The organism is Cellulomonas persica (genome assembly GCF_007989825.1).
Lineage (GTDB): Bacteria > Actinomycetota > Actinomycetes > Actinomycetales > Cellulomonadaceae > Cellulomonas > Cellulomonas persica.
The window spans coordinates 1-57,112 of record NZ_BJUA01000004.1 but is presented as its reverse complement, the minus strand read 5'-3'; the positions used below and the strand labels follow the sequence as shown (position 1 = coordinate 57,112).

General features: G+C 74.1%; 54 protein-coding genes (1 of these 54 cut by a window edge). 23 read left to right on the top strand and 31 right to left on the bottom strand.

Translation table 11 applies throughout. The features are described 5' to 3' along the window. Positions 1-143, top strand: the end of a protein-coding gene (locus tag CPE01_RS05020) for a lytic polysaccharide monooxygenase (protein WP_146805559.1). Its footprint begins 1,042 nt before the window's first position; 143 of the gene's 1,185 nt are visible here — the last part of the coding sequence; its start codon lies beyond the left edge, outside the window; the stop codon is at positions 141-143. Between the two features lie 153 nt (positions 144-296). Here CPE01_RS05020 and CPE01_RS05015 read toward each other — a convergent pair whose 3' ends face one another. The 3 genes from CPE01_RS05015 to CPE01_RS05005 are packed head-to-tail and all read right to left on the bottom strand — an operon-like array spanning position 297 to position 4,674. Next, positions 297-2,312, bottom strand: coding sequence for a hypothetical protein (locus tag CPE01_RS05015; RefSeq protein ID WP_146805558.1), 2,016 nt, complete (start codon positions 2,310-2,312; stop codon positions 297-299). After that, a complete protein-coding gene (locus tag CPE01_RS05010; protein ID WP_146805557.1) occupies positions 2,309-4,180 on the bottom strand; it encodes an HSP90 family protein in 1,872 nt (623 codons plus the stop codon). Before CPE01_RS05010 ends, CPE01_RS05015 begins: the two co-directional genes overlap by 4 nt. A 2-nt stretch (positions 4,181-4,182) precedes the next feature. Continuing rightward, complete coding sequence (locus CPE01_RS05005) at positions 4,183-4,674, bottom strand: type III secretion system chaperone family protein (RefSeq protein ID WP_146805556.1); 492 nt, start codon at positions 4,672-4,674, stop codon at positions 4,183-4,185. A 221-nt stretch (positions 4,675-4,895) separates the two neighbouring features. Between CPE01_RS05005 and nirB the strand changes: the two genes are divergently transcribed. Next, the gene (gene nirB, locus CPE01_RS05000; RefSeq protein WP_146805555.1) at positions 4,896-7,847 is read left to right on the top strand and encodes a nitrite reductase large subunit NirB; all 2,952 of its coding nucleotides are present in this window, start codon (positions 4,896-4,898) and stop codon (positions 7,845-7,847) included. 120 nt (positions 7,848-7,967) lie between these two features. On the opposite strand, the gene CPE01_RS04995 is transcribed toward nirB, so the two are convergent. Together CPE01_RS04995 and CPE01_RS04990 are read right to left on the bottom strand one after the other, a co-directional pair. Then, a complete protein-coding gene (locus tag CPE01_RS04995) occupies positions 7,968-8,513 on the bottom strand; it encodes a GNAT family N-acetyltransferase (protein WP_246783753.1) in 546 nt (181 codons plus the stop codon). A gap of 152 nt (positions 8,514-8,665) precedes the next feature. Beyond that, complete coding sequence (locus CPE01_RS04990; RefSeq protein WP_146805553.1) at positions 8,666-9,685, bottom strand: LacI family DNA-binding transcriptional regulator; 1,020 nt, start codon at positions 9,683-9,685, stop codon at positions 8,666-8,668. Positions 9,686-9,958: 273 nt separating this feature from the next. Here CPE01_RS04990 and CPE01_RS04985 point away from each other — a divergent pair, with 273 nt between their 5' ends. Continuing rightward, positions 9,959-10,981 (top strand): LacI family DNA-binding transcriptional regulator, encoded by a 1,023-nt coding sequence (locus CPE01_RS04985; protein ID WP_146805552.1) that lies wholly within the window; start codon positions 9,959-9,961, stop codon positions 10,979-10,981. Then, on the top strand, positions 10,978-12,444 hold the full coding sequence (locus CPE01_RS04980; protein WP_146805551.1) for a mannitol dehydrogenase family protein: 1,467 nt from the start codon (positions 10,978-10,980) through the stop codon (positions 12,442-12,444). Before CPE01_RS04985 ends, CPE01_RS04980 begins: the two co-directional genes overlap by 4 nt. Here the strand turns inward: CPE01_RS04980 and CPE01_RS04975 are convergent. The 7 genes from CPE01_RS04975 to CPE01_RS04945 form a co-directional block, all read right to left on the bottom strand. Next, positions 12,406-13,311, bottom strand: coding sequence for a patatin-like phospholipase family protein (locus CPE01_RS04975; RefSeq protein ID WP_146805550.1), 906 nt, complete (start codon positions 13,309-13,311; stop codon positions 12,406-12,408). The genes CPE01_RS04980 and CPE01_RS04975 overlap by 39 nt on opposite strands. Continuing rightward, positions 13,304-14,101 (bottom strand): UbiA family prenyltransferase, encoded by a 798-nt coding sequence (locus tag CPE01_RS04970; RefSeq protein WP_146805549.1) that lies wholly within the window; start codon positions 14,099-14,101, stop codon positions 13,304-13,306. The genes CPE01_RS04975 and CPE01_RS04970 overlap by 8 nt, the downstream gene beginning before the upstream one ends. Next, positions 14,094-14,864: a hypothetical protein gene (locus CPE01_RS04965; RefSeq protein WP_146805548.1), complete on the bottom strand. Its 771-nt coding sequence runs from the start codon at positions 14,862-14,864 to the stop codon at positions 14,094-14,096. The genes CPE01_RS04970 and CPE01_RS04965 overlap by 8 nt, the downstream gene beginning before the upstream one ends. A gap of 188 nt (positions 14,865-15,052) precedes the next feature. Next, entirely contained in the window at positions 15,053-16,162 is a 1,110-nt protein-coding gene (locus tag CPE01_RS04960) for a sugar kinase (RefSeq protein WP_146805547.1), read from the bottom strand. Positions 16,163-16,215: 53 nt separating this feature from the next. Further along, positions 16,216-16,860, bottom strand: coding sequence for a bifunctional 4-hydroxy-2-oxoglutarate aldolase/2-dehydro-3-deoxy-phosphogluconate aldolase (gene eda, locus CPE01_RS04955; RefSeq protein ID WP_146805546.1), 645 nt, complete (start codon positions 16,858-16,860; stop codon positions 16,216-16,218). 363 nt (positions 16,861-17,223) lie between these two features. After that, the gene (locus tag CPE01_RS04950) at positions 17,224-17,976 is read right to left on the bottom strand and encodes an IclR family transcriptional regulator (RefSeq protein WP_146805545.1); all 753 of its coding nucleotides are present in this window, start codon (positions 17,974-17,976) and stop codon (positions 17,224-17,226) included. After that, positions 17,976-18,437 carry a tRNA (cytidine(34)-2'-O)-methyltransferase gene (locus CPE01_RS04945; protein WP_146805544.1) on the bottom strand — a complete coding sequence of 154 codons (462 nt, stop codon included), beginning with the start codon at positions 18,435-18,437 and terminating at the stop codon, positions 17,976-17,978. Before CPE01_RS04945 ends, CPE01_RS04950 begins: the two co-directional genes overlap by 1 nt. Before the next feature lie 173 nt (positions 18,438-18,610). Here CPE01_RS04945 and CPE01_RS04940 point away from each other — a divergent pair, with 173 nt between their 5' ends. Next, positions 18,611-19,660 (top strand): LacI family DNA-binding transcriptional regulator, encoded by a 1,050-nt coding sequence (locus CPE01_RS04940; RefSeq protein ID WP_146805728.1) that lies wholly within the window; start codon positions 18,611-18,613, stop codon positions 19,658-19,660. 88 nt (positions 19,661-19,748) lie between these two features. Here the strand turns inward: CPE01_RS04940 and CPE01_RS04935 are convergent, their stop codons facing one another. From CPE01_RS04935 to CPE01_RS04915, 5 genes are all read right to left on the bottom strand, one after another. Beyond that, entirely contained in the window at positions 19,749-21,533 is a 1,785-nt protein-coding gene (locus tag CPE01_RS04935) for an ABC transporter ATP-binding protein (RefSeq protein WP_146805543.1), read from the bottom strand. 437 nt (positions 21,534-21,970) lie between these two features. Next, on the bottom strand, positions 21,971-22,483 hold the full coding sequence (locus CPE01_RS04930) for a gluconokinase (RefSeq protein ID WP_146805542.1): 513 nt from the start codon (positions 22,481-22,483) through the stop codon (positions 21,971-21,973). A 55-nt stretch (positions 22,484-22,538) separates the two neighbouring features. After that, on the bottom strand, positions 22,539-24,059 hold the full coding sequence (locus CPE01_RS04925; RefSeq protein WP_146805541.1) for a serine hydrolase domain-containing protein: 1,521 nt from the start codon (positions 24,057-24,059) through the stop codon (positions 22,539-22,541). 67 nt (positions 24,060-24,126) lie between these two features. Beyond that, positions 24,127-25,038, bottom strand: a complete 912-nt coding sequence (locus tag CPE01_RS04920) for a hypothetical protein (protein WP_146805540.1) — start codon at positions 25,036-25,038, stop codon at positions 24,127-24,129. Positions 25,039-25,393: 355 nt separating this feature from the next. Beyond that, positions 25,394-27,973, bottom strand: coding sequence for an ATP-dependent Clp protease ATP-binding subunit (locus CPE01_RS04915; protein ID WP_146805539.1), 2,580 nt, complete (start codon positions 27,971-27,973; stop codon positions 25,394-25,396). A gap of 238 nt (positions 27,974-28,211) precedes the next feature. On the opposite strand from CPE01_RS04915, the gene CPE01_RS04910 reads away from it, so the two are divergent. The 7 genes from CPE01_RS04910 (at position 28,212) to CPE01_RS04880 (ending at position 35,443) form a co-directional block, all read left to right on the top strand. Continuing rightward, positions 28,212-28,850, top strand: a complete 639-nt coding sequence (locus CPE01_RS04910) for a DUF6318 family protein (protein ID WP_146805538.1) — start codon at positions 28,212-28,214, stop codon at positions 28,848-28,850. Between the two features lie 406 nt (positions 28,851-29,256). Next, positions 29,257-29,703, top strand: a complete 447-nt coding sequence (locus tag CPE01_RS04905) for a DUF6318 family protein (RefSeq protein WP_146805537.1) — start codon at positions 29,257-29,259, stop codon at positions 29,701-29,703. Positions 29,704-30,190: 487 nt separating this feature from the next. Beyond that, positions 30,191-30,829: a DUF6318 family protein gene (locus CPE01_RS04900; protein ID WP_146805536.1), complete on the top strand. Its 639-nt coding sequence runs from the start codon at positions 30,191-30,193 to the stop codon at positions 30,827-30,829. 398 nt (positions 30,830-31,227) lie between these two features. Beyond that, complete coding sequence (locus CPE01_RS04895) at positions 31,228-31,659, top strand: PKD domain-containing protein (RefSeq protein WP_146805535.1); 432 nt, start codon at positions 31,228-31,230, stop codon at positions 31,657-31,659. A gap of 159 nt (positions 31,660-31,818) precedes the next feature. Continuing rightward, positions 31,819-33,921, top strand: coding sequence for an MMPL family transporter (locus CPE01_RS04890; RefSeq protein WP_146805534.1), 2,103 nt, complete (start codon positions 31,819-31,821; stop codon positions 33,919-33,921). Between the two features lie 95 nt (positions 33,922-34,016). Continuing rightward, complete coding sequence (locus CPE01_RS04885; RefSeq protein WP_146805533.1) at positions 34,017-34,655, top strand: DUF6318 family protein; 639 nt, start codon at positions 34,017-34,019, stop codon at positions 34,653-34,655. After that, on the top strand, positions 34,652-35,443 hold the full coding sequence (locus CPE01_RS04880) for a DUF6318 family protein (RefSeq protein WP_146805532.1): 792 nt from the start codon (positions 34,652-34,654) through the stop codon (positions 35,441-35,443). Before CPE01_RS04885 ends, CPE01_RS04880 begins: the two co-directional genes overlap by 4 nt. Before the next feature lie 28 nt (positions 35,444-35,471). Here the strand turns inward: CPE01_RS04880 and CPE01_RS04875 are convergent, their stop codons facing one another. After that, a complete protein-coding gene (locus CPE01_RS04875) occupies positions 35,472-35,795 on the bottom strand; it encodes a hypothetical protein (RefSeq protein ID WP_146805531.1) in 324 nt (107 codons plus the stop codon). 91 nt (positions 35,796-35,886) lie between these two features. On the opposite strand from CPE01_RS04875, the gene CPE01_RS04870 reads away from it, so the two are divergent. From CPE01_RS04870 to CPE01_RS04850, 5 genes are read left to right on the top strand one after another with little or no spacing between them, the layout of a single operon-like run. Next, positions 35,887-36,369 carry a PPOX class F420-dependent oxidoreductase gene (locus CPE01_RS04870; RefSeq protein WP_146805530.1) on the top strand — a complete coding sequence of 161 codons (483 nt, stop codon included), beginning with the start codon at positions 35,887-35,889 and terminating at the stop codon, positions 36,367-36,369. A 4-nt stretch (positions 36,370-36,373) separates the two neighbouring features. Further along, positions 36,374-37,108 (top strand): SIR2 family NAD-dependent protein deacylase, encoded by a 735-nt coding sequence (locus CPE01_RS04865; protein WP_146805529.1) that lies wholly within the window; start codon positions 36,374-36,376, stop codon positions 37,106-37,108. 40 nt (positions 37,109-37,148) lie between these two features. Beyond that, a complete protein-coding gene (locus CPE01_RS16360) occupies positions 37,149-37,526 on the top strand; it encodes a hypothetical protein (protein ID WP_186811413.1) in 378 nt (125 codons plus the stop codon). Further along, entirely contained in the window at positions 37,519-39,123 is a 1,605-nt protein-coding gene (locus CPE01_RS04855; protein WP_146805527.1) for a sensor histidine kinase, read from the top strand. Before CPE01_RS16360 ends, CPE01_RS04855 begins: the two co-directional genes overlap by 8 nt. Then, positions 39,120-39,785, top strand: a complete 666-nt coding sequence (locus CPE01_RS04850) for a response regulator transcription factor (RefSeq protein ID WP_146805526.1) — start codon at positions 39,120-39,122, stop codon at positions 39,783-39,785. Before CPE01_RS04855 ends, CPE01_RS04850 begins: the two co-directional genes overlap by 4 nt. 32 nt (positions 39,786-39,817) lie before the next feature. Here CPE01_RS04850 and CPE01_RS04845 read toward each other — a convergent pair whose 3' ends face one another. Then, the gene (locus CPE01_RS04845; protein ID WP_146805525.1) at positions 39,818-41,230 is read right to left on the bottom strand and encodes a phosphotransferase family protein; all 1,413 of its coding nucleotides are present in this window, start codon (positions 41,228-41,230) and stop codon (positions 39,818-39,820) included. A gap of 117 nt (positions 41,231-41,347) precedes the next feature. After that, positions 41,348-41,857 (bottom strand): hypothetical protein, encoded by a 510-nt coding sequence (locus CPE01_RS04840; RefSeq protein ID WP_146805524.1) that lies wholly within the window; start codon positions 41,855-41,857, stop codon positions 41,348-41,350. A gap of 178 nt (positions 41,858-42,035) precedes the next feature. Between CPE01_RS04840 and CPE01_RS04835 the strand changes: the two genes are divergently transcribed. The 3 genes from CPE01_RS04835 to CPE01_RS04825 all read left to right on the top strand — a co-directional run bounded on the left by CPE01_RS04835 (position 42,036) and on the right by CPE01_RS04825 (position 44,534). Continuing rightward, positions 42,036-42,845, top strand: a complete 810-nt coding sequence (locus CPE01_RS04835) for a SanA/YdcF family protein (protein ID WP_246783752.1) — start codon at positions 42,036-42,038, stop codon at positions 42,843-42,845. A gap of 12 nt (positions 42,846-42,857) precedes the next feature. Next, positions 42,858-43,790, top strand: coding sequence for a Cof-type HAD-IIB family hydrolase (locus CPE01_RS04830; protein ID WP_307723673.1), 933 nt, complete (start codon positions 42,858-42,860; stop codon positions 43,788-43,790). Positions 43,791-43,937: 147 nt separating this feature from the next. Continuing rightward, the gene (locus CPE01_RS04825) at positions 43,938-44,534 is read left to right on the top strand and encodes an alpha/beta hydrolase family protein (RefSeq protein ID WP_146805523.1); all 597 of its coding nucleotides are present in this window, start codon (positions 43,938-43,940) and stop codon (positions 44,532-44,534) included. Between the two features lie 179 nt (positions 44,535-44,713). Here CPE01_RS04825 and CPE01_RS04820 read toward each other — a convergent pair whose 3' ends face one another. The 10 genes from CPE01_RS04820 to CPE01_RS04775 all read right to left on the bottom strand — a co-directional run bounded on the left by CPE01_RS04820 (position 44,714) and on the right by CPE01_RS04775 (position 53,035). Continuing rightward, positions 44,714-45,271, bottom strand: a complete 558-nt coding sequence (locus CPE01_RS04820; RefSeq protein ID WP_146805522.1) for an O-acetyl-ADP-ribose deacetylase — start codon at positions 45,269-45,271, stop codon at positions 44,714-44,716. A 1,059-nt stretch (positions 45,272-46,330) separates the two neighbouring features. Further along, entirely contained in the window at positions 46,331-46,774 is a 444-nt protein-coding gene (gene dtd, locus CPE01_RS04815; protein WP_146805521.1) for a D-aminoacyl-tRNA deacylase, read from the bottom strand. A 55-nt stretch (positions 46,775-46,829) separates the two neighbouring features. After that, the gene (locus tag CPE01_RS04810) at positions 46,830-47,825 is read right to left on the bottom strand and encodes an asparaginase (protein ID WP_146805520.1); all 996 of its coding nucleotides are present in this window, start codon (positions 47,823-47,825) and stop codon (positions 46,830-46,832) included. Further along, on the bottom strand, positions 47,825-48,166 hold the full coding sequence (locus tag CPE01_RS04805; protein ID WP_307723672.1) for a DUF2516 family protein: 342 nt from the start codon (positions 48,164-48,166) through the stop codon (positions 47,825-47,827). Before CPE01_RS04805 ends, CPE01_RS04810 begins: the two co-directional genes overlap by 1 nt. A 92-nt stretch (positions 48,167-48,258) precedes the next feature. Continuing rightward, entirely contained in the window at positions 48,259-48,678 is a 420-nt protein-coding gene (locus CPE01_RS04800) for a type II toxin-antitoxin system VapC family toxin (RefSeq protein ID WP_146805519.1), read from the bottom strand. Continuing rightward, positions 48,678-48,938 (bottom strand): type II toxin-antitoxin system Phd/YefM family antitoxin, encoded by a 261-nt coding sequence (locus tag CPE01_RS04795; protein WP_146805518.1) that lies wholly within the window; start codon positions 48,936-48,938, stop codon positions 48,678-48,680. The genes CPE01_RS04800 and CPE01_RS04795 overlap by 1 nt, the downstream gene beginning before the upstream one ends. Positions 48,939-49,013: 75 nt before the next feature. Continuing rightward, the gene (locus tag CPE01_RS04790) at positions 49,014-50,144 is read right to left on the bottom strand and encodes an FUSC family protein (protein WP_146805517.1); all 1,131 of its coding nucleotides are present in this window, start codon (positions 50,142-50,144) and stop codon (positions 49,014-49,016) included. A 25-nt stretch (positions 50,145-50,169) separates the two neighbouring features. Next, positions 50,170-51,375 (bottom strand): CAF17-like 4Fe-4S cluster assembly/insertion protein YgfZ, encoded by a 1,206-nt coding sequence (gene ygfZ, locus CPE01_RS04785; protein ID WP_146805516.1) that lies wholly within the window; start codon positions 51,373-51,375, stop codon positions 50,170-50,172. Beyond that, complete coding sequence (locus CPE01_RS04780; protein WP_146805724.1) at positions 51,375-51,965, bottom strand: heme-binding beta-barrel domain-containing protein; 591 nt, start codon at positions 51,963-51,965, stop codon at positions 51,375-51,377. The genes ygfZ and CPE01_RS04780 overlap by 1 nt, the downstream gene beginning before the upstream one ends. A gap of 335 nt (positions 51,966-52,300) precedes the next feature. After that, complete coding sequence (locus CPE01_RS04775; RefSeq protein ID WP_146805515.1) at positions 52,301-53,035, bottom strand: hypothetical protein; 735 nt, start codon at positions 53,033-53,035, stop codon at positions 52,301-52,303. A gap of 205 nt (positions 53,036-53,240) precedes the next feature. On the opposite strand from CPE01_RS04775, the gene CPE01_RS04770 reads away from it, so the two are divergent. The 3 genes from CPE01_RS04770 to CPE01_RS04760 are packed head-to-tail and all read left to right on the top strand — an operon-like array spanning position 53,241 to position 56,311. Then, positions 53,241-53,963: a winged helix-turn-helix transcriptional regulator gene (locus tag CPE01_RS04770; protein WP_146805514.1), complete on the top strand. Its 723-nt coding sequence runs from the start codon at positions 53,241-53,243 to the stop codon at positions 53,961-53,963. Next, positions 53,935-55,371 carry a Na+/H+ antiporter NhaA gene (gene nhaA / locus CPE01_RS04765; protein ID WP_146805513.1) on the top strand — a complete coding sequence of 479 codons (1,437 nt, stop codon included), beginning with the start codon at positions 53,935-53,937 and terminating at the stop codon, positions 55,369-55,371. The genes CPE01_RS04770 and nhaA overlap by 29 nt, the downstream gene beginning before the upstream one ends. A gap of 10 nt (positions 55,372-55,381) precedes the next feature. After that, positions 55,382-56,311 carry an alpha/beta fold hydrolase gene (locus CPE01_RS04760; RefSeq protein ID WP_146805512.1) on the top strand — a complete coding sequence of 310 codons (930 nt, stop codon included), beginning with the start codon at positions 55,382-55,384 and terminating at the stop codon, positions 56,309-56,311. 36 nt (positions 56,312-56,347) lie between these two features. On the opposite strand, the gene nth is transcribed toward CPE01_RS04760, so the two are convergent. After that, entirely contained in the window at positions 56,348-57,031 is a 684-nt protein-coding gene (gene nth, locus CPE01_RS04755; RefSeq protein ID WP_246783751.1) for an endonuclease III, read from the bottom strand. Between the last annotated feature and the right edge of the window lie 81 nt (positions 57,032-57,112).

Genomic DNA, 57,112 nt, shown 5'->3' with positions numbered 1-57,112 from the left:
GCGCGACGGTCACGGCGAAGAACCTCAGCTGGAACGCGACGATCGGGCACCACAACGCGGTGTCGTTCGGGTTCATCGGCTCGGGCACCCCCGGTCCGGTCAAGGCGGCGACGCTCAACGGCAGCACCTGCATCGTCCGCTGACGGCCGCGGCCCACAGCCCTGCAGCAGCACCCGGACGGCCCGGCGAGCACGGACGACCGCTCGCCGGGCCGTTCCGCGGGCGCGGACGGGCACCCCGGCGCCGGCCGTTCGACGTGGTCGAGCTGCGCTCCCGGCTCGTCGACGGTGGAGCACTCACCGGCTGAGGAGACGCAGGAGCTCCTCAGCACGCTCGTCGCGCCCCGCGGCGCGCAGGACGGCGACGAGCGCCGACGCGGCCTCGCCGCGCGGCCCGCGTTGCCGCACGACGCCGAATCCCTCGACCGCGGACTCGAGGTTCCAGACGGCGTCGTCGACGCGGCCCTGGCTGTCGTGCAGACGACCCGCGAGCCAGAACGCGTGCGCGGCGTCGGCGACCGCACCCCCGGCCGCGTAGGCCTCCGCGGCGCGCGTCGCCCGCGCGGCGGCGACGTCCGCGTGCTCGGGGCCCAGCGACGCGAGCACGCGCGCGGCGGTGTCGTCGAGATCAGCGCAGGCCCGTCGTCGGATCGAGGCGACGCGCTCGGTGAGGGCGGCACCGGCGGCCGCGGCCGACGGGTCGGGGGCGGGGGCACCCGGTGTGGTCGACGGGTCGTCGGCGAGCTCGTGCAGCAGGCCGTCGACGGCGGCCAACGCGGCGTCGGCGGTGCCGGTCGTCACCGCAACGGGGGACCAGGCGACGACGACCGGGACGACGTCCTGCGGCGGGACACCGCCGGCACGCATGCGCGCGACCGCGCGCGGGTACACGGCGGCCGCACCGTCGTCGTCGCCGAGCTCCTGCGCACAGCGCGCAGCCTCAGCAGTAGCCAGACCCGCGTCGCCCAGTCGCCCCTCGGACTCCGCGACCGCCGCGGCTGCGAGCCATGCGCGTGCTGCCCCCACGAGGTCCCCCTCGCGGGCGAGCCGTTCGGCGCGCGCAGCGGGCGGCTCGTGCGGTTCCGCCGCACCTGCGCCGGCCGGGCCCGAGCCTGCGTGGGACGGGCCGGCGCCCTGCGTCACGGGACCGTCGGGCAGCGGTGTGCCGGCGGAGCCGTGGGACGCCGCAGCGGGCTGCGCGACGAACCCGGCGGGGATGACGTCGAGGTCGAGCACCACGTCGGCGGGTCGCGTCGCGCGCGCGGCGGCCAGCAGGAGCGCGAACCTGTCGGTGCCGTTGCGCGCGTCGAACGCCCGGGCGAGCTCGTCGGCCTGCGCAAGCGCCCAGGCGTGCAGGGTCGCGACATCGGTCGCGGGGACACCGGCGAACGCGACGGGCTCGTCGGCGTGGGAGACCTGCAGGGCGGCGGTGCCTGCGACGACGTGCCGGAGGAAGGCGAACCGGTCGGCAGGGGTGTCGGCGGCGACGAGCAGGTGCGAGTCCGCGGCGAGCGCCCGCAGGGCGCGCACGGGCTGACCGCCACGCGCGAGCAGCTCGAAGCGTTCACCGCGCGCGCCGGCCATGTCCGACTCGGACTGCGCGAGCGCAGCGACGGCGCGTCGGTGCGCGCTCACCGCGTCCTCGGCGCGACCGGCCTCGAGGTGCGCCAGCGCGAGGGTCGCGAGCATGTCGGCGGGCTCGGTCGCGCACGTGACGCCCGCGTCGAGCGTCTGCTCGATGAGCCGGATACCCGCGTCCACATCGCCGCGTCCGATGAGGTAGGACGCGCGGTCGCCCGGGTCGCATGCCTCGCACTGCGAGTACTCGTCGCGCGGTGTGCGCACCCACTCGTCGTACAGCGCGTCGACGTCCGCGGTGCCGCGCGAGCGCGCCCAGGAGAACCGTTCACGGGCCACGGCGTCCCGTCCGAGACCGGCGACCGCGTAACGACGCTCCATGTCCTCGAGCGTGGCCTCGATCTGCGCCGCGGGGACGTTCGGGAAGTCCGAGAGGTGCCCCACCATCCACTTGAACGACCAGAACATGCCGTGCACGTCGCTCGCGTCGAAGTGCTCGGGGCGCTCGTCGTACCAGCGCACGACCTTCGTGAAGGGCAGGTAGGCGCGCTCGACCTCGCCGTTCCAGACCAGTGACTCGACCAGGACGAGCAGGGCGAACGCGCGCGCACCGTCGGGCCCCTCGGCCTCGACGAGCCGCACCTGCTGCTCGGCAGCCTGCGTCCGGGCGGCGCCGTACGGCATGTCCCGCACCCGGACGATCTCTCGGTTCGCGTCGTCCACCGTGCGGCTCATTCGTCCTCCTGCGTCTCGTCGCTCCCCTGCCCGCCGGCCAGCCCGGCTTCGAGCAGCACGCTCATGGCGTCGTTCATCAGCGCCGCCTCGCGGGCGCGCAGCGGTTCTCCGGCGAGCAGCACCGCGGTCACGTACAGCGAGCGCACGCCCGCCGCGAGCACGGGGTCGGCGGGATCGGCGGCGAGGAGGCGGCGCACGGTGGGGTTCGCGTCGTTCACGACGAGTCGGCGCGCGGGCGCCGGGGTGTCGCCGGCCAGGCCGGACAGCACCCCGCCCCACAGGTCGTCGTCCGCGGCGACGACCTGACGCACCTCGCGCGCGTACTCGCCGTCGCGGTCCTGCAGGAGCACGGCGGGCACCTGCAGCGGCTCGAAGCTGCGCGCGACGATCTCGCAGTCGAGCGGCTGGACCACGGTCTGCGCGAGGCGGAGCTGGTCGAGCACCTCGAGCTCGCGGTGCGGCTCGAGCGGGGTGAGCACCTGGGCGACGTCGCCGGCGGTGAGCTCGCGTACCCGCCAGCCGGGCCTGCGCGCGAGCCGGTCGAGCAGCTCGCCGTCGTAGACGTAGCCCGCGTTGACGACGGTCATGCTCTGCGCGCGGGCGACGGGGGCCACGCGCCGGAAGTCCTCGACGCGCGAGGTGAACACCACCTCGCGGTCGTCCTCGCCGCGGACCTGCGAGAGCGTCCTGGTCCCGTCGGTGGTCTCGAACGGCAGCACCTGTGCGACGAGGTCGAGCACCTCGTCGTCGACCAGGGCGAGCGAGCGCAGGGCGAGGTGGTGGGTCGTGACGACCTTCCGGCTCGCGGCGGATGACGAGGTCAGGGTCGCGACCGCCCAGGCGCGCACCTGCCCCGCGAGCGCCTCCTGCGTCGCGAGCAGGGCGTCGTCCGTGTAGAGCTGCTCGCGTGACGCGGTGGGGCGCAGCACGGACGTGTCGACGACGCACCGCACGAAGAACGCCCACTCGGGCAGCAGGTCGTCGACGTGCGCGCCCAGGAGCATGCGCTTGAGGTAGACCCTGTGCCGGCTCGCCGCGCCGGGCGGCACGGCCGTCGGCAGCACGAACGCCACTCCGGAGAGCCCTGTGAGCGGGACGTCGAGGTCGAGGTGGGCGAGCGGGGAGAACCCGAGCGTCCGTTCGCAGTACGCCGCGAGCGCGGCGCTGCGCGCGGTCTCGTCGGCGTACTCGTCGCGCCACGGCAGCACCGGCTCGCTGACACGCCGCCACGCGGTCCCGGAGCCGTCGGGCAGCGGGACCGCGACGGTGACCTCGACGGGCAGCAGCGCACCGAACTCCTGCGCGAGCGCGACGACCATGTCCGCGGCGAGCCAGTGCTCGGCGTCGCGGCGGGCCCGCAGGCGCACGGTGCTGCCGGCGGGGACGTCGGCGTCGTGCGGCAGGACCGACAGGTCGTACCGGCCGTCGGCGTGCCCGACCCACCGCACGGGCGGCGCGTGCTCGTCGACCGCGGAGCGCGAGACGAGCTCGATCTCGTCGGCCACCATGAACGCCGACAGCAGCCCGATGCCGAACTGCCCGAGGAACTCCTCGCGGCCGAGGCCCAGGTCCAGGTCGCGCTTCGAGGACCGCCCCACGGTCGCGAGCAGCTCATCCGCCTGCGCGGGTGTGAGCCCGATGCCGGTGTCGGTGACCTCGAGCGAGCCGTCGGCACCCGGGCGCAGCCGGACGGAACCCGGCGCACCCTCGTCGTGGGTGCGCCGGGCCGTGATCGCGTCGACGCCGTTCTGCAGGAGCTCGCGCAGGTAGACGCGCGGTCCGGAGTACAGGTGCCGCGCGAGCAGGTCGACGACGCCGCGCAGGTCGACCTGGAAGGCCCGCCCTGCCGCGGTTGTCTCCTCGCTCACGCTCAGTCCCGCTCCTCCTGCTCAGCCTTGGCCGCGGCGGCCTGCTGCGGGTACTGCTCGTCGAGGTACTCGAAGAGCTGCAGGCTGGTCGCGACGCTGCACGCGAGCTGCAGGTCGATCTGCTCGTCGCTCACGCCGTGCTCGTAGTCCACGGTGTGCTCGGCGTAGACGCCGACCTCGTCGCCCTCGTCGCGCACGTAGCCCTTGGGCCACAGGCGCGTCGCGTTCCACTCGTTGACGTGCCGGTTCAGCGCATCGAGCTGGTCGATCGCGACCTTGCGGTTCCAGCGCCCGCGCGCCTGCAGGTACTCCCCGCTCTCACCCATGAGGAAGAAGTAGAAGAGGTGGCCGTCCCAGTAGCCGCCGATGTCGCCGTCGTCGTCGATGCCGTAGTTGAGGCCACGCGCGTCGAGGCACGCGGTGACGCGCTCCTTGCTCAGCGGCTCGAGCGCCGGCTGACCCGGAAGCGTGCCGTCCTTCGTGAAGAAACCCATGATCTCCCTCATCCCGTCGCGAGTCCGCGGCCCGTCGACGACCCGGCCTGGCGTGACCCGACTGCCGAGCCTAGACAGAACACCCGACGGGTACGCGCGAGACGGGCCGACGAGTCTGCGCGGCGGCGCGTCCGACCTCACGAGCGGCCGCGGAGCACTGTGCGTTTGCGTGGGCCGTACGGCCCGATAGCCACGGCAGACGCCGTTGAAAACTGGCACGCATGAGGGAGCAGCGCAGGCCGGGTCGCGTGGTCGTCGTCGGGGCGGGGATGGTGGCGCACCGTTTCGCCGAGCAGCTCGTCGCACGCGAGGGCGACTGGCACCTGACGGTCGTCGGCGACGAGCCGTACGCGCCCTACGACCGCGTCCACCTGTCCGACGCGATCACGGGCGCCACGGCCGCCGACCTCACCCTGAACCCGGCCGTGTGGGACGACGAGCGCGTCGAGCTGGTCACGGGGGACGCCGTCGCCTCGATCGACCGCGACGCGCGCACGGTCGCCACCCGGTCCGGCCGCGTGATCGCCTACGACGACCTCGTGCTCGCCACAGGCTCATGGCCGTGGGTCCCGCGTACGGAGGGCGCCGACCTGCCCGGGGTCCTCGCCTACCGCACGCTCGACGACATCGCCCGGATCAAGGACTGGGTCGCCGACCGCGCGGCCGCGCTGGGCCGGCCGGTGCGCGGCGCGGTCGTCGGCGGTGGCGTGCTCGGGCTCGAGGCGGCCGCGGCGCTGCAGCACCTGGGCGCGACCGCGACCGTCGTGGAGTTCGCCGACCGGCTGATGGCGGTCCAGCTCGACGCCGGCGGCGGCGAGGCCCTGCGTGTGCTCGTCGCGGGAAAGGGCATGGACGTGCGCACGACGAGCGCGGCGACGCGCGTCGTGCCCGGTCCCGACGGCACCGTGGCCGGACTGGAGCTGTCGACGGGCGAGCTGCTCGACGTCGACGTCGTCATCTTCTCGACCGGCATCCGCCCGCGTGACCGCCTCGCCCGTGAGGCGGGGCTCGGCATCGGGGAGCGCGGCGGCGTGCTCGTCGGCCCGACGTGCCGGTCGTCGGACCCGCAGATCTGGGCGATCGGTGAGTGCGCGTCGCACGACGGCGAGTGCGCAGGCCTCGTCGCCCCCGGCAACGCGATGGCCGACGTCGTCGTCAGCCAGCTCTTCGGCGGCCCGCGCACGTACACGCGCGCCGCGGACGGCACCCAGCTCAAGGGCGTCGGCGTCGAGGCGGCGAGCTTCGGCGACGTGCTCGCGCTGACCCCCGGCGCGCTCGAGGTCACGTTCGCGGACCCCGTCGCCAGGACGTACCGCAAGCTCGTGGTGTCCGACGACGCCCGCACGCTCCTGGGCGGCGTGTTCGTCGGCGACATCGCGCTCTACTCGTCGTTGCGTCCGCTGCTCGGCCGCCCGCTCGGCGCGGACCCGTCCGCGTTCCTCGCGCCCGAGGGCGGCGCGCCCGTGTCCACGGACCTGCCCGACGACGTCGTCGTCTGCTCGTGCGCGAACGTCACCGCCGGCACGATCCGCGGCGCGGTCACCGAGCACGGCTGCCAGAGCGTGGCCGAGGTCAAGACCTGCACCAAGGCCGGCACCGTCTGCGGCTCGTGCGTCCCGATGCTGACGAAGATCGTCAACTCCTCGCTCGAGCAGGCGGGCGTCGCGGTGTCGCATGCGATGTGCGAGCACTTCGCGATGTCCCGCGCCGAGCTGTTCGCGCTCGTGCGCGCGGGCACCGGACGGACGTTCTCGCAGATCGTCGCGACGCACGGCACCGGCCGCGGCTGCGCGATCTGCCGACCCGTGGTCGCCTCGATCCTCTCGTCGCTCGGCGTCGGCCACGTGCTGCAGCCCGACCAGGCGTCGCTGCAGGACACCAACGACCACCTGCTCGCCAACCTCCAGAAGGACGGCACCTACTCCGTCGTGCCACGCATGCCCGGCGGCGAGGTCAGCCCCGAGAAGCTGCTCGCGCTGGCCGAGATCGCGCGCGACTTCGGGCTGTTCACGCGCGTCACCGGCGCGCAGCGCATCGGCATGTTCGGCGCGCGGCAGGACCAGCTGCCGGCGATCTGGCGGCGGCTCGTCGACGCCGGGTTCGAGTCCGGGCAGGCCTACGGCAAGTCGCTGCGCGCGGTGAAGACGTGCGTCGGCTCGACGTGGTGCCGGTTCGGTGTGCAGGACTCGTCCTCGATGGCCGTGCGGCTCGAGCTGCGCTATCGCGGCCTGCGCTCACCGCACAAGTTCAAGGTCGGCGTCTCCGGGTGCGCACGCGAGTGCGCCGAGGCGCGTGGCAAGGACGTCGGCGTGATCGCGACCGCCGCGGGCTGGAACGTGTACGTCGGCGGCAACGGCGGTTTCACGCCGAAGCACGCCGAGCTGCTCGCCGAGGACCTCGACTCCGAGACGCTGGTGCGCGTCATCGACCGGTTCCTCGCGCTCTACATCCGCTCCGCGGACCGCCTGCAGCGCACCGCGCCGTGGGTCGCGGACTTCCCCGGCGGGATGGCCGAGCTGCGCGCGATCGTCGTCGACGACCGCGACCGGATCGGCGCCGAGCTCGAGGCCGAGATCGAGCGGCACGTCGCGGGCTACGTCGACGAGTGGCGCGCCACGCTCGACGACCCCGCCAAGCTCGCCGCGTTCACGCCGTACGTCAACGCGCCGTCGTCGACCGACCCCGACCTCACCTACGAGCTGCGCCGCGGCCAGCCGGTCCCCGTCACGATCACGGCCCCGCCGCACGGCCTCACCCCGTCGGCCACGACGAGCGCGCCCACCCCGTCGGGCACGACGAGCGCGACCACCCCGTCGGGCACGACGAGCGCGACCACCCCGTCAGCGCCCGTGGAGGTCTGCCACGTCGACGACCTCACGCCCGAGCGCGGTGCCGGCGCGCTGCTCGACGGCGTGCCGGTCGCGGTGTTCCGCCTCGCCGACGACCGGGTCCTGGCCGTGCAGCAGCGCGACCCGTTCTCGGGCGCGAACGTGCTCTCGCGCGGGATCGTCGGCGACCGCGCGGGCCGGCCGACGATCACGTCGCCAATGCACAAGCAGGTGTGGGACCTGGAGACCGGCGAGTGCCTCGACGCGGTCGGCAAGGACCCCCACCCCCTGCGCACCTACCCGACGACGGTGACCGCCGCGGGCACCGTCCTCGTCGCCCCCTGACCCCACCCGCGAGCGCGCCAGAAGCGGCGCGAGCGCGGGCGAACCGGCGCGAGCGCGGTCCTGGCGGGCCCGCGCTCGGGTCCGATCTACCGCGCTCGCGGCCGGGGAGGCGCCAGGGGGTCAGCGGGCGATGCGCCAGACCAGCTCGTGGCCGTGGGGCTCGGCGAAGCCGAGCTGCTCGTAGAGCGCGCGGCCGTGCTCGGTCGCGGCCAGCCCGACGCGCGTCACCTCGGACTCGTCGAAGAACCACTGCATGAGCGCCCGGACGCACGCGCGCGCATAGCCGCGACGACGCGCGTCGGGCTCGGTCGACACGTTGAAGACGTGCCCGCGCCGGCCGGACGGGTTCCACGGCTCGGGCGCGTGGTCGTGGAAGTCACCCGCCGCGCACGCGACCGGCCCGACCGTGCCGTCGGGGAGCGGCCCGTCGACGACGAACGCGACGACGCGCGCCGGCTCGGTCAGGCGCTCGGCGAACCAGCGCTCGCACGTCGCCTGCCACCCCGGCTCCTCCAGCTGGGACACGCCCATCGCCTCGAGCATGTGCTTGCGCAGCCGCGTGAGCGCCGCGGCGTCCTCGACCCCGGCGCGGCGGACCTGCACCTCGACGCCGTCGAGGGTGGGTGCGCTCGTCGCGCCCGCTGCCGACCCTCCGTGCGGCGTCACCACGCGGCACCCGGCAGCCCGCGGCGCGCGGTGCGTCGAGAGGTGGTCGAGCGGTCACGTGCGTCGTGGCCGCAGTAGGCGGGCGCGTGGGTCATCCGTCGTCCTCTCGTCCGGGAACGTGTGCACGCTAGCCCAGGCGTCGCCGGGCGCGCCTACGCGCGCGACGGTGTGGACTCGCGCAGCACGACCTCGGTCGCGACGTGGACGACGCGCGGCGCCGCGGCGGCCGGCTCGAGCACGAGACGCACCGCCGCGACACCGACCTCCTCGAGCGGGATCCGCACGGTCGTCAGCCCCGGGACGACGTCGCGCAGGGTCGTGATGTCGCCGAACCCGGCCAGGGCGACGTCGTCCGGGACGACGAGGCCCGCGGCACGCGCGGCTGTGAGCGCCCCGAGTGCCATGACGTCGTTCGCGGCGAAGACCAGCTCGGGCCGGGGTCCGTCCGCGAGCAGGCGGGCCATGGCCTCGGCGCCGCCCTGGCGGTCGAACGCGCCTACGAGCACGCGCGGCTCGGGCAGCCCGGACGCGGCGAGCTCAGCGACGAACGCCTCACGACGCTCGCGCGCAGTCACGTGCGCGGCCGGCCCGCCCAGCACCGCCACGTCGCGGTAGCCGCGTCCGACGAGCGCACGAGCGAGCGCGCGGGCACCTTCCGCATCGGCGATCCGCACGGCGTCCGTCCCGAGCACGGGCCGTCCGACGACCGTGGCGGTCCCGCCGGCCGACCGGTAACCGGTCAGGACCTCGCGCAGCGCGGAGGTCGCCCTCTCGTCGTCGTACCGGCCGCCCGCGATGACGATCGCGCGGGCGCGCTGCCGCTGCAGGAGGCCGACGACCTCGACCTCGCGCGACGGGTCCTGCTCGGTGCTCGCGAGGATGACCTGCAGCCCGGCCCTCCCGGCGGCGTGCGCGACGCCGCGCGCGATCGTCGCGAAGTAGGGGTCGGCGATGTCGTCGACGACGAGCCCGACGGACGTGGTCCGGCCGCGCGCCATGGCCTGCGCGTTCGCGTCCGGTGAGTAGCGCAGGCGCTCGGCGGCCTCGAGCACGCGCGCGCGCAGGTCGGCCCCGACGGTGCGGTTGGCGCTGCCGTTGATCGCGCGCGACGCGGTGGCGAGCGAGACGCCGGCCTCACGGGCGACGTCACTCAGCGTGACCGGTCCGACCATGCGATGAGACTAGGCGGGTCGATGTTCGCCAGGTGCGGCAATGTGGAACGCGACGTCCGGCACGCCGCGCGGCCGGACGTCGAGTGCCGGCCACGTGCACCCGTGCGCGACCGGCTCACGAGCCGCCCGGATGAAACGCCCTGCACGCGCGTTCACGGAGCGATACGGCAGGTGCGGAGCGGGTCAAGCCGTCGCTAGGGTGGCGGCCCTGCACACGCGTTCAGGACGCCGGGCCGAGCCCGCCGCGGCCTGGCGCCGGACGAGGAGGTCCCTGTGGTCTCGACCCTGCGCGACGTCGCCCTCGCCGCGGGGGTCTCACCCGCGACCGCCTCACGCGCGCTCAGCCATCCCGAGCTCGTCGCCCCGGCACGCCGCGCCGCCGTCGAGCAGGCCGCGCACGCGCTCGGCTACCGGCCCAACCGCGCCGCGCGCGAGCTCAGCAGCGGGCGCACCGGCCACCTCTGCCTCGTCGTCCCCGACGTCGCCAACCCGTTCTTCGCGAGCCTCGTCAAGGGTGTGCAGGCGCGGGCGCGCGAGCTCGGCTACGGCGTGTTCGTCGCCGACGCCGACGACGACCCACGGCTCGAGGCCGAGCTCGTCGCGCAGCTCGGTGCGCAGGCCGACGGCACGATCCTCGCCTCGCCGCGCATGTCCGACGACGCCGTGGCGCACCTGTCCGCGGACCGACCGTTCGTCCTGGTGAACCGTCGGCACGAGGCGCACGCGTCGGTCGTCGTCGACAACACGGACGGCATGCGGCAGGCGGTGCGGCACCTGCACGCGCTCGGGCACCGCCGGATCGGGTACGTGGGCGGCCCGGCCGGGTCCTGGTCCGACGCGCGTCGACGCGACGGCCTGGAGGTCGCGGCGCACGGGCTGCACCGGCTCGACGTCGTCGACCTCGGCCACTTCCCGTCCAGCCGGGGCGGCGGGACAGCCGCCGCGGACGTCGTCGTCGCGTCCGGGGTGACCGCGGTGCTCGCGCACAACGACCTCGTCGCGCTCGCGCTCATGGACCGGCTGCGCTCGCGCGGCGTCCGCATCCCCGAGGAGATCTCGGTCGTCGGGCACGACGACACGGTCGCCGTCCTCGGCAGCCCGCGGCTCACGACGATCGCGGTCCCGCTCGCTCGGCTCGGCCGCGCCGCGGTCGACCGGCTCCTGGACGACGAGCCCGGCCCGGACACACCCCTGCCCGTCGAGCTCGTCGTGCGCGCGTCGACCGCCCCGGCACCCGCCGGCGGGACGGCGGACGCGTACGACGACGAGCTCGAGCTCGAGGGACACCGCGCGTGACCGCACGCCTGTCCCGCGCGACGCTCACCGGTGCGCTGCCACGGCCCGACGTCCGCGGGCCCGCGCTCGTGCCCGCCCGCACGGGCGTCGTGCACCTGGGGCTCGGCGCGTTCCACCGCGCGCACCAGGCGGTGCTCACCGAGGACGCCGCCGCCGTGACGGGCGACGACCGCTGGGGCGTCCTCGGGGTCACGCAGCGCTCGCCGCGCGTCGTCGAGCAGCTCGCGCCGCAGGACGGCCTGTACGGCGTGCTCACCCTCGACACGGACCGGTCGGACCTGCGGGTCGTCGGCGCGCTGCGCGAGGCGGTGTTCCCCGGCACCGGCACGCCGCGCGTGCTGACGACCGTCGCCGACCCGGGAACGCACGTCGTCACGCTGACCGTCACGGAGAAGGGCTACCGCCTGGACCCGCACGGGCGGGCGGACGTGGCCGACGAGCAGGTCCGCGCCGACCTCGCGGCGCTGCGCGACGCGAGCGACGAGGCGGCCCGTTCGGCGACCGGGCTGCTGGTGCGCGCGCTCGACCGGCGCCGTCGTGCGGACGCCGGGCCGCTGACGGTCGTCTGCTGCGACAACCTCACGGGCAACGGAGCCCTGCTCGCGCGCGTCGTCGACGACCTGCTCGTCGCGGCCGGCGCCGACGACCTGCGCGCGTGGGTCGCGGAGTCGGTGCGCTTCCCGTCGACGATGGTCGACCGGATCGTGCCCGCGACGACCGCGGCCCACCGCGAGCGCGCGCGGGCGCTGCTGGGGCTGACCGACGAGGCGCTCGTCGTCGGGGAGTCGTTCACGCAGTGGGTGATCGAGGACGCGTTCGCCGGTCCCCGCCCCGCGTGGGAGCTCGCCGGCGCGACCCTCACGCGCGCCGTCGAGCCGTACGAGCGCGCCAAGCTCCGGCTCCTCAACGCGACCCACTCGCTGCTCGCGTACGCCGGCGCGCTGCGCGGGCACGCCACGATCGCCGAGGCCGTGACCGACCCGGAGCTGCACGCGTGGGCCGTGGCGTTCACCGACGCCGACGTCCTGCCCACGCTGGACTCCCCCGACGGCGCCGACCTGGTCGCCTACCGCGACTCGGTGCTGCGCCGCTTCGCCAACCCCGCGACCGGGCACACCACCGTGCAGGTCGCGATGGACGGCTCGGCCAAGCTCCCGCAGCGCGTGCTGGGCACGGTCCGCGACCGGCTCGCGGCCGGCGCGGTGCCGGAGCACGCGGCGCTCGTCGTCGCGGCCTGGATGGCGTACGTGCGCGCGGCCTGCGCGGGCGACCTCGTCGTCACGGGCCGGACCGTCCCCCTCGACGACCCGCTCGCCGACGAGCTCGCGACCGCAGCGGCAGGCCCGCTCACCGGCCTCGCCGACCGGCTCCTGGGCGTCGAGGCGGTCTTCGGCCAGGACCTGCGCGACCACCACGCCTTCCGCTCAGCGGTGACCGCCGCCCTCCGCACGCTGACCCGCTGAGGTACCCGGCGCCGGTCCTGACCGGCCGGAAGCCCGCGCGCGACTCGTCTCCCTCGCGTCGAGCACAGCACCGGCCGCGCGGTAGCCCTCGGTCATGCGGCGACGGACGGCGCGCGCGTCCGTGAGCACCGAGACGCCGTCGCGCAGGAGGTCCCCGCCCGACGGCAGCTCCACGAGCTCGACGTCGGCCGGAAGTCGGTCCTTCTCGGCGCCGTACTGGTGGCGCCGCGCGACCTCGTAGGCGAGCCACCGCGCGCTGCGGACCGAGGAGGCGGCTCCGAGCGGCGCGTCGGCCCCCGCGGCGCGCAGCACCACGACCCGCCGGGCCCCGAGCTCGGCGGCTTCGCGGAGCGGCACGCCGCGCACCAGTCCACCGTCGACGAGAAGCGCACCGTCCAGCGGGACTGCCGGCAGCACGCCGGGCAGGGCGGCCGTCGCCAGGAGCGCCTGGACGAGGTCGCCCTGGCGCAGGACGACGGGCCGCGATCGTCGCAGGTCGGTCGCGACGACCGCGAGCGGGACCGCGAGGTCCTGCACCCGCACACCGGGTCCGAGCAGCTCGACGACGGTGCGGGCGAGGAGGCGCGCCCGGAAGTGCTGGGCCGCGCGCGTCCGCGAGGAGAGCCAGGGAGCGAGGGCGCCTGCCATGGTGGCGAACCGGAGCCACGTCGCCTCGAGCCGGTCGAGGGTCGCCACGGTCGGGTCGCTCGCGAGCACCGCGCCGTTGACGGCCCCGATCGAGCTCCCCACGACGAGGTCCGGCACGTAGCCGCGCTCGAGGAGGGCACGCATCATGCCGACCTGGTTGGCTCCGCGCAGCCCTCCGCTCCCGAGGACGAACGCGGTCGAGCCACCCGTCTCAGCCAACGCGCACCCCGATCGTCGTCGCGAAGACGAACAGTGCCGCCACCTTGAGTGCCTCGGCGACGCCCCACGCCCACCCGCGCACGCTCCGGGTCAGCCACAGCGCGGACAGTCCCGCGAGCGCGATGGCCGCGGCCTCGGCGACGCCGTCGAGCCACGTGACCGCGGCCCAGACCACGGACGCCGCAGCGGCGACCGCGCCGGTGGCAGCGACCAGGGGACCCGGTCGCGTCACGTCGGCCACGGCTCGGTCGCCCCGCGCGTCGCGCGCGTCCATGAAGGCCTCGCGTCCGGCGGTGAACAGCACGACCTGCGCGAGCAGCACGAGGACGTCCCGGTCGAACGCGCCGCCCGCGAGCACCGGGACGAAGACGACCGACGAGAACGCGACGACGGTGACCGACTCCTTGACGACCCAGCGCGTGCGCAACCACCGCGCGTACACGACGAACAGCGCGGCGTATGCGAACAGGTAGAGCACGAGGGGTCCCGAGCCCGTGCCCAGGGCGGCGGCAAGGCCGAGCGCCGTCGCGACGCTCGACGTGACCGCCACGGCACCGGGCCGGACGCGGCCCGAGGGGAGCGGACGGTGCGGCGCACTCACGCGGTCGACCGGCAGGTCGACGAGGTCGGCCGCGGCGTAGCCTCCGGCCAGCACGAGGCACAGGGCGACGAGTGCGGCCACCGGCAGCGGGTCACCCGCCAGGACCGCGGCCGTCGCCGCGAGCACGCCGCTGAGCAGGACGACGGGGGTCCTGACGACCCACAGCATGTCGACGAGCGGGCTAGTCACGCTCGTAGTACTTGTCGACGGCGTCGTCGAGGTCTCTCAGGCCTCGCTGCGAGAAGATCCGGTGCCGGACGACGATCGACTTCGTCTGCACCCGCACGATCAAGTAGAGGGCGAACCAGACGTCGAACACGATCAGGTTCAGCTCGGTGAAGTGCTCGACCTCGGCCGCCGTGGGGACGTCGGTCGACGGCACCACCCAGTGGGCGATGGCGTAGATGGCACCCGTCGCGATCAGCACCTGTGTCACGAGCAGCAGGACGAGGCGATAGGTGTGCCGCCGGCAGTTCGGGATCCACACCTTGACGAGCGGCCGGTGGATCGGGTTCTCGCTGTCCGTGGAACGGGCGAGCTCCCAGAGCCTCACGAGGTCGAGGCAGTAGAGCAGGAGCGTCACGAGCACGATCGTCGCCGGCTCGGCCTGCACGACGATCGTCGCGACGACCAGGCCGACCTTCACGCCGACGTCGATCGAGTGCCCGACGGTCGTGAGCTCGGTCGCGCGGGCGTACGCCTCGTAGTACCTGTCGTAGGCCGCGTTCAGGACGATGATGTACGACGCCGACACCGCGCCGACGAGCCCGCCCTGGTAGTCCTCGAACGCCGACGGGACCGAGAAGCCCGGCCAGTACCTGTCGCCGAAGAACACGACGGCGCCCGCGACGGCGACGAGGATGTTGAGCGACAGCACGAGCTTGGAGAGCGCGGAGACGGCACTGCCCAGGCCCGTCCGCGCGTTGAGCTCACCGACGGCGGTGTGCTTCACGGTGTCCCTCCTCGCACCCGGCGGGCGAGCACCGAGGACTCGGCGCACACGCTGTCGAGTCTCCCAGCGCCCCCGCGCAGCGTCGATGCGCGGACCGGACATTTCACCCGGGCGACATCGGGCACCCCAGGGCTCCGACCTGGACCCGGACACCGCTGGGGAGCGCCGGGGCCGTCGCTCCCCAGCGGTCAGCGGTCGACGCGGGGCGAGCCGCCGGCGGCGAGCTTGAGGACCTCGGCCTTCGTCGCCATCGAGGTGTCGCCCGGCGTCGTCATCGCCAGCGCGCCGTGCGCCGCGCCGTACTCCACCGCCGTCGCGAGGTCGACGCCCTCGAGCAGCCCGTAGATCAGGCCGGACGCGAACGAGTCCCCGCCGCCCACCCGGTCCAGGACCTCCAGCCCCTCGCGATGCGTGGCGTGGACGAGGCCCTCGCCGCGTGACCAGGCGAGCGCGCCCCAGTCGTTCACGGTCGCGGACCGGACCGTGCGCAGCGTCGTCGCGACGACCTCGAGGTGCGGGTAGGCGTCGCAGACACGCTCGATCATCGACGCGAACGCGTCGACCTCCAGGTGCGACAGGTGCTCGTCGACCCCCTCGACCTCGAAGCCCAGGGCCGCGGTGAAGTCCTCCTCGTTGCCGATCATCACGTCGACGAACGGCGCGACCTGACGGTTGACCTCCTGCGCGCGCGCCTGCCCGCCGATCGAGCGCCACAGCGAGGGCCGGTAGTTGAGGTCGTACGAGACGACCGTGCCGTGCCGGTGCGCGGCCTGGACCGCGGCGAGGACCGTCTGCGCCGACGTCGCCGAGAGCGCGGCGTAGATGCCGCCGGTGTGCAGCCAGCGCACCCCGAGCTCACCGAACAGGTGGTCCCAGTCGACGTCGTCGGCCCGCAGCTGGGACGCCGCGGTGTGGCCACGGTCGCTCACCCCGACGGCCGCGCGCACCCCGAAGCCACGCTCGGTGAAGTTCAGGCCGTTGCGCACCTCGCGGCCCACGCCGTCGTACGGGACCCACCGGATCAGCGACGTGTCGACACCGCCGGCCAGGATGCAGTCCTCGACGAGCCGTCCGACCTCGTTGTCCGCGAGCGCGGTGACCACCGCGGCGCGCAGCCCGAACGTCCGGCGCAGGCCGCGTGCGACGTTGTACTCGCCGCCGCCCTCCCACACCCGCAGCGCGCGCGTCGTGCGGATCCGCCCCTCGCCCGGGTCGAGCCGGAGCATGACCTCGCCGAGCGCGACGACGTCGTAGCGCGTGTCCTGAGCGGAGCGGAGGTCGAGCCGGGTCTGCGTCATGTCCTACTTCCGGTGTCGGTCGATCCTGGCGAGCGCCCGCGTGGGCCTGCCTGTCACGTGCGGGCGAGCGGGCGGAGGTGGTCGGCCAGGGCGACCGCGTCGACGACGAGCGTGCGCAGCGCGTCGTGGGCGCGGTCGCCGACGAGGTCGCGCGGCACCATCCAGGAGCCACCGACTGCCGCGACGGCCGGCAGCGCGAGGTACTGCGCCAGGTTCGCCGGGCCGACCCCGCCGGTCGGGACGAAGCGCATGTCGGCGAACGGCGCCGCGAGGGCCTCGATCGCCGCAGCCCCGCCGCTGGTGCCCGCGGGGAAGAACTTGACGGCGTCCAGGCCGAGCTCGATCGCGGTCTGCACCTCGCTCGCGGTCACCGCCCCCGGCAGCACCGCGACCCCGTGCTCGTGGCACCGCTCGACGACCGCCGGACTCGTCCCCGGCGACACGACGAACTGCGCACCGGCCGCCACCGCCACGTCGACCTGCGCCGTGGTGAGCACGGTTCCGGCGCCGACGAGCACGTCGCCCCGGTCCGCGAGGGCCCGGATCGCGTCGGCTGCTGCGCGAGTCCGGAACGTGATCTCGGCGACCGGCAGCCCGCCGGCGACGAGCGCCGCACCCAGGGTCGGGGCGTCGGCGGCGTCGTCGATCACGACGACGGGCACGAGCCGATGCTGCGCCAGCTCGTCGAGCGCTCCCACCGGACCTCCGTTGCGCTAGCCGCAATGTGCATATCGCTACCCGCAACATCCTCGCATGGCCCGTACCGCCGGTCCACACCCCCCGCCGCACGCGGCGCCTCTCGCCCCGCCACCGCTCGACGCAGGGATGGATGCAGCCGACGTGCACGCCACGCGTGCCCAACCTGCCTTCATCCCTGCACGCAACGGGCCGGGGACTCGCGTGGGGCGGCGCGGTGGGTGCGAGCGAGTCAGGTGGCGGGCGTTCGGTGACCGGCCCGGTGCCGGGCAGGTGGGCAGTTCGGGTGCGGGCTGCGGGGGCGTGGGCGGGCGTCGGACGTCGACGGGGTGCGGGGCTTCAGGGTCTCGTGGCGGGGGTGGGGGTCAGGGGTGGGCGGTGGGGAGGTGGAGGGTCGGGGGGAGGAGGGGCGGGAGGGTCGCGAGCATGCGGCGGTGGATCTCCGCGACGCGCTCGTCGTCCAGGCGCTCGACCGGCGCGGTCACGCTCACGGCCGCCACGGGGACGTCGCCCCGCAGGACGGGGACCGCCACGCACCCGATACCCGGCTCGTTCTCCTGGTCCTCGACGGCTCGGCCCAGCGTCCGCGCACGTTCGAGCTCGACCCACACCCGGTCGACGTCCGCCGCGGGCGCGTACCCCGCGAGCTGCGCGCGGTCGATGCCGCGGAACGCCAGCAGCGCCCGGCCCATCGCGGTGCGCACCGCGGGGATCGCGCGGCCCACCTGCGACCACACGCGCACGGCCCGGGCGGGCTCGACCTTGTCGAGGTAGACGATCTCGGTGCCGACGAGCACGCCCAGGTGCACGAGCTCGGCGACGTCCCGTGAGAGTGCGACGAGGGCCGGGTGCAGCGACACGGAGAGGTTGTCGCCGGCCAGGTACGACTCCCCCAGCGCGATCGCCGCACCACCCAGTGCGTACGCACCGGTGGTGGCGTCCTGCGTGACGAAGTCGCGGTACCGCAGCGCGGCCAGGGTGCGGTGCGCCGTCGTCTTGTGGATGTCGAGGCGCGCGGCGACCTCGGCGAGGACGAGCCCGCGCGGGCCCGCGTCTGCGAGCAGCGCGAGCGCCTGCAGCGCGCGGTCGACGCTCTCGATGGGCGACGAGTCCGCCATCACGCCCCGCCGGGAAAGCCGAGCTGGCGCCACGCCTCGTACGTGGCGACCGACGCGGCGTTGGTCAGGTTCATGGACCGACGTCCCGCGAGCATCGGGATGCGCAGCTGCTGCACGACCCGCGGGTGCGCGAGCACCTCGGGCGGCAGCCCGGTCGGCTCGGGGCCGAACAGCAGCACGTCGTCGTCGCGGTACTCGATCTCCGTGTACCAGCGGGGCGCGCTCGTCGTGAACGCGAGCACGCGCCCGGGCAGCGCGGCCAGCAGCGCCTCCAGGTCCGGGTGCACGACGACGTGCGCGAGGTCGTGGTAGTCCAGACCGGCCCGCCGCAGCTTCGCCTCGCTCAGGTCGAACCCGAGCGGCTCGACGAGGTGCAGGGTCGAACCGGTGCCGGCTGCCAGGCGGATCGCGCTGCCCGTGTTCCCGGGGATGCGCGGCTCGAAGTAGACCAGGTGGAGCACGCGCCCATCCTCGCAGGCCGACCCGCCCCTCGAGTCCGTGACCGCTCCGCGAGCCCCCTCCGGCGGCTCGTCGTGCGGTGCTACCGTCGCCCCGGACACAGGAGGACCACATGACGACGACCGGGCAGGACGGCCCGTACGCCGACGTGGACGTCGTGACGCCCGCACACGGCATGAGTGCCACGAGCCCGACCCACGACGCCGACGGTGGCGGACGCGGATCGCAGACCACGATCGCCGCGATCGCCGCCGAGGCCGGTGTCTCCGTCCCCACGGTCTCCAAGGTGCTCAACGGCCGGTCCGACGTCGCCGCCGCGACGCGTGCGCGCGTCGAGGAAGTCATCGAGCGCCACGGCTACCGGCGTCGGCGGTCGGCGTCCGGCACCGGGTCCGGGCTCATCGAGCTGGTCTTCCACGAGCTGGACTCGCCCTGGGCGCTGCAGATCATCAAGGGTGTCGAGACAGTCGCCGGCCCCGCGCGGGTGGGCGTGGTCCTGTCCGAGCTCGGCGGTGAGCACCGTCCGCCGCAGGAGTGGCTCGACGACGTGCTGGCCCGCCGGCCGCGCGGTGTGATCTTCGTGCTGTCCGAGCTCGACGCGGCGCAGCAGGCGCAGCTCAAGAGCCGTTCGATCCCGTTCGTGGTGGTCGACACCGCAGGTGAGCAGCCCGCGGGCGTGCCGGTCGTCGGCTCGCAGAACTGGGCGGGCGGCCTCGCGGCGACCCGGCACCTGCTGCAGCTCGGCCACCGGCGCATCGGCGTGGTGTCGGGCCCGCGGGACGTGCTGTGCTCGCGCGCACGCGTCGACGGCTACCGGTCCGCGCTCGACGAGGCCGGGCTCGCGTACGACGCCGACCTGGTCCGATGGGGCAACTTCTTCGTCGACGGCGGGTACGAGCACGGGCACGAGCTGCTCAGCCGCCCCGACCGCCCGACCGCGATCTTCGCGGGCGCCGACTTCCAGGCGCTCGGCGTGATCCGCGCGGCCCGCGAGCTGGGACTGCGGGTGCCCGAGGACGTGTCGGTGGTCGGTTACGACGACCTGCCCGTCACCGAGTGGGTCCAGCCCGGTCTGACGACCGTGCGGCAGCCGCTCGCGGACATGGCCGCGACCGCGGCGCGCATGCTGCTCGAGATCGCCGGGGGTGCGCGCCCTGCGAACCTGCGGATCGACCTCGCGACCGAGCTCGTCGTCCGCAGCAGCACGACCCCACCTGCCGCCTGAGCGGACCGGCCCGACGCGCGTGAGCGCACGACGCCGGTCAGCACCAGAGGCCGCTCAGCGCACGAGGCCGGTCAGCACACGAGGCCGGTCAGCGCACGAGCTGGGTGCGCGCGAGCTCGCGGTAGAGCCGCGACGTGCGCAGCAGCTCCTCGTGCGTGCCTTGGGCGACCAGGCGTCCGCGGTCCATCACGAGGATCACGTCGCTGTCGACGACCGTCGACAGGCGGTGCGCGACGACGACGAGCGTGCATCCCGCGGACTGGCTGTCGATGAGGTCCCGCACACGCGCCTCGTTGAGCCCGTCGAGGTGCGACGTGGACTCGTCGAGCAGCAGCGTCGTCGGCCGGGCCAGCAGCGCGCGGGCGAGCGCGAGGCGCTGACGCTCGCCGCCCGAGAGCATCACGCCGCCCTCGCCGACCTGCGCGTCCAGCCCGTCCGGTGACCGGTCCAGCACGTCGAGCAGGTTCACGTCGGCGAGCGCGGTGCGGCACTCGGCGTCGGTCGCGGGGACTGCGAGCGTGAGGTTGTCGCGCAGCGTGCCGGCGAGCACCGGGGCGTCCTGCTCGACGTAGCCGACGCCGGCGCGCACCTGCGAGCGGGTGCGCTCCCGCACGTCCTGGCCATCGACCTTCACGACGCCCGCGACCGGGTCGTACAGCCGCACGAGCACGTTGAGCAGGGTGCTCTTGCCGGCGCCCGACGGCCCGACGACCGCGACGCGCTGCCCTCGTCGGACCGCGAACGTGAGCCGGTCGAGGACGGCGGGGCCGTCGTCGTAGCGGAACGAGACGTTCTCGAGCACGAGCGCCAGGTCCGGGTTCGGCCGGGCTCCCGCGAACGCGAGCCTGGTCGCGCCCTCGTCCTCCTCCGGGACGTCGAGCACCTCACCGATGCGCGAGAGCCCGCCCAGCGCCTCGCCGACCGCACCGACGGTCCCGACGATCCGGCCCAGCGGCAGGATCAGCAGGAACAGGTACAGGATGAACTGCACGAGCTCGGCGACCGTCAGGTGGTCGGTCGCGACGCGCCAGCCACCGAGGCCCAGCACGGCGAGGAAGCACACCTGCGTCGCGATGCTCGACAGGGGTGAGACGAGCGCGGTGACCCAGGCGACGTCGAGGCCGACCTTCCACGCGTGGTCGACGCGACTGACGACGCGCGCCGTCTCGTTCTCCGTCGCATTCGCGGCGCGCACCGTCCGCACGCTGCGCAGCGCACGGTCGGTCGCGGTGCCGAGCTCGCCGACCGCGCGCTGCAGCCCGTGGCTCGAACGCTCGAGCTGCTGCGTGACCGCGGCGACGCACGCCACCGCCACGAGCGCGACGACGAACGCGACGAGCAGCAGCATCGGGTCGAGCAGCAGCATGGCGATCATCGCGCCGAGGAGCGTGAACACCCCCGCGATGCTCTCGACGAAGCCCTGCGTGAGCGCGGACCGCACCACGCTCGTGTCGTTGGCGACGCGCGCCACGAGGTCTCCCGTGCGACGACGGTCGATCTCTGCGACCGGCAGCCGCAGCAGGTGCGCGACGAGCCTGCGCCGCGACGCCCGCACCGCACCCTCCGCGGTCCGCTGCACCAGGTAGTGCTGCACGCCGCTGAGCACTCCCCCACCGACGACGACGGCCGCGAGCACGACCAGCAGCCGTCCGACCGGCTCCCCGTCCGCGACGAGCTCGAGCACGCGCCCGACGAGCGCAGGCTGGGCGAGCGTCGTCGCCGCGGTCAGGACGCCGAGCCCGAGCACGACGCCGACGAACCCGCGCTGCACCCCGACGAACCGGAACAGGTCGACGAGGGTCGCACGCCGGCTCGTCGCGGGCGTCGGCGGAGCGACGACTGGCTGGGCCTGGGCCTCCTGGACCGCGGTCATGCGGGCACGTCCGCGCCGCGCGGAGGGAAAGGCGCGCGTAATGCGCCGGCGCCGCAAGGTCGTGCGAAGAATGGCATGTGGTGTATTCCCATAACCTGCCCCGGTCGTCGTGCCGACGAACATCGAGGCAATTGTGCGCGTGTCAAATAAACCGCACTCGACGCACGCCCCATCGCTTGGAACCTGATCCGCCCCACGCTCGTCCCGCGCATCACGACTGATCAGCACGGACGATCGTGAAGGCGACCGGCCACCGAGACCATGCCCGCCTGGACGCGCTCTCGCCGTCGAGCGCACCCCGAACGCTAGAGGTTCGGGCAAATAGGGTCAATGCGACGCACGCCGAATGAGACAGCGATTCCTCGACTGCAGTGAAACGCCCCGCGACACGCCGTGCGACACGTGTCGCACGTCCGGCGCACGTCCGTATGGCGGGCTCAGGCTCCGTCCGCGTCCAGCCCCAACGCGTGCAGCGCCTCGTCGACGACCTGCGCGGGCGGCGGCCCGATCGGGACGACGACCCCGGCCTCGTCGGCCTCCAGCGGCTCGAGCGTCGCGAGCTGCGACGGCAGCAGCGACGTCGGCATGAAGTGGTCGGTGCGCGCCGCCATGCGCATCGCGATGACCTCGGGATCCCCCGCGAGGTGCACGAACCGCACGTCGCCCGCCGCGCCGCGCAGCACGTCGCGATAGGCGCGGCGCAGCGCCGAGCACGTGACGACCGTGCTCACGCCCTCGGCGTCCCGCTGCGAGATCCACTGCGCGATCGACGCGAGCCACGGCGCGCGGTCCTCGTCGGTCAGCGGTGTGCCCGCCGCCATGAGCGCGACGTTCGCCTCGGGGTGGAAGTCGTCCGCCTCCGCGAACGTCCAGCCGAGCCGCTCCGCGAGCAGGAGCGCGACCGTCGTCTTGCCGGAGCCGGCGACCCCCATCACGACCAGGTGCTGCATGGCCGCAATCCTGTCAGTCGCGACGGCCGCAGGTGCGCCACGGCCACCGGAGCCGTCAGGTGCGGTCGGCCAGCACACCCCGCAGGGCCGGCAGCTCGGTGGGTCCGAACGACACGTTGACCCGCGGCGTCACCTCCACCAGGTCGCCCGTCACCTTCGCGGTCACCGTGAGCACCGGGGTGTCCTCGAGCGCACGGACCGTCACGACGTACTCGTCGCGCGCCGTCCACACCGCGTGCGCGAGGACGGGCTCCGGTCCGGGCATGCCGGGGTAGCGCGGCGGCACCACCCCGAGCGCCGGCTCGTCGTGCCCGACGACGAGCGCGACCGACTCTCCCTCGTGACGCAGCTCGAGGCGGTCGTGCTCGTCGCCGAACGTGACGGTGGCGTGCGTGACACCGAGCGGGTTCGGGTCGAACACGACCCGTCGCCCGTCGAGCCGCGCCGCCACGGGCGACGTCGCGTCACCCTGCGGCCACGTCACCTGCAGGTCCGCGAACGCACGGTCCAGCTCGGCGCGTCCCTCGTCGTCCGGCGGGAGCGGCGCGTCACCGCATGCGGGCAGCAGGTGCTCCCACACCGCGTCGAGCGGGGCCTGCATGTCGCGCACCGCCGACGACATCGCGACGACCACGTCCTGCTCGGGCAGCACCAGGCAGAACTGCCCGAACGCGCCGTCGCCGCGGACACCGTGCCGCGAGCGCCACATCTGGAATCCGTAGCCCTGCGCCCAGTCGCTGCGCTCGTCGCCAGGGGCGGTGCCCGGCGGGACGTGCGCCTGCGTCGCGAGCGCGACCCAGCCCTCCGGCAGCAGCCGCCGCCCGCGCCAGACGCCGTCCCGCAGCAGGAGCTCACCGAACGCCGCGATATCCCGGGGCGCCGCCGAGAGCCCGAACCCGCCCACGGCGTGACCCTCGGGCGAGACCTCCCACGTGGCCGGGCCGAACCCGAGCGGGTCGAGCACCCGCGGGCGCAGGTAGTCGAGCAGGCCGCAGCCCACCGCCCGCTCGACGAGCGCCGCGAGCACGTAGGTCGCCGAGGTGTTGTAGAGGAAGTGCGTGCCCGGCTCGTGCGCGAGCGGCGCCGCGAGGAACGCGGCGACCCACCGCCGGGACGGGAAGATCTCCGGTTCGACCTCGTGACCCGAGCGCATCGTCAGCAGGTGGCGGACGGTCAGCCGCCCGAGCCGTACGCGCTCGTCGTCGGACAGCCCGCTCGTGGGGACCTCGTCGGGCACGAGGTCGACGACCGCGTCGTCGAGCCCCAGCCGACCCTCGGCCACGGCGAGTCCGACCGCGGTCGCCGTGAACGTCTTGCTCAAGGAGTACAGCGCGTGCAGGCGGTCGGTCGCGTACGGAGCACGGGCGCCCTCGACCACGACGTGCCCGTGCCGCACGACGACGAGCGAGCGCAGCTCCTGCTCGGGCAAGCCGCGCGCGAGCGCGTCGACGAGCGCCGCGACGCCGCGCGGGTCGATCCCCTGCTCCTCGGGTGTGCTGCGCGGCAGCACCGGGCGGTCGCCGGCGGCCGTCCCGTCCTGCGCGTTGGGTCCGTGGTCAGCGTCGTTGCTGGTCATGTCGCGATCCTGGCACCTGCCGCCGACACTGTGCGCGGGCCGTTCGTCCGTCGAGCACCGATCGGCGTCACGGATCGGGCCAGCCGCACGCGGTGCCGATGTACGCGCGGATCGCGCCCCGCAGCGCGTCCCCGGGCGGCAGGTAGACGACCTCCTGATCGACCCCGTCGACCCGCGCCCGCACGCCCAGGAACGTGCCGCGCTTGTCCTCGGCGACCGCGTGCGCGTCGCAGCGCGCGGGCTCGAACGCGAGCGTCACCTCGGCCGGTCCGTCCGCCGAGTCGAGCGTCAGCGGCCAGGACGCCGCACCGCCCGACGGCGTGAGCAACGTCGTGCCGTCGACCTGGAGCACCTCGACGCGCGGCCCGCCCGGCACGGGCTCGAGCCGCAGCGTGACGGATCCCGTCAGCCGGCCGCCGTCGGTCGGCTCGGTGAGGACGACGTCCGGGTCGAGGGTCAGGCGGGCACCGGAGGCGACCGTGAGCGCCGCGCAGTCCTCGCGCCGGATGCGGGTCAGCACGCCGTTCGGGTCCTCCGGCGTGCCGCGCCACGAGCCGGAGCGCCCGTCGTCGGCCACGACGTCGAGCTCGACGCTCGCGTCACCCGCCGGCGCGCTCGTCGGCCCGTCGCACCGGGGCGCTCCGAGCGCGACGGACAGGTCGCGGTCCACCCCGCTGCGGACGGCCCGTTCGCGGGTCGAGACCGCCCTCCCGGTGGCGCCCGGAGCGACGAGGCGCGCCTCGACGACGGTCACGTCGACACCCGAGGAGTTCGCGACGCGTACCTGCACCACCCGCCGCTCGCGGTCGAGCCGCGCCTGCGCGATCGACACACCGAGCCCCGCCAGCACCTCCGCGGGGAGCGGAGAGGACGGCGTCGCAGGGCTCGTCGCGGCGCCTGTCGCGGACCTCGGCGTCGGGGCCTCGTCGTCCGCCGGGCTGCACGCCACGCCGGCCGTCCCGACGACCGCCGCGAGCACGACGGCGACGATCGCCCGCCGTGCTCGCCAGGGGGCATGCCGGAGCCGTGGCGCGCGCCGCGCACGGACGGCGCCGTCACCGGGTCGGCACGCACGCGGGTCCACGACGACGATGGTGCTCCCTCGTCCGTCACCGGTCGAGCCCCGGCCGGTCGCGACAACGGCACCGTCGGTCGTCAGCGACGGGGTGAGTCGTCACCTCTCGCTGACGACTCACCCGATTGCTGACGACCCCGCATGACGCCGCACGACTCTCGCCCGTCAGCACGGCTGCCGGGGCCCGCGACGGGGCCGGACACGCGACGAGGGCCGGAGCGCGTCGGCTCCGGCCCTCGTCGGTGGTGCATGCGGTGCGTCAGGCGGGCTGCAGGCCCGAGCCTCCGTCACCCGACGCCGCGATGGGCGGCGCCGCGGGCAGGTCCCGGCCGGAGCCCGGCGTCCCCGCGGACGCCCCGACGGGAACGGGCTCGCGGTCGACCGTCCCGCGCGGGACGCCGCGGAACGTGAACTCCCCGAGGAGCCCCTCGCCCTCGGCGTCGACGATCACGAGCTGACCGGCCTTGAGCTCGCCGAACAGGATCTTCTCGGACAGCGCGTCCTCGATGTCCCGCTGGATCGCACGGCGCAGCGGCCGAGCACCCAGCACCGGGTCGTAACCCTTCTCCGACAGCAACTTCTTGGCCGCGGGCGTGATCTCGATGCCCATGTCCTTGTCGCGCAGACGCAGGTCGAGCTTCGCGATCATCAGGTCGACGATCTGGAAGATCTCCGGCTGCGAGAGCTGCGGGAAGACCACCACGTCATCGACGCGGTTGAGGAACTCAGGCCGGAAGTGCTGCTTGAGCTCGTCGTTGACCTTCGCCTTCATGCGCTCGTAGTCGGTCGCGAGCTCGCCACCGGCCTGGAACCCCGTCATGACGCCCTTGGCGATGTCCCGCGTGCCGAGGTTCGTCGTCATGATGATGACGGTGTTCTTGAAGTCGATGACGCGGCCCTGCGAGTCGGTCAGGCGACCGTCCTCGAGGATCTGCAGCAGCGAGTTGAAGATGTCCGCGTGCGCCTTCTCGACCTCGTCGAACAGGACGACGGAGAACGGCCGGCGACGCACCTTCTCGGTGAGCTGACCACCCTCGTCGTACCCGACGTACCCGGGGGGCGAGCCGAACAGACGCGAGACGGTGTGCTTCTCCGAGAACTCGGACATGTCGAGCTGGATGAGCGCGTCCTCGTCACCGAACAGGAACTCCGCGAGCGCCTTGGCGAGCTCGGTCTTCCCGACGCCCGTGGGGCCGGCGAAGATGAACGACCCACCGGGACGCTTCGGGTCCTTGAGGCCCGCCCGCGTGCGGCGGATGGCCTGCGAGAGCGCCTTGATGGCGGCGTCCTGGCCGACGACCCGCTTGTGCAGGTTCTCCTCCATGTGGAGCAGACGGCTGGACTCCTCCTCGGTGAGCTTGAACACCGGGATGCCCGTGGCGTTCGCCAGCACCTCGGCGATGAGCTCCTCGTCGACCTCCGCGACGGCGTCGAGGTCGCCCGACTTCCAGGCCTTCTCCTTCTCGACGCGCTTGAGGCCGAGCTGCTTCTCCTGGTCACGCAGACGCGCGGCCTTCTCGAAGTCCTGCTCGTCGATCGCCGACTCCTTGTCGCGACGCGTCGCGGCGATCTCCTCGTCCAGCTCGCGCAGCTCCGGCGGGGCCGTCATGCGACGGATGCGCAGACGCGCGCCCGCCTCGTCGACCAGGTCGATCGCCTTGTCCGGCAGGTAGCGGTCGTTGACGTACCGGTCCGCGAGCGTCGCGGCCGCGACGAGCGCGCCGTCCGTGATCGAGACACGGTGGTGCGCCTCGTACCGGTCACGCAGACCCTTGAGGATCTCGATCGCGTGCTGCAGGTTCGGCTCGCTGACCTGGATCGGCTGGAAGCGACGCTCCAGGGCCGGGTCCTTCTCGACGTACTTGCGGTACTCGTCGAGGGTCGTCGCGCCGATCGTCTGCAGCTCACCGCGGGCGAGCATCGGCTTGAGGATCGACGCGGCGTCGATCGCGCCCTCGGCCGCACCCGCGCCGACGAGCGTGTGGATCTCGTCGATGAACAGGATGATGTCGCCGCGCGTGCGGATCTCCTTGAGCACCTTCTTCAGGCGCTCCTCGAAGTCACCGCGGTAGCGCGAGCCGGCCACGAGCGCGCCCAGGTCCAGCGTGTAGAGCTGCTTGTCCTTGAGCGTCTCGGGCACGTCCCCGCGCACGATGTCCTGCGCCAGACCCTCGACCACGGCCGTCTTGCCGACGCCGGGCTCGCCGATCAGCACCGGGTTGTTCTTGGTGCGGCGGGACAGCACCTGCATGACCCGCTCGATCTCCTTCTCGCGCCCGATGACCGGGTCGAGCTTGTTGTCGCGCGCGGCCTGCGTCAGGTTGCGCCCGAACTGGTCGAGCACGGCCGAGCCCGAGGGCTGACCCTCCTGCGGCCCACCGGCGGCGACCGGCTCCTTGCCCTGGTAGCCCGACACGAGCTGGATGACCTGCTGGCGCACGCGGTTGAGGTCCGCGCCCAGCTTGTTCAGCACCTGGGCGGCGACACCCTCACCCTCGCGGATGAGCCCGAGCAGGATGTGCTCGGTGCCGATGTAGTTGTGGCCGAGCTGCAGCGCCTCGCGCAGCGACAGCTCCAGCACCTTCTTGGCGCGCGGCGTGAACGGGATGTGCCCGCTCGGCGCCTGCTGCCCCTCGCCGATGATCTCCTGCACCTGAGCGCGCACGGCCTCCAGCGAGATCCCGAGCGACTCGAGCGCCTTGGCCGCGACACCCTCACCCTCGTGGATCAGGCCCAGGAGGATGTGCTCGGTGCCGATGTAGTTGTGGTTGAGCATCCGCGCCTCTTCCTGGGCGAGGACGACCACGCGACGGGCTCGGTCCGTGAATCTCTCGAACATGTGCACTCCTCACGAGCGGCGTGCTCGTCGTCCTGTCCCGGCTTCGGTGGGGAGCGCCGGGGCCGACGACGATGCGGCGTTGTTCGATGCTAACGGCGCACCCGTGGCCGATAGGCCCGTGTTCGCCGCAGGCGTGAAACCCCGCCCCGACCGGCCTGCGCCCAGCACGAGGACGGTTGTCCACATCCCCGACCGACTACCCGGCCCACCACGTGTCCGCGCTGGGTAGTTTCCGCGCATGCTCCGGACGCGCGCGCTGCTGACGATCGCTCTTGCGGCACTCACCCTCGCGGCCTGCACCTCCCCGAGCCCGGACCCGTCCGCGAGCGCCGCAACCTCGCATTCGGTGTCGGTGACACAGTCACCGCCTTCGACCTCCATACCGGCACCGCCGACTCCATCCGCGACCCCGGCCACCGACGCGCAGGACGCGACCACGCCGCCCGCCCGCCCCGAAGCCCTAGACGGTCCGGCCAGCGAGGAGAACGCGAAGGCGGTCGGCCGGTACTTCATGTCTCTCTTCCCGTATGCCGTCGCGACCGGGGACCTCGAGGCTTGGGACGCACTCAGCGGACCGTCCTGCAAGTACTGCCAGAGCCTTCGCGACGCAGTCGCCGAGATCCACGATGCCGGGAACCGCGGCACGGGCGGGGCGTTCGAGCTCGGGTTCACCTCGGGCTTCGCGCTCGGGAACGGTGAGTTCATCGTGGGACTCGAGTACTTCGAGACCCCGTCTCAGACGGTCGCTCCGGACGGGACGGTGGTGGCGGACTATCCCGACCGGAACTCGATGAAGGCCAACATCAGTCTGAGCTGGACCGGCTCGTCCTGGGTGGTCAACGGCGTCGACGTCGAGACCTGGGGCGAACCGGAGTGAGGAGGCGTCGCGGCTTGCTCTCATCGCCGGGTCACACGTGCTCACGCTGTTCGCGACCGCAAGCGCGGCCATCGCACCACGAGAACCCGCACAGCAGGCACGACGACACGGGCCCTCCTCATGACGCGCGTACTCGAACATGTCCACCGCGGACGGGGGTTTTCCACACCCGGACGGACCACCCGGCCCACCATGTGTCCGAGTTGGATAGTTTCCACGCGTGCTCCGGACTCGCACGCTGCTGACGATCGCTGTCGCGGCACTTGCCCTTGCGGCCTGCACCTCCCCGAGCCCGGACCCGTCCGCGAGCGCCACCCCGTCGAGCACGGCCACCTCGGCGACGCAGTCGGCCCCGACCGCACCGGCATCAACTCCCACGCCGACCCCGGCCACCGACGCGCAGCGCGTGTCCACGCCACCCGCCCGCCCTGAAGCCTTGGACGGCCCCGCAAGCGAGGAGAACGCGAAGGCGGTCGGCCGCTACTTCCTCTCGTTGTTTCCCTATGCCGTGGCCACGGGGGACCTCGCCGCCATAGATGCCCTGAGCGGCCAAGGGTGCAAGTACTGCAAGCACCTCCGCGGCATCGTCACCGAGATACACGACGCGGGCAATCACGGCACCGGAGGCGCGTACGAGCTGGGCTTCACGTCGGGGATCAGGAAGGACGACGGGGACTTCACCGTCGGCATCGAGTACGTGGAGACGCCGTCGCGCACGGTCGCGCCCGACGGTTCGTTGGTCGAGGACTTCCCAGACACCTACTCGATGAAGGCTGTTCTCAGACTGCACTGGTCGGGATCGGCGTGGACCGTAGAGGCGGGGAAGGCCACAGAGTTCGGCGGGAAGAAGTGACGAACCCGCGGCGAGTGGCGGGCACGCTCGCCGGTGCACTCTTCGTCGTCGTTCTAGCGGTGACTCCGGGTTGGGCCGGCCCACGACGGGGTTCGCCGCTCACCGGCGCTCTCACCTCCTGAGACCTCCCTCGGGAAGATCAGGGACATCCCGCCTCCACGGGAGCCGATCTCCAGCCCTTCGAGGACGTCGCAGCGGACACCGCGCTCAGGGGCCCTCCCCGCCGACGTGTCGTTCACGCTCCACGACGGCGGCGTCGTGATCCTCGCGAGCTGGCTCGACAGCGATGAGCTGCGCGGTGGCGCTTCGCAGCGGCTCGTCGACCTCGTCAAGTCGATGACCCCCGCCGCCGTGACCCACGGGAGGTCGCCGCGGACGGTGCACCACCAGCCGCGAGGCGACGCTCCGGGGCGGGCGCGAGGACGGTTGTCCACATCCACACGGACCACCCGGCACGTCGCGTGCCCGAGTTGTGTACTTTCCACCCATGCCCCGCCGATCGCTCGCGCTCCTGCTCGCGCTCGCGTTGTCGACGCTCACGGCCTGCACCGGCGCGCGCGCTGACCCTGTCGACGCCACGCAGTCGGCGGCACCAGCGACCGCCGCCGCGGACCCGTCCCCGGCCGCACTCCAGCCGACCGCCAGTGCGACGGATGTGCCGACCGGCGCGGCCCTGGACGTCAGGGTTCCACCGGCACGACCCGCCGCGCTGGAGGGTCCGCCCACAGAGGAGAACGCGAAGGCCGTCGCGCGCTACTTCCTCTCGCTCTTCCCCTACGTCGTCGCTACCGGCGACCTGGAAGCCTGGGATGCCCTCAGCGGCGAGCCGTGCTCGTACTGCTCGAGCGTTCGCGCTTTCGTCTCGGAGATCCACGACGCCGGGAACCACGGCGAGGGCGGCGCCTTCGAGCTCGGGTTCACGTCCGGGTTCGACGTGGGCGCCGGAGAGTTCGTCGTCGGCATCGAGTACATCGAAACGCCGTCACAGACGGTCGCGCCAGACGGCACCGTGGTCGAGGACTTCCCCGAGACGCTCTCCTACAAGGCCAACTTCAGTCTGGCCTGGACCGGGAGCTCGTGGGTCGTGAACGGCGTGCAGGTCGACGACTGGGGCAAGAACCCGTGAGGTGGGGCCGACGAGCCTCCGCAGTCCTGGTCTCGGGGGCGGTCCTGCTGGCCACGACACCCACCGTGGCCTCTGCGAAGTCACAGATGGGGGAGGACAAGGTCGTCCTTGTCGACGCATTCGAGGGCGAGCAGGAACTGCGCGCGTGGAATGCACAGCCTGATCCTCTGCGGCAGTACGCACGTGCACCGCTGTGCAACGTGAACTCGGAGTACCTCACCCCAGCCATTGGTGGTCCGTGCGCTCCTCCAAATGGCACGGTTCACGTCCCGTACTGCGAGGGCGACACTCCCGTCGAGCCCCTGTGGGTCCGTACACGACCCTCACCCACCAGTAACGAATGGTCGCTATGGCAGATGCGCGCTGGGTGGGCGTGCCCTGACGACCTCCTACCAACGTTGACCGAGCAGGACCTTCGACGCCTCACCATCGAGCCATTGGAAGCGCATCGCCAGCCAGCCGGCGCGGAGGCGCTGGTCAACAAGGCCCTGATCGTCTACGCCAATCCGCAGCACCGCACGTTCCGCACGTCGCTGCTGGACTACGGCATCGACGTCGACGCCTACCCGGTCGAGTACGCATGGGATTTCGGTGACGGCACGACGCTGGTGACTGATGACCCCGGCGCTCCCTATCCGGCGTTCGACGTCACGCACACCTACGCCGACGAGCTGACCGCCCACGTCACGATGACCACCACGTGGAAGGGCAAGTACCGCGTCGACGACGACCCCGACCGCGAATGGCGCGACATCCCGGGCACCGCGTTCACCACCACGACCTTCGAACCGTTCGACGTCGTCGAGCTTCGCAGCCGGCTCGTCAGCTAGCTCGCCCCTGACAGGTACCCCGGCTGACTCAGGGAGACCCCACCTGACAATGGGGGGTATCCCGGATAGTCCCCGTTGCTCCTGATTCGTCAGTGTGTGTCGTGGCGCCCCGCTCGTGGGCGCGATCCCACACTTCCGACACCGATCAGGGGACGTGTCATGGCCAAGGTCGCCGGGTGGGTCACCCACCGTTACGTGAAGTACGTCGTCATCGCGTTCTGGCTGGGGGCACTCGCGCTGCTCGGCCCCCTCGCCGGCAAGCTCACCGACGCGCAGGACAACGAGGCCGCGAGCTGGCTCCCGAAGGACGCGGAGTCCACGCAGGTGCTGGAACGCGCGTCGGCGTTCGTCCCGGAGGACACCGCACCAGCGGTCGTCGTCTACGAGAGACCCGGGGGCCTGACACCGCAGGACCAACAGGCCATCGCCGACGACGTGCGCGCGTTCGGCGCCGTCGAGCTGCTGGCGGGAGAGGTCGTCGGCCCGCAGATCTCGCAGGACGGTGAGGCGGCGCAGGTCATCGTGCCCGTCGCCATGGACGACTGGGACCTCGCGATCGACGTGGTCGACGACCTGCGCGCCGCGGGCGCGGACAACCCCGACGGGCTCGAGCTCCACGTCACGGGTCCGGTCGGGGCGTCCGCAGACTCCGCCGAGGCGTTCGAGGGCATCGACTCGACGCTGCTGTACGCGGCGGCTGCCGTGGTCATCGTCATCCTGCTGCTCACCTACCGCAGCCCGGTGCTGTGGCTGCTGCCCGTCGTCTCGGCGGTGGTCGCGCTGACGGTCGCGCAGGCCGTGGTGTACCTGCTCGCGGAGAACGCCGACCTCACGGTGAACGCGCAGAGCGCGGGCATCCTCACCGTCCTGGTGTTCGGCGCGGGCACCGACTACGCGTTGCTGCTGACCGCCAGATACCGCGAGGAGCTGCGCAAGCACGGCGACCGGCACGCCGCCATGGCGGTCGCGCTGCACCGGGCCAGCCCGGCGATCATCGCGTCCGGTGCCACGGTCGCGGCCGGGATGATGTGCCTGCTGTTCGCGACGATGAACTCGACGGCCGGCCTCGGGCCCGTCGCGGCCGCGGGCATCGTCGTCTGCCTGCTCGTCATGCTCACGCTGCTCCCCGCGCTGCTCGTGACGTTCGGCCGTTGGGTGTTCTGGCCGCGCGTGCCGCACCTGGGCGACGCCGAGCCGACCGAGCACGGGTTCTGGGCGCGCGTCGGGGACCGCATCGCGCTGCGTCCGCGGCGGACCTGGGTCGGCACGGCCGTGGTCCTCGTCATCGCGTCGTTCGGCGTGCTGCAGCTCAACGCCACGGGCCTGTCGACCGAGGAGTCGTTCACGAGCGAGCAGCCGTCGATCGTCGGAGAGAAGGTGCTCGTCGAGCACTTCACGGGCGGCGTCGGCTCGCCGGTCATGGTCCTCGCGAACGCGGAGCAGGCCGACGAGGTCGCCGCAGCGTTCGAGGGCGTCGAGGGCATCGACCCGGCGAGCGTCACCGAGCCCGTCGTCGTGAACGGGACCGCGTACCTGGAGGGCACGCTCAGCAGCGAGCCGGACTCCGACGATGCCTTCGACACCATCGACCGCGTCCGCGACGCGGTGCACGCGGTGCCGGGTGCGAACGCGGAGGTCGGCGGCGAGACCGCGATCAACCTGGACGTGCAACGGGCGTCGGCGCGCGACAACCTCGTCGTGATCCCGATCATCCTGCTCGCGGTCCTGCTGATCCTGGTGGCGCTGCTGCGGTCGATCGTCGCGCCGCTCGTGCTCATGGGCACGGTGGTCCTGTCGTTCGGTGCGGCGCTCGGCGTCTCGGCGCTCGTGTTCCGCAACGTGTTCGACTTCGCCGGCGCGGACTCGTCGTTCCCGCTGTTCGTCTTCGTGTTCCTCGTCGCGCTGGGGATCGACTACAACATCTTCCTCATGACGCGCGTGCGGGAGGAGGTGCAGCGCGTCGGCCACCGCCGCGGCACGCTCATCGGCCTCGCCGCGACGGGTGGCGTCATCACCTCGGCCGGGCTGGTGCTCGCGGGCACGTTCGCGACGCTCGGCACCCTGCCCGCGGTCGCGTTCGCGGAGATCGGGTTCGCCGTCGCGTTCGGCGTGCTGCTCGACACTCTCGTCGTCCGCTCGGTGCTCGTCACCGCGCTCAACCTCGACATCGGCCCGCGCATGTGGTGGCCGAGCCGCCTGGCTCGCCGCCCCGAGGCGGAGCCCGCGGCCGCCGTCGATCGGGTACCCGAACCGGTCGCCTGATTTGAACACTCACGCGCCGACGCCGGGGCCCTCTGCTTGTCCACAGACAGGCGGAGGGCCCCCGCGCGACGTCCGGATTGGGTACTTTCGCGCGCATGTCGCGCGCCCCCGCCTCGCTGGTCGTGGTCCTCGCTGTATCGGTCTCGGGAGGCTGCGGAACGGAAGTCCCGGAGCCTGCGTCGACGGCCACGCTGAGCATCTCTGCGTCGCCGACCCCCTCGCCCACGTCGAGTCCGACGCCCGAGGCCACGCCAGAACCGACCGCGAGCAGCGGACCGGACCAGGACATGTCGACGCCGCCAACACGCCCAGCCGCGTTCAACGGCCCTGCTACCGAAGAGAACGCGAAAGAGGTCGGGCGGTACTTCCTGACGCTGTTCCCCTACGCCGTCGCCACAGGCGATCTCGGTGCGTGGAACGAGTTGAGCGGCACGGACTGCACCTACTGCCAGAGCGTTCGCGAGCTCGTCGCGGGGATCCACGATCCAGGCAACCACGGCACTGGCGGGGCCTACGAGCTGGGTTTCGCGGGCGTGTCCGCACTTGGTGGCGACAGGTTCGTCGTCGGCATCGAGTACGTCGAGACCCCGTCCCGCACCGTCGCCCCGGACGGCTCCATCGTCGAGGACTTCCCAGACACGTACTCGATGCAGGCCCAGATCGAGCTGAGCTGGTCGGACGGTAAGTGGACGGTTGACGGCGTCCAGGTCGACGAGTGGGGCGACAACGGATGACGCACGAACAGTCGGTGCGACTGCCCCGGCGGCGCTCGTCGTGCTGGCGGCCGCAGCTGGCAGGCGACGAAGCAGTGCTGACCAGCCTGCTGATCGTCGTGGAACGGGGCCCCGCGCCGGACGCAGAGCCGGTCAGCCGGTCCGTGTCCGGGCCGGTTTCGTTCGCCCTCATGTCGCGCGCGACGGGCTGGTTCGTCCTCGTCATCGCTGTGTTGCTCGCGGCAGGCTGCGCGGCGCGCGCCCCACAGCCCGCCAAGGCAGTCACCGCGAGCGCTCCGACAGCGGCACCGTCCCGGACGTCGAGTCCGACGCCCGGCCCGACTCCGGAGCCGGTCATGACCAGCGGGCCGGACAAGGACGTCACCGTCCCGCCCAGTCGCCCTGCCGCACTCGAGGGCCCGGCTACCGTCGAGAACGCCGCCCTCGTTGCGAAGTACGTCGTCCAGCTCCTCCCCTACGTGATGGCCAGTGGCGACACCGCGCAATGGGAGGACCTGTCTGGCCCGGACTGCACGTTCTGCGCCAGCGCACGAGACCTCGCGGCGGAGGTCGCCACCAAGGGCGAGAGGATCATCGGGGGTGCGATCGACGTCGGCCTCGGGCACGCTTCGGCTGCCGAGGACGGCGTCTTCGCCGCAAGCGTCGACTTCGTCGAGCACCCGTCCCGGCGCCTCGCGGCCGACGGCTCGGTCCTGAAGGACGACCCGGATGCCACGGCGATGCGAGCCCACATCGACTTGCGCTGGAGCGCCGGCGCATGGGTGGTCCAGGGCGTGTGGACCGACTGATCGCGCTGTGGGGCGGCGCCATGCGCTCTCAGTAGGTGTAGTCGGGGCCTTCCGCCCGCGCCCACGGAGAGTCGGGCTGGAGCGACCAGACGCGTGCCCGATCCGCGCTGCCATACGGCTGCACGCTCACCTCAGCGAGCAGGAGCCGGTCCGGCAGGTGCTGCTGCGCCCAGGCGATCACCGCGATGACGTCCCGCGCGCCCGCGAACACGTACGTCGCCTCACCCGCGACGTCGTCGAGCCCGCCCTCGACCGGTCCGGTCAGGAACGTCACGAAGTAGGTGGGCCGCACGTCGGCGACCCTGCCCTCGGGGAGCCGCCCCAGCACGGGCTCCGACTGCATGCCATCCATGGCCGTACACAACCACGCGGCACGTCGCCTCGTCCGAGGCGATCCACAGCGAGCGCCCATACCCGGACCGGAGTCGTCGTACCGTCGTCGCATGGCACGTTCCATCGCGACCACCACCGCGGTCTCCCGCGACGAGCTGCTCGAGTTCGTCCGCCCCCGTCACCACCTGCTGCTCGTCACGACGCGCGCCGACGGCCGTCCGCAGGTCTCGCCGGTCTCGGGCGGTGTCGACGACGAGGGCCGCATCGTCGTCTCGACGTACCCGGGCCGCGCGAAGACCCGCAACGCCGAGCGCGACCCGCGCGTGAGCGTGTGCGTGCTGTCCGACGACTGGAACGGCCCGTGGGTGCAGGTCGACGGCACCGCGCAGGTGCTGCACATGCCCGAGGCCGAGGACGCGCTCGTCGACTACTACCGGTGCATCGCGGGCGAGCACCCGGACTGGGACGAGTACCGCGCGGCGATGCGGCTGCAGGGCAAGAGCCTGCTGCGGATCACGCCGGAGCGGTGGGGTCCGCTCGCGACGGGCGGGTTCCCCGCGGACGTCGCGGCCCGGCTCGACGCGAAGGGCTGAGCGCGTGCCGCACCATCACGACGACCCGACGATCACGGTCCTGACCGGCGCGGGGATCTCGACGTCGTCGGGCATCCCCGACTTCCGGGGCCCGCAGGGCGTGTGGACGCGCGACCCGGCCGCGGCGGACCTGCTGGAGATCGGGGCGTACGTCCGCGAGCGCGACGTGCGCGTGCGGGGCTGGCGCGCGTGGGCGGAGCACGCCGTGTGGCACGCCCGGCCGACGGCGGCGCACCGGGCATTGGCCGAGCTCGAGCGGGCCGGCGATCTGATCGCGGTCCTCACACAGAACTTCGACGGCCTGCACCAGGCCGCGGGCTCGTCCGACGAGCGCACGGTCGAGCTGCACGGGTCGCTCGCCACGACCTCGTGCCTGCGGTGCCAGACGACGTGGCCGACGACGGACGTGCTCGCGCGCCTGGCCGACGAGCCCGACCCCGCGTGCCCGGAGTGCGGCGGCATCCTCAAGCCGGACGTCGTGTACTTCGGCGAGCAGCTGCCCGACGACGCGCTGCAGCACGCGGTCGCGGCGGCCACGGACGCCACGACGTTCGTCGCGATCGGTACGACGCTGACCGTGCAGCCCGTCGCGAGTCTCGCCGCGCTCGCGGTCGACTCGGGTGCGCGCCTCGTCGTCGTGAACGCCGAGCCCACGCCGTACGACCACCTGGCCGACGAGGTCCTGCGCGACCCGATCGACGTGGCCGTCCCCGCGCTCCTCGACCGCCTGCGCTCCTGACTCTCATCCGCGTCTCATCCGGAGCAGGCACGATGGGCGCATGGCGGGGCGTGTGCGGACGGGGCTGGCGTTGCTGCTCGTCGCGCTCGCGCTCGCGTCGGCGTCGTACGCGTTCGGGGTCGCGCTGACACCGCCCGGGGACCGGTCGATCGGCGACGCCGTCGTCGTGACACCCCCGCCGCCGACCACCGAGCCGACGCCGGACACCACCCCGGCACCGACCTCGTCGTCGACCCCGACGACCTCCCCGACGCCTGCCTCACGCCCGGGCCGGCCCGTCGACCTCCCCACGCCGCGGGACCCGGACGACGACGATGACGACGACGATGACGACGACCGCAAGGGCGGGTCCGACGACGATGACGACGACTCGCACGACGAGCCGGACGGCGACGAGTCGGACGACCCGGATGACTGACCGCCGCCCACGCCGCGCCAGGACGGTGCGCGCCAAGGTCGTCGCGGTGGCGCTCGCGACGACCGCGCTCGGCCTGCTCGGCGCCGGCCTGACCACGTACGCGATCCAGCGGCAGGACGTCGACGACCGCATCGAGGGCGAGCTCACGCGCGCCGCGCAGCAGTTCCGCCGCATCGCGCAGGCCAACGCGGACCTGCCCGTCGACGGCATCCTGCGTGCGGCGATGCAGCAGACGCTCCCCGACCCGACCGCCGGGAGCATCGCGCTCGTCGACGGCACACCCGCCTGGTACGCGCCGACGACCGTGACGGTGCGCCTCGAGGACGACCCGCAGCTCGTCGCGCTGCTGCGCCAGGTCCCGGCGGGCGATCAGGCACGTCTGCGGACGGTCACCACCGACCTGGCGCAGTACCGGGTGGTGACGGTCCCGCTGGTCGTCGACGACCCCGGCCAGCCCGCGGGCGTGTTCGCGGCCGCGACCGTGCGGGACCTGGAGATCACGCGGCTCAACGAGACGTGGCTGACGTACACGTACGTCGCCGCGGGCGCGCTCGCCGCGACCGGGGTGCTCGCGTGGCTGCTGCTCGGGCGGGTCCTGCGGCCGCTGCGCGCGCTGCGGGACAGCGCCGCGCGCGTCGACGAGGGCACGCTCGACGAGCGCGTGCCCGTGACCACCGACGACGACGTGGGCGAGGTCGGGCACACCGTCAACGCGATGCTCGACCGCCTGCAGGCCAGCATGTCCGCGCAGCGCCGTCTGCTCGACGACGTCGGCCACGAGCTGCGCACACCGCTCACGGTGATCGGCGGGCACCTCGAGCTCATGGACGTCGACGACCCCGCCGACGTGCGCGCGACGCGTGAGCTCGCGCTCGACGAGGTCGACCGCATGCGCCTGCTCGTCGACGACCTGCTCGTGCTCGCCGTCGCGGACCGGGAGGGGTTCGTGCGCCCCGTCCCCACGCACGTGGGCGTCCTGACCGACGAGGTCCTCGACAAGGCCACGGGCCTCGGACCGCGCACGTGGCGCGTCGACAAGCGCGCCGACGCCGAGCTGCTCGTCGACCCTCGTCGGCTCACGCAGGCGTGGCTGCAGCTCGCGAACAACGCGGTGAAGTTCTCCGCCGACGGCACGACGATCACGCTCGGCTCGGCCGTCGCCGACGGGACCTTGCGGCTGTGGGTGCGCGACGAGGGCGTCGGCATCGCGCCCGAGCGGCAGGCGCGGATCTTCGAGCGGTTCGAGCGGACGCCGCAGTCCGCGGGCACCGAGGGCGCCGGGCTGGGGCTCGCGATCGTCGCGGCCATCGCGTCCGCGCACGGCGGTGACGTCGGGGTCTCGTCGGAGCCGGGGATCGGGTCGACGTTCGTCGTGACCGTCCCGGCCGTCCCCGTCGCGTCCGGCGGACCGTCGGACGACGAGCAGGTGGACGACGAGCACGTGGACGACGCGCGTGTCGACGACGCGCGTGTCGACGACGAGCAGGTGGACGACGAGGTCGCGGTCGACGGCGTCGCGGGTGACGATCGGGTGGACGACGAGGCTGCCGGCGACGAGCGCGCGGGTCGGCGGCGGCGCGACGGAGGGGCGACATGAGCGGCGTGCTGGTGGTCGAGGACGAGGCGCGCATCGCGTCGTTCGTCGCGAAGGGACTCAAGGCCGCCGGCTACGCGCCGACCGTCGTCGGCACCGCCCGCGAGGCTCTCGACCTGGCGCTGACCGGCGACATGGACCTCATGGTCCTCGACATCGGCCTGCCCGACGGCAGCGGCTTCGACGTGCTGCGGGAGATCCGCGCCGCGGGCTCCCGCCTGCCGGTGATCATCCTGACCGCGCGCAGCTCGGTCGAGGACACCGTCGCGGGGCTCAAGGGCGGCGCGGACGACTACATGCCCAAGCCGTTCCGGTTCGAGGAGCTGCTCGCGCGCGTCCGGCTCCGGCTGCGCACCGAGGCGGACACGCGCGACGACACGACCCTGCTGCAGCGCGGCTCGGTCACGCTCGACCTGCGCTCCCGCCGCGCGACCGTCGACGGCCGCGCCGTGGACCTGTCCGCGCGTGAGTTCGCGCTCGCGGAGACGTTCCTGCGCAACGCCGGCACGGCGCTGTCCCGCGAGCAGCTGCTCTCACGCGTGTGGGGGTACGACTTCGACCCGGCGTCCAACGTCGTCGACGTGTACGTGCGCTACCTGCGCACCAAGCTCGGGGCGGGGCTGATCACGACCGTGCGCGGCGTCGGCTACCGCTTCGAGGCGTAGCCCGGGCGTTCTCTCCGGGTGCGCGGCGCCGCTCAGGCCAGGAACGCCTCGGCGGCGGCCAGCATGCGCTCGGAGTCGTCGGCGGGTGCGGCGGGGTCGGGCGGCAGCGCGCCCGCGGCCAGCGACAGCAGCACGCCCGCCACGCGGACCCGCAGCGCGCCCTGGTCGACGATCCCGGCCGCCTCGGCCGTCCAGCACTGCGCGACCGCGACCAGCTCGGGTGTCAGGGGGCGCACCGCGTGCAGGTGCGCGAGCAGGCACGCGACGTCGTCGACGAGGTGACCCGGCCCGGCGGTGTCCACGTCGAGCAGCCCCGAGACCCGGCCCGTCCCGTCGACGAGGAGCTGGGCCTCGTGCAGGTCGCCGTGCGTGGGGACCACGGGCCCCGGGTCCGTCGACCGCAGCCCCGAGCGCACGCCCGCCGCGACGGCGTGCGCCCGCCCCGCGAGCGCCGGCCGCACCTCGAGCGCCCCGGCGTACGCCCGGGCCCGCGACGACCACGGCCGGCGCATCGGCAGGTCCAGGACCGCGGCAGGGAACTGCGCGACGACGGCCAGCACGTCCGCGAGCGCCAGGGCCGTCCCGGCGACGAGGGCGTCGAGCAGCGGCGTGCCGTGCAACGCCTCGAGCACGACGAGCCCGTCGTCGGCCGCGTGTGCGACCCGCGGGACCGGCACGCCCGCACCCCCCAGCAGCCGGTGCCGGGCGACGACGTCCGCGGCGTTGCCGTCGGCCGGGCGCAGGACCTTGACGAACCACGGCACGCCGTCACGCTCCGCCCGGACGACTGCGCGCCGCAGCGGCCGGTAGCCGACGAGCTCGAGCGCCGTCACCGGCCCGCTCCCCGGCAGGCTCGGTGCGACGAGCGCCGGGTCGCACGCGCGTCGCAGGGCCGGCAGGACCGGGTCGTCGGGATGCCGCCACACCACGACGGTCCCCGCCGGCCCGCGCGCGACGAGCGTGCCCGGCACGTCCCGCGGGCACGAGCGCGACGACGACGCGAGCAGGTACTCCTGCGCGCCGCCGCGCTGCTGGACGACGTAGCCCACCGTCACGCCGTCGCCCGGCCGGTGGTGCACCGCGTCGACGCGCCACGACGCGAGCTCGGCACCGGTCGTGCCCAGCGCCGCGGCGAGCAGCTCGCCGATCCCGGTGTCCGTGAGCACCGCGAGCGCGGCGGCCTCGTCGGGCACGTCGTCGTGGCGCCCGTGCCCAGGTTCGTCGGCGCGGTCGTCGTCGATCCCCCGACCGTCGACCGAGCCGTCGAACCTGCCGCCCGACCCGGGCCCGGCGCGACCCGGGGAGACGCGGGGCTCGACCAGACGCGGCCCGTCGGACCACGGGTCGTCGACGACGGGACCGTCGGCGGGTGCCGAGGCAGCCCGACGCCCCCGCCGGTCGCGGGGGGACGGGCGCGCTGCGCCGCGCGCCGGCTGGGGCGTCATAGGGGCAAGGCTGCCAGGACGATCAGGCGTCGTCATGTCCGGTTCGTCCGATGGTCCATCGCTCGAGGTCGTCCGCGCAGGGTGTCGTCGACGCTCGCGGTCTCGTGAGCGCTGCGCTCAGTCGTCCGCGCTCGGGGCGCTGACGGGGCTGGCCGGGCTCGCGGGGGTCGCGGGGCTGGCCGGGGTCACCGGGCTGGGGGCCGACGCGGGGGTCGGCGCGGTCACCGGGCTCGGCGCGGTCACGGGCGAGGCGGCGCTCGGCGGCGTGGGGGCCGTCACCGGGCTGGCGGCGGTGATCGGGCTCGCGGGCGTGGCGGTGCTCGCGGGCGTCGGGGCCGTGGCCGGGGTCAGCGCCGTGACGGTCGTGACGACCGACGAGTTCTGCGTGCGCGACGGGTCGGTCGCACCGGGCGACGGCGTGGCCTGCGCGGACGGGGCGTCAGAAGGCGCGGTCGACGCGGCGGTCGTCGCCTCGACGCTCGGGGCGTCGGTGGGGACGGCGGACGTCGTCGGGTCCGGGGTCGGGGTGCTGGGGCTCGCGCTCGCGGCGAGCGCGCTGCCACCGGCGACGGCCACGGCGCTGAGGGTGCCGGAGATGATCCAGACCGAACGGGGGAGGGAACGCATGGTGGGCCTCTTTCGTCGTGCCGCGGCCTGCCCGCGACACCACCGAGGTTCGACGCCGTCCATGAGGCCTGCAGGAGGGCCGCATGAGAGACCTCTCATGCGCTCGGCTCCTCGACGTCGGTCCGGCTCCTCGACGTCGGTCCGTGGGAGCGTCAGGGACGGTCGTTAGGCTGCGGCGGTGAGCATCGACGCGGACGCGCAGGCCGACGAGGGCACGCCGGGCCCGCCCGGCACGGTCCGGACCGCAGCCGCGCAGCCGGCGGCTGTGCCGGACGACGCCGTCCCGCAGCAGTCCGCCCCGCAGGATGCCGGGCCGCACCACGCCTCGCGACCCCCGCGCCGGCGAGCGCGACGCCGCCTGCTCGTCGCCGCCGCGCTCGTCGTGCTGCTGCTCGTCCCGCTCGCGTGGGTGCAGGGCACCGGCCAGGCCGGGCTGCGCACGCTCGAGACCGTGGACGACGCCCCCGTGGCGCTCGTGTTCGGGGCGGGCCTGCGCCCCGACGGCTCCCCGTCCACGTACCTGCGCCGCCGGCTCGACGCCGCGCAGTCGCTGTACGACGCCGGGAAGGTGTCCGTCGTCCTCGTGAGCGGTGACAACGGGTCCGTCGGGCACGACGAGCCGACCGCGATGCACGACTACCTCGTCGGCGCGGGCGTCCCGAGCGCGTCGGTCGTGCTCGACTACGCGGGCTTCGACACGCACGACACGTGCGTCCGCGCGCACCGCGTGTTCGGCGTCGACGCGGCGGTCGTGCTCACGCAGGACTACCACGTGCGTCGCGCGGTCTTCTCGTGCACCGCGGCGGGCATCGACACCCAGGGCGTCGGCGTCTCGTCAGCCAGCGTGCAGCCCGAGCAGCTCACGCAGTGGAAGCTGCGCGAGGTCGCCGCGTCGTACAAGGCGTGGTGGGACGGCCTCACGGGACGCGACCCGGTCTACCTCGGGCCGGCCGAGACCGGCGTGCAGGACGCCCTGCGCGGCTCCTGAGACGATCGAGCCGTGCCCGACCACACCTCCCCCACCTCCATCGCCCCGACGAACCCCAGCAGCGAACGCCCTGGCGCCGGCCGGACCAGCGCCACGGCCCGCGACGCCGACGACGTCCTGACCGCCCTGCGCACCACGCTCGACGCCACCGACGTGCGGCTGGTCGCGCTGGACATGGACGGCTCCCTGCTCGACGACGACAAGCACATCCCCGACGGCTTCTGGGACGTGCTCGACGCGCTCGTCGCCCGCGGGGTCGTCGTGTGCCCCGCGTCCGGGCGTCAGTACGCGACGCTCCGTGAGCAGTTCGGGCGCGACGACCTGACGTACATCGGCGAGAACGGCGCGATCGTCGTGCGCGACGGCACCCCGCTCACCGTCGCGGGGCTCGCGCTGGAGAGCGCCCGCCGCGCCGTGCACCTGGTGCGCGGCGCGGTGCGGGACGGCGCGGACCTCGGGACGGTGCTGTGCGGCATGCGCTCCGCGTACGTCGAGCGCTCCGACGAGGCCTTCCTCCAGCACGTGCGCCCCTACTACCGCCTGCTCGAGCACGTCGAGGACCTGACCGCCGTCGACGACGAGGTCCTCAAGGTCGCGGTGTACGACTTCGCCTCCGCCGCGCAGGGCGCCGGCCCCCTGCTCGCGCCGCTCGACGGCCCCGACCGCGTGCTCGTCTCGGGCGAGAACTGGGTCGACGTCATGGGGCCCGACGCCGACAAGGGCCACGCGCTGCGCGCGCTGCAGGCCGAGCTCGGCGTCCCGCCCGCGCGGACCATGGCGTTCGGCGACTACTTCAACGACGTCGGCATGCTCGAGGCCGCGCACTGGTCCTTCGCGATGGCCAACGCCCATCCGGACGTCCGCGCGGGCGCGCGCTTCGTCGCCCCGTCCAACGACGACGACGGCGTCGTCCGCACCCTCCGCGCCGCCTTCCGGCTCCCCTGACCGCCCCCGCCACCAGAGGCAGGGGTTGTTGCGGCGGACGACGGTGGTTGCCGGATCGGGGCTGAGCCGTCCGTCGCGCGGCCGCGTGGCCGCGGTGGTGGGCATATGTGCTGGTGAGGTGGGTTCGGGGCGTCTAGCGTGAGGCGGGTGAGCGAGACGGAGTCGGGGGCGCAGCTCGTCGGGGCACAGGACGTCGCGGGTGTGGTGATCACGCCCGGGGCGAGCGCGGACCGGGACCACCGCACGCTCGTCGCGCTCGAGGCGGCGCTCGCGCCGCTGCCCGTGCTGAGGCTGAACTTCCCGAACCGCGAACGCGGCAGCCGCGCACCGGAGCGGGCCGAGGTCGCGATCCCCTACCTGCGCGAGCGCGCAGACGCGTGGGCCGCCGAGCTCGGCGTCGACCCCGGACGACTCGTGCTCGGGGGACGGTCCTTCGGCGGGCGCATGGCGTCGATGGCAGTCGCCCAGGGCCAGCCCGCCGCCGCTCTGCTCCTGCTCTCCTACCCGCTGCACCCGCCCGGAGAGCCCGAGCGGCTGCGCGTCGAGCACCTGCACGACATCGAGGTTCCCGTGCTCGCGGTCAGCGGCGAGCGCGACCCCTTCGGCTCGCCCGACGAGCTCGCGCAGCACCTCGCTGCGCTCCGCGGACCCTGGCACCTCGTCACCGTGCCGGGCGACCACAGCCCCCAGGACCCGCCCGTCGTCGCCGCGGTCCAGCACTGGCTCGGCCGCCCACCCGCCTGACACCCAGCGCCCGACGCCCGGCCCGCGCCCGGCCTGCGTCCGCCTCGCGAGATCGGCACTTCCGCGCGACCTCGTGCATCCGGACTGCCGAGCTCGCGCGAACCTGCCGAGCTCGCGCACCCGACCTCGCACGCGGGGTGCCGAGGTCGTCGGGCGCGGCGGGGCAGCGAGCGGGGAGGTCAGGCGGGGCGGGTGGTGAGCTCGCGCTCGAAGGCGGCGAGGGCCGGCGGGGAGAAGAGGACGAAGCGCGCGAGGGAGATGCCCTGGGGCCGGCCGTCGGTGGTGCGGTCCTGGTCCGTACCCACGGCCCACGTGCGCACCGAGGCGACCGCGATGCGCGCGACCTCGTCGAGGTCCCAGCCGTAGACACCCGCGCTCACCGCGGGGAACGCGATCGAGTGGGCACCCAGGTCCACCGCGACCTCGAGCGACGCGAGGAAGCACCCCGCGAGCGCGGCGGGGTCCCGCTCGCCGGCGTGCCAGTTGGGCCCGACGGTGTGCACGACCCACCGCGCGGGCAGCTCGAACGCGTCGGTGGCCACGGCGTGCCCGACGGGCAGACCGTCGGGGTACCGCGACGCGCGCAGCTCGCGGCAGGCGGCCAGCAGTCCGGGGCCGGCTGCGGCGTGGATCGCGCCGTCGACTCCCCCACCGCCCAGGAGCGAGGAGTTCGCCGCGTTCACGACGACGTCGACGTCCTGCTTCGTGATGTCTCCGAGCACCGCCTCGATCCGCATGCCTCCATCGTCACCCGACGAGGCGGGTGGGCGCCGGACGTCGGTCCCACCGCACGCGACCGGGCCGCCGCGACTCAGGCGGGGCGCGTGCCGCGGGGCGCCTGCCGCAATCCCGGCCGACGACGCGACAAGGCCCCTCGGACGCTTACTCCGAGGGGCCTTCGCCGAGCACCAGGCTAGGTCGCGGCACCCACCGTCCGGGTGAACGACACGCGTCGTTGTCCACAACTTCGGTCCACAGCCCTGTGTTCAGCCCATGTTCGCGCAGGTCGACCTGTGCACAGAGGTGTGGAGCAAAATGTGGATAAAGAAATCCTCTAGAGCCTCTTGCGGGGCCTGGCGGCCAGGACTAGAAATCTCACATCGGCCTCGACGGATCGGGAACCGACAGGGAAGAACCCCCTCGGGGGAGCGGACCTGACGGCCCCGGGACGACGAGGTCGGGCCGACCGGAGAACGGGCGACCACACCGACGGGGCAACCCGAAGGCTCGCGGATGACGCCGCGAGGGTGGCTCCGGACCGGGAGGCCGATCGCAGTCCCCCCGCCCGCGGCGGGCCGGTTCGCCGGCGCGTCGGGTGTCGGGATGGAGTCGCACGTCAGAGCGGCGCCGTCGCACCACCGGGCCTTCGGGCTCGGGAGCCGCCAGGCTCGAGAGCAACGAGGATCGTGCACCTCACGGTGGACGAACCGCACGGGGCGCGCACCGCAAGGCGCGTGGACCGCGTGGCTCACGGGATCTGACAGCTCACGGATCGCGAGGTCCTGAACCGCAAGGCTCGGGCTCTCACGGTTCACGGGTTCACCGGTTCGTCGGGCCTCGGTCCGCGGACCATCGGACCCGCGAGCTGCGGTCCGCGGTGTCGACACGGTCGAGGAGGGTTCGCCCGACGAGACCGATGGCCTGTGATCGCACGAGAAGGCCCCTCGGACGCTTACTCCGAGGGGCCTTCTCCGTGTTCGGCGAGGTCGCGCACCGCGGGACCGGCACGCCAGGTGGCCGCGCCGCCGCGACGCGCGTCGGACGACGCCGGACCCCGGCCGGGCTGGGCGGGCCCGTCAGGAGACCTGGTCCGGGACCGACTCCAGCAGGATCGTCACCGGCCCGTCGTTGACGAGCTCGACGGCCATGTCCGCACCGAACACCCCGGTCGCGACGTCGAGCCCGCGCGAGCGCAGCGCGTCGACGACCGCCTCGACGAGCGGCTCGGCGACAGGCCCGGGAGCGGCCGCGTTCCACGTCGGGCGGCGGCCCTTGCGCGTGTCGCCGTAGAGCGTGAACTGGCTGACGACGAGCACGGGCGCCCCGACGTCGACCGCGCTCTGCTCGTCGCGCAGGACCCGCAGCTCGGCGACCTTGCGGGCGATGAGCTCGACCTGCGCGGGTCCGTCGCCCGGCGTGACGCCGACGAGCACGACGAGGCCCGGCCGGTCGATCGCACCGACGACCGTCCCGTCGACCGTGACGGACGCGCGGGTCACGCGCTGCACCACGGCCCTCACCGCACGACCACCCTCACACCGACGACCACCCGCAGGACCGGACCCCCGACCGTCCTCACAGGCACGGCTCCACGACGCCGACCGGCTCACCGTGCCCCAGCACGGGCGTCGCCCCGACGGGCTCGACGAGGGCCGGGTCCACGCCGGCGACGACGAGCGCGGCGGCCAGCACCGCGGCGCGCGGCCGCGCGGACCCGTCGCTGATCTTGAGGGCGACGGCGCCGCCGTCGGGCAGCCCGGCGGCGTAGACGCCGTCGGCCCCGTCCTTGGCGACCAGCCCGGGGACGGCCTGCATGAACCGGGTCGCGTCACGGCCCGTGCCGGCGACGAACCACGGGTGGGCGCTCATCGCGCGGGCGACGCGTCCCTCGGGCGTGCCGGCGTGGCCGGAGTCGTGCGGTGCGCGTCCGAGGTGCGCGAACGCGCGGGCGAGCCCGGACAGCGTCGTCGAGAACAGCGCCGCGCCGCACCCGTCGACCGTGGTGTGTGCGACGGGGACGCCGGTGAGCTCGGCGACCGCGTCGTGCAGCGCACGCTGCAGCGGGTGCTGCGGGTCGCGGTAGCCCGCGAGCGGCCAGCCTGCGGCGACGCACGTGGCGAGCATCGCGGCGTGCTTGCCGGAGCAGTTCTGCGCGATCGGCTCGCGCCCGTGCCCCTGCTCACGCCACGCCCAGGCCGCCTCGGGGTCGAGCGGCCAGTCGGGGGTGTTGTCGAGGTCGGTCTCGCTCAGGCCGTGCGCGGCGAGCAGCGCGCGCACGGCGTCGACGTGCGCGGGCTCGGCGTTGTGGCTCGCGCTCGCCAGCGCGAGCCACTCGTCGTCGACGTCGAGCCCGTGCCGCAGCATCCCGACGGCCTGCAGGGGCTTGAGCGACGAGCGCGCCCAGATCGTCACGTCGGGGTCGCCGAGCGTGAGCCGGACCTCGCCGTCGGGGGCGAGCACGACGAGGTGGCCCGTGTGCACGGACTCGACGAGCCCGCCGCGCACGACCCGCGCGAGCGGGACCGCGTGGGTCGCGACGTCGTGCGCCGGGCCGCCGGTGGGGGTCGTCATCACCAGCCGCCCGTCGACCCGCCCGGTCCACGGCCCGGGCCGCGGCGCTTGCGCGAGTACGGCGCGACGGCCGGCTTCACGTCGACGAGGTAGACGATCGCGGCGACCGCGGAGAGCAGGCCGAGGAACGGCAGGAGCTGCAGCGGCGGCAGCGCGAGGAACGCCAGGAACGTCGCGACCGCCAGGATCAGGAGCCAGAAGTTCTTGGTGCGCTTGCCCGCGGACGGGAACGCGCTCGCGGGGCGCAGCAGCAGGTCGACGAGCGCCCACACGCACAGCGCGAAGATCACGAGGAGGAACAGCAGGTACAGGATCCACTGGAGGCTTCCGACGATTCCCACGCGCTGAGCCTAAGGGCCGCACGCCCCGCACGCAGTCACGCGCAGGCCCTCACCTGCGACCCTCGGCCGCCGGCAGGCAGAGGTCCGAGCCGTCACGGGACGACGCGCAGCCCCTCGGCCCGGGCGGCGGCGGCCAGGTGCTCGTCCCACGCGACCACGACGAGCTCGTCGGACCGCAGCGCGAGCGCGGACGCGAGGTGCAGCGCGTCCGCGGCCCGCAGCGCGTGGTACCCGACGAGCGTCGCGGCACCGGCCGTGACGGGCTCGTGCAGCTCGACGACGTGCAGCGCGGGCCACAGCCGCTCCCACTGCGCGAGCGCGGCCCGCTCGGTGCCCGCGTCGATCACACCCGCGCGGCGTCCGCCGGCCAGCAGCGCGCGGACCTCGGTGTCCGCGAGCCGGGAGGTCGCGACGAGGTCGGCGCCGGACCACAGCGCGGCGGCCAGCTCGCTGCCGGTCTCGGTGACGCAGAGCTTGGCGAGCGCGCTCGTGTCGAAGTAGCAGACGGCCATCAGCGACGCAGCCGCCGCACCAGGCTCGACACGCCCTGCCGCCCGGCGTCGGCGCTCACCGGCTCGGCGGGCTCGCGGGGCGCGGTGGCGGGCGACAGGAGCCCGTCGCGCTCGAGCCGCGCGAGCAGGTCGGCGGAGTCGATGCCGGTCAGCCTCGCGACGGGGATGCCCCGGTCGGTGATGACGACGTCCTGCCCTCCGCGTGCCGTCTCGATCCACTGCTTGAGCTCTGCGCGCAACGCGCTGACCGCGACCTCCACGGCCCCGACGCTACCGGGCTTCTCGTGTCCCCGGGCACGTGTCACGCGCCCGGGCGGCGTGCGGGCCGACCCCGCTCAGATCTCGGGGAGCGCCGCGCGGGCCGCGCCCGGGTCCTCCCCGGCGGCCTCGAGCAGGTCGACGACGAGCGAGCGGTGCAGCAGCACGAGGCTCTGCACCTGCCAGTCGGCGGGCGCGATCGCGAACGGGTCGAGCGCCCCGGCCGAGACGAGCAGCGCCCCGCGGGCGCGCGCCGGGTCCCGACCGCTGCCGAGCGCGGACGCGAGGTCCGCCGCGGCGGACGCGGTGATCTCGATGCGCTGTGCCGCGGAGCGCAAGTCGTGCGTGGTGGGCGACTCGAGCAGGGCGAGCGCACGGCGCGTCATGACGCGCGTGTTCCGCATCGCCCGGTCGACGAGCACGGACGCGGCGACGAGCCGCGACAGCTCGCCCTTGTGCCGGCGGTGGGCGGGCGACAGGCGCACGAGCTCGCGCGCGTTCGTGGCGGTCTCGTGCCACTCGTCGAGCCGTGCCTGCGACGCGCGCCCGCGCACGAGCACGTCCTCGACGTCCGCGACGGACCGCGCCGCGAGACCCTCGGCGAGCTCGTGCAGGACGACCGCGACCTCCTGCGTCGCGCGCTGCGCGAGCGACCGCGGGTGCCGCCGCGGGTCGGAGGGCGTGAGCACGGCGACGGCGAACGCGACACCACCGCCGACGAGCGCGTCGGTCCAGCGCCCGAACGGTCCGCCCGTGGCGGTGAGCGTGGGGAGGCCGACGATGATCATGGCCTGCACGCCGGCCTGCGTGGTCAGCAGCGCACCACGGTCGACGAGCCGCGCGAGCATCGCCGCGACGAACAGCACGACCGCGACCTGCCACAGCCCGGTCCCGATGACGTGCACGAGCGCGTCACCGAGCCCGACGCCGATCGCGACGCCGACGGCGATCTCGGCGACCCGGCGCAGCGACCGGTCGGCGGTGAAGCCGAGCGCGATCCACGCGCAGACGGGCGCGAAGAACGGGTACGGGTGGTCGAGCACGTAGCGCCCGATGCCGAACGCGATGCCCGCGGCCACCGACGCCTGCAGGATCGGGAACCACGCGGCGCGCACGCGGTCGATCCCCTGCCGCACGCGCACGCGCGCGACGAGGCGCACGTCGTGCCAGCCGCGGCGGGGCGGCTCCGGGTCTGCGGTCTGTGCCATCAGCGGCTGGGTGCCGTCAGCGCCGTCAGAGTGCAGGGTGCACGCCCAGCCCGCGGGCGAGCGGGCCGCGCGGCGCGGGGCGGTCGGTCGAGACGCCCTCACCGGGCACGACGACCTCCTGCGCGGCGCTCACCGCACCGCCGTCGCACGCCACGAGCAGCGGCGCGTCGACCGCGAGCGAGCGCTTGACCACGGCGAGCGCGACCGGCCCGAGCTCGTGGTGCCGCGCGACGCTCGTCACGCGCCCGACCTCGCGGCCGAGCTCCCCCGCGACGTCCGTCGCCTCGTGCACGCCCGCGCCGGGCTCGGGGATCAGGTGCCCGGACCCGTCGAGGTGCAGCATGACGAGCCGGCGCGGCGGCCGCCCGAGGTTGTGCACGCGCGCGACGGTCTCCTGCCCGCGGTAGCAGCCCTTGTGCAGGTGCACCGCGGTGCGCAGCCAGTCGAGCTCGTGCGGGATGGTCCGGTGGTCGACCTCGGTCGCGGCGCGGGGGCGCCAGGCCTCGACGCGCAGCGCCTCGCTCGCCCACGTCCCCGCGAGCGACCACCCGGCTGCCTCGCGCGCGGCGACCTCGTCGGTCAGGCGCTCACGCGGCACGAGCACGAGCCGCCACGCGCGGTCCGAGCCGGGGTGCTCCTCGTCGGGCGGGCCGTAACGCGTGCCGCCGGGGACGACGTGCGGCCACGGGTCGCGCCACGTCACGGGCTCGTCGGGACCGCCCTCCGCCGAGACGGGCTCGCCGAGCGCCGCCCACTCGTCGGTCACGTCGGCGATCTCGACGCGCAGCATGAACTTCATGCGGTCGAGCCACGCGGCCAGGCCCTGCGGCGTCTGCGTGACGAGCCACGTCGCCCCGCCGTCGTCGATGACCGCCGCGGCGTGCTCGACGTGCCCGTGCGGGCTCAGCACGAGCAGCTCGGTCGACGTGCGCGGCGGCAGGTCGGCGAGCTGTGCGGTGGTGATCGAGTGCAACCAGGTCAGGCGGTCCGGCCCCGCGACGCGCACGACGCCGAGCTGGGACTGGTCCACGACCGCGCCGCCGCGCGCGAGCGCGCGCTGCTCGGCGGTCGGGTCGCCGTAGTGCCACGCGACGCCCGCGTCCGGCCCGGCACCCGCGACGGCGCCGCGCCGCGCGAGCAGCGGGCTCGTGTGCCGCACGGGCTCGTAGGCCGGCGCCTCGTCGGCGGGCGTCCGCCCACCGGCGGTCTCAGCAGCGGAGGGCCCGGTCATCAGGACGCGGCGTCCTCGACGCGCGCGAGCCGTGCGGAGGCGTACGACTGCATCGGCTGGCCGAACGCCGCGAGGTCCTGCGCCCACATGAGCTCGCCGTTCACCAGGCCGTACAGGCGGGTCGCGGCGCTCACGTCGGCGCCCGACGCGGTGCGGGCGATCACGTCGGACGCCAGGTCCACGCGCCCGTTGCCCACCGCGCCGACGTACACGGCCACGTGGCCGGACGGGTCCGCGAGCAGGACCTCGACCGGGAACTGCTCGTCGGCCAGGCCCTCGGGGCGCTCGGGCGGGACGCGCCAGTAGCCGGACTCGGTCGACCAGACGGGACCGTCCTGCGCGGCCGGGGCGCCCTGCTCGTCGGACGCGGTCTCGTCGAGTGCGGACGCGTCGTCCGGGGCGACGACGAGCCGGATGGTCGACGTGTACGACAGGTAGGGGCCGCCGTCGTGGTCGAACACGACGTCCTGGACGAAGGCGGTCTCCTCGACGTTCGGGTAGCCGACGACCCCCTGACCGGACCAGTGGCCGACGAGCCAGGCGAGCGGGTAGACCTCGGGAGCGAGCCCCTCGGGCAGGACGAACGCCATGCGTGTGCCTTCCATCAGGGTCCGGCTCCGCGGCCCGGCGGCCGACGGGAGGCGGACCTCGAGCGTCAGTGGATCAGCGCGTCAGCGCGTCAGCCCTGCGACCGGAACAGGCGGTACACCACGAGCCCCGCCGTCCAGGCGATCGCGAGCGTCGTCAGGACGAGCAGACCGATGAAGAACCCCTCGAGCGCTGTCATGCGCCGATCCTAACGATCTCGGGGCGGTCGGCTGTTCCCGAACGTCCGGGGTGCACCCGACCAGTTCAGCCACGGTCCGGCCGAACGGCCGACGAGCACGTGCGTCAGTGGACGATCAGGTGGCGGCCGACGGGCGCGTCAGCCCACCAGGACGCGGCCGACGACGTAGACGAGGATCCCGGTGACCGTCACGGGCAGCACCACGGCCGCGACCGACGGCAGCTTGCGCGCGAGCGACTCGAGCGCGTCGAACAGCACGTGCAGCGACGAGACGAGCACACCCACGGCGGCGCCGAGCACGAGCCCGGCGAGCAGGTCGATGTCCGGCAGCAGCAGCGTCGCCAGGACGCCCGCGGCCGTCGCGGCGGCGGTGGTCACGAGCGCACCGCGCCACGAGGCAAGCGGCAGCGCGACGACCGCCGAGCCCACCGCGAGCGCGAGCGCCCCGACGACGACGATCGGCTCGCCGCCCGGGGTCCGCCCGATCGCGACCCAGCCGGCGACGGCGACCGCGAGCAGCGTCCCGGTGACCGTGCCGGCGACCGACTCGACCATGCGCTCACGCCCGCCCCGCCGCAGCAGCTCGTTGACGAACGCGAGCAGGATGGACGTGGCGAACACGACCGGCAGGTACCGCAGGTACGGCTGGTCCTGCACGGAGTGCACGGCGAGCACGCCGCCGACCCCGCCGATCGCGATGACCGCGGCCGAGCCGGGCCGGAACGGCAGGTTCGCGAGCGACGGCCAGCCGACCGCGAACGCGAGCGCGAGCAGCGCGGCGAGCACGGTGACGGGCAGGCCGCCGAGGTAGCCGGCGACGGCGACGAGCGCGGCGAGGGCGGCCGTGACGACGGCGCGCGTGGCGAGCTGCATGCGACTACCGCCCCGCCGGAGCCGCCGCGGCGGTGCGGCGCACCGGTGCGGGGGCGAGCTCGAGGCTCGGCGTCGTCGTCAGGACCTGGGGGAGCACGGCCGACAGTCTCGCAGATCCCGCGCCGTGAGCCTGCTCGCGGACGGTGCCACGACGAGGCCGGGGCACGCGGTAGCGTGTCCCCACTCGCCGCAGGGAGGTTCCACGGTGGCAGACCTTCTGCTCCTGACCCCGGCGTCCGGTGGATCGGCACAGGTGCTGCCGGCGCTCGGGCTGCTGTCCCACCGCGTGCGCGTGCTGCCCGTCGAGCCCTCGGCACTGGTGGACGCCCCCGACGCGGACATCGTCGTGCTCGACGCGCGCCGGGACCTCGTCACCGCGCGCACCACGTGCCGTCTGCTGCGCGCGACGGGTCTGGCGGTCCCCCTCGTGCTGGTGCTCACGGAGGGCGGCCTCACGGTCGTCACCGCCGAGTGGGGCGCCGACGACATCGTCCTCGACTCCGCGGGGCCCGCCGAGGTCGAGACCCGGTTCCGGCTCGTCATGGAGCGGGCGGCGGTCGCGGGCTACGACGACGCGCCGCAGGAGATCTCGTCGGGTGAGCTGACGATCGACGCGGGTGGCTACACCGCCCGTCTGCGCGGCCGCCCGCTCGACCTCACGTACAAGGAGTTCGAGCTCCTCAAGTACCTCGTGCAGCACCCGGGTCGCGTGTTCACGCGCGCCCAGCTCCTGCAGGAGGTCTGGGGCTACGACTACTACGGGGGCACCCGCACGGTGGACGTCCACGTGCGTCGGCTGCGTGCCAAGCTCGGTCCCGAGCACGAGCAGCTCATCGGCACCGTCCGCAACGTCGGCTACCGCTTCGACCCGCCGAAGGACCGGCGGCCGGCGGGTGAACGTGACAGCGTCTCCGAACCCGCGGTCTGACGGCCCCCGCCGCGACGTACCGACCGAGCACGAGCAGACCGCGCACGACGAGCAGGCGGCGCACGACGAGCAGGGCGCACCACCCGGGACGCGCGCGACGCTGTTCGCCCGGCTGACCCCGGGCAGCGAGCGCAACCTCGCCGACACCCTGCGCGGCGAGCGTGCCGGTGGCGTGCTGCTGCTCGTCGGTGCCGTCGTCGCGCTCGTGTGGGCCAACGCCTGGCCCGCGGCCTACGCCACGCTCTCGCACACCGTCGTCGGCCCGAGCGCGCTGCACCTCGACCTCACGCTCGCGCAGTGGGCGACCGACGGCCTGCTGACGGTGTTCTTCTTCGTCGTGGGGCTCGAGCTGGCCCGCGAGCTGACCGTCGGCGAGCTGCGGCACCCGGCGACGGCGGTGGTCCCGATCGTCGCGGCGGTCGGCGGCATGGTGGCGCCCGCGCTGCTGTACCTCGCCCTCAACGTGGGCCGGACCGGCGGCGCGACGCAGGGCTGGGCCGTCCCCACGGCGACCGACATCGCGTTCGCGGTCGCGGTCCTCGCGCTCGTCGGCCGCGGTCTGCCGCCCGCGCTGCGCGCGTTCCTGCTCACGCTCGCGGTGGTCGACGACCTGCTCGCGATCCTCGTGATCGGCACGGTCTACACCGAGGACCTCGCGTGGCTCCCGCTGCTGGGCTCGGTCGTGTGCGTCGCGGCGTTCGCGTGGCTCGTGCGGCGACGCCGTGCGAGCGCGTGGCTGCTCGTGCCGCTCGGGGTCGTCGCGTGGGCGGCGCTGCACGCGTCCGGGGTGCACGCGACGCTGGCGGGAGTCGCGCTCGGGCTCGTCGTGCCCGCGAGCCCCGAGGCGACGGCCCGCGCCCGCGGCCTGGCCTCCCCGCCCGAGCAGTCGCTCGCGGAGGAGTGGGAGCACCGGTGGCGGCCGTGGTCGGCCGGGCTCGCGGTGCCCGTCTTCGCGCTGTTCGCCGCGGGGGTCACGGTCTCCGCGGACGTCCTGGCCGACGCGCTGGCCGACCCGGTCGCCCAGGGCGTCGCGCTCGGGCTCGTCGTCGGCAAGCCGCTCGGGATCCTCGCCGCCACCTGGGCGGTCGCGACGTTCACACGCGCACGCCTCGCACTCGGGCTCGGGTGGGGCGACGTGATCGGCGTCGGCCTCGTCGGCGGCATCGGGTTCACCGTGTCGCTCCTGGTCGCCGAGCTCGCGTTCGGCGACGGGTCCCCGCACGACGAGCACGCGGTCCTCGCGGTGCTCGTGGCCTCCCTCCTGGCGGCCCTCACCGGCGGTACGGTGCTCGCAGCACGTGGTCGGCGCCGGCTGCGCAGCGACCCGGCCGGCGCGGCGTCCGACCACCCGGTCCCTGACGAGCCCGACGGGAGCCGCCGTCCGCACCCGTCACCGCCGAACGGATAGGTTCACGACGATGACTGCCGTCGACTCCGCCACGCTCCTGCTCGACGGACCGTGGCAGCACCGGTTCGTCGCCGCCAACGGCGCGCGGTTCCACGTCGCGGTCGCCGGCCCCGACGACCGTGACACCCCCCTCGTCGTCCTGCTGCACGCCGTCCCCCAGTTCTGGTGGGCCTGGCGCCGGCAGCTCGACGCGCTCGGCGCCGCGGGGTACCGCGTCGCCGCGCTCGACGTGCGGGGCACGGGCGGCTCCGACAAGCCCCCGCAGGGCTACGACGTGCCGACGCTGACCGCCGACGTCGCGGGCGTCGTCCGCTCGCTCGGGGCGAGCTCCGCGGTCGTCGTCGGGTGCGGCACCGGCGGCTCGATCGCGTGGGCCATGCCCGCGCTGCAGCCTGCGACCACGAGCGCCGTCGCCGTGCTGTCGTCGCCGCACCCGCTGGACGCGATCCGACGCCCCCTGTCCGCGTTCCGGCCCGCGGCCGTGCGCCGCCTCGGCTTCGTCCAGCTCCCGTCGCTGCCCGAGCGGCGCCTCGCGCGCGGCGACCTCGCGCACCACCTGCTGACCGAGTGGGGCGGGGGGCCGTGGCTCGACCACGCGACCGAGCGCACGTACGTCGAGGCGCTGCGCGTGCCGTTCGCCGCGCACTCCCAGCTCGAGCAGCTGCGCTGGCTCGGCCGCTGCGGGCCGCGGCCCGACGGCCGGCGCTTCCTGGCCGCGCTGCGGTCGTCCCGCGCCGTGCCGGTGCTGCACCTGCACGGCGCGCGCGACGGGCTCGTGCCCGCGCACGGCGTCGCGCTGAGCCGCGAGGCGCGCGCCCTCGTCGGCTCCGACTACACGTACGAGCTCGTCGCCGACGCGGGGCACTTCCTGCCCGAGCAGGCGACCGAGCACGTCAACCGCACGCTGCTCACCTGGCTCGGACGCGTCGCGCCGCTGTGACCTCGAGGCTCCGCGAGACCCGGCCCTCAGGAGCAGCTACCCCTTGAGCAGCGCCGCCGCGCGCGCCGGGTCGGTCTCGCCCTCGCCGTACGACGGGCACAGGGCCGCGACCGGGCACGCACCGCACGCCGGCCGACGCGCGTGGCACGTGCGACGCCCGTGGAAGATCAGCCGGTGGCAGGCCATGGTCCAGTCCTTGCGCGGCAGCAGCGCGCCGAGCTCACGCTCGACGACCAGCGGGTCCTCGCTGACGGTGTAGCCGAGGCGCCGCGACAGCCGCAGCACGTGCGTGTCCGTGGTGACGCCCGGGACGCCGAACGCGTTGCCGAGCACCACGTTCGCGGTCTTGCGGCCCACGCCCGGCAACGACACGAGGTCCTCGAGCCGGCCCGGCACGCGCCCGTCGAACCGCTCGACGAGCGCCTGCGCGAGCCCCGTGATGGAACGCGCCTTGGCCCGGAAGAACCCGAGCGGCTTGAGGATCTCCTCGAGCTCGTCGGGCGCGGCCGCCGCGAGCTCGGCCGGACCCGGGTACCGCGCGAACAGCTCCGGGGTCGTCGCGTTGACGCGCACGTCGGTCGTCTGTGCGGACAGCACGGTCGCCACGAGGAGCGTGAACGGGTCCGTGAAGTCGAGCTCGCACCGTGCGTCGGGGTACCGCTGCGCGAGCAGCCGGTCCACCCGCCGCGCCCGGCGCGTCAGTGCCAGAGGGGTCTCCACGTGCACAGGGCTCTCCACGTGCACAGGGCTCTCCACGTGCACAGGGCTCTCCACGTGCACAGGGCTCTCCACGTGCACAGA

Coding starts and splice junctions, on each gene's coding strand:
- CPE01_RS05015 (WP_146805558.1), bottom strand. CDS start 2,312: ATGAGCCGCACGGTGGACGACGCGAACCGAGAGATCGTCCGGGTGCGG.
- CPE01_RS04775 (WP_146805515.1), bottom strand. CDS start 53,035: ATGCAGCTCGCCACGCGCGCCGTCGTCACGGCCGCCCTCGCCGCGCTC.
- CPE01_RS04990 (WP_146805553.1), bottom strand. CDS start 9,685: ATGGTCGGACCGGTCACGCTGAGTGACGTCGCCCGTGAGGCCGGCGTC.
- CPE01_RS04950 (WP_146805545.1), bottom strand. CDS start 17,976: ATGGCGGACTCGTCGCCCATCGAGAGCGTCGACCGCGCGCTGCAGGCG.
- CPE01_RS04870 (WP_146805530.1), top strand. CDS start 35,887: ATGGCACGTTCCATCGCGACCACCACCGCGGTCTCCCGCGACGAGCTG.
- CPE01_RS04925 (WP_146805541.1), bottom strand. CDS start 24,059: ATGACCAGCAACGACGCTGACCACGGACCCAACGCGCAGGACGGGACG.
- CPE01_RS04940 (WP_146805728.1), top strand. CDS start 18,611: ATGAGTGCCACGAGCCCGACCCACGACGCCGACGGTGGCGGACGCGGA.
- CPE01_RS04760 (WP_146805512.1), top strand. CDS start 55,382: ATGACTGCCGTCGACTCCGCCACGCTCCTGCTCGACGGACCGTGGCAG.
- CPE01_RS04890 (WP_146805534.1), top strand. CDS start 31,819: ATGGCCAAGGTCGCCGGGTGGGTCACCCACCGTTACGTGAAGTACGTC.
- CPE01_RS04810 (WP_146805520.1), bottom strand. CDS start 47,825: ATGACGACCCCCACCGGCGGCCCGGCGCACGACGTCGCGACCCACGCG.
- CPE01_RS04850 (WP_146805526.1), top strand. CDS start 39,120: ATGAGCGGCGTGCTGGTGGTCGAGGACGAGGCGCGCATCGCGTCGTTC.
- CPE01_RS04790 (WP_146805517.1), bottom strand. CDS start 50,144: ATGGCACAGACCGCAGACCCGGAGCCGCCCCGCCGCGGCTGGCACGAC.
- CPE01_RS04935 (WP_146805543.1), bottom strand. CDS start 21,533: ATGACCGCGGTCCAGGAGGCCCAGGCCCAGCCAGTCGTCGCTCCGCCG.
- CPE01_RS04880 (WP_146805532.1), top strand. CDS start 34,652: ATGACGCACGAACAGTCGGTGCGACTGCCCCGGCGGCGCTCGTCGTGC.
- CPE01_RS04910 (WP_146805538.1), top strand. CDS start 28,212: ATGCTCCGGACGCGCGCGCTGCTGACGATCGCTCTTGCGGCACTCACC.
- CPE01_RS04840 (WP_146805524.1), bottom strand. CDS start 41,857: ATGCGTTCCCTCCCCCGTTCGGTCTGGATCATCTCCGGCACCCTCAGC.
- CPE01_RS16360 (WP_186811413.1), top strand. CDS start 37,149: ATGGCGGGGCGTGTGCGGACGGGGCTGGCGTTGCTGCTCGTCGCGCTC.
- CPE01_RS04780 (WP_146805724.1), bottom strand. CDS start 51,965: ATGGCGTTCGTCCTGCCCGAGGGGCTCGCTCCCGAGGTCTACCCGCTC.
- CPE01_RS04855 (WP_146805527.1), top strand. CDS start 37,519: ATGACTGACCGCCGCCCACGCCGCGCCAGGACGGTGCGCGCCAAGGTC.
- CPE01_RS04915 (WP_146805539.1), bottom strand. CDS start 27,973: ATGTTCGAGAGATTCACGGACCGAGCCCGTCGCGTGGTCGTCCTCGCC.
- CPE01_RS04845 (WP_146805525.1), bottom strand. CDS start 41,230: ATGACGCCCCAGCCGGCGCGCGGCGCAGCGCGCCCGTCCCCCCGCGAC.
- CPE01_RS04885 (WP_146805533.1), top strand. CDS start 34,017: ATGTCGCGCGCCCCCGCCTCGCTGGTCGTGGTCCTCGCTGTATCGGTC.
- CPE01_RS05005 (WP_146805556.1), bottom strand. CDS start 4,674: ATGGGTTTCTTCACGAAGGACGGCACGCTTCCGGGTCAGCCGGCGCTC.
- CPE01_RS04800 (WP_146805519.1), bottom strand. CDS start 48,678: ATGGCCGTCTGCTACTTCGACACGAGCGCGCTCGCCAAGCTCTGCGTC.
- CPE01_RS04820 (WP_146805522.1), bottom strand. CDS start 45,271: ATGCGGATCGAGGCGGTGCTCGGAGACATCACGAAGCAGGACGTCGAC.
- CPE01_RS04930 (WP_146805542.1), bottom strand. CDS start 22,483: ATGCAGCACCTGGTCGTGATGGGGGTCGCCGGCTCCGGCAAGACGACG.
- CPE01_RS04960 (WP_146805547.1), bottom strand. CDS start 16,162: ATGACGCAGACCCGGCTCGACCTCCGCTCCGCTCAGGACACGCGCTAC.
- CPE01_RS04900 (WP_146805536.1), top strand. CDS start 30,191: ATGCCCCGCCGATCGCTCGCGCTCCTGCTCGCGCTCGCGTTGTCGACG.
- ygfZ (WP_146805516.1), bottom strand. CDS start 51,375: ATGACCGGGCCCTCCGCTGCTGAGACCGCCGGTGGGCGGACGCCCGCC.
- CPE01_RS04875 (WP_146805531.1), bottom strand. CDS start 35,795: ATGGATGGCATGCAGTCGGAGCCCGTGCTGGGGCGGCTCCCCGAGGGC.
- nirB (WP_146805555.1), top strand. CDS start 4,896: ATGAGGGAGCAGCGCAGGCCGGGTCGCGTGGTCGTCGTCGGGGCGGGG.